We start from the raw sequence: 44,793 nt of genomic DNA on the forward strand, positions 1-44,793 counted from the left end.
GCCAGCGTCCTGTGGGCACTCCTGCGTGATAACCGGGCATTCACCTCCGCCCCGCCGGTCACGCAAGCGGCTTGACTTGGTCATTGAGACTCCTGTGCTGCGGCCGTCCGCGCAGCGGAGCCTGCTGCCCGACGCGGACGGGCGAATAAGGGACGCCTTGTCGGCGCCGACGTCCACGGCGCCGACAAGGGGTGTCATCGGGTGTCATCGTTGACTTGTGTCATCGATGACATCAAGTGGGCCCGATAATGGGGGCATTCCGGCCGGTGCGTCAACAGTCCTGACGCGACGTAATCCCAGGCGGCTCACCTGACCGTCATCCGCGGCCGGCCGTGGCGAACGGCGCCAACTGGCTGCCACGGGGGTTGGGACCGGCGACCGAGCAGGTCAGGGCCGCGACCCGGGCGGCGAACGGACAGGCTTCCGCGACGTCGTCGAGACGGAGTTCCGTCAGCCGGCCGCCGAGGAGGCCCTGGGCGCCGAGGCGGTGCGGCAGCCCGGCTGTGAAGGAGTCTTCCGCCCCTACCGCGTCGGAGACGCTCGGCGGCACAGCGGACACCCGCAGCCGTTCGCCATCGAGCGAGGCCAGGACGCCGTCGGCGCCACGCGTGATCACGACGAGCCGCGCCCCGGCCGCGAGCCACCGGGAACCCGGCGCGGCGGTGAAGACCGCCGGCCTTAGGCCGAACCGGGCGCGTCAAGGCGCGGCTGCCGGACGGCTACGGGTGGGCGACGGCCGCGTACGTTGCCGATTTGTGACGAGTGCGAGGCATTGACGTTCCCGGGAGGCGGAGTCCATCATCCTCGCCATGCAGTGTCAACGATGACATAAGTCATCGATGACACCTCCGGGCGGCATGCTCTGAACCCGGCCCCGTGCCGCTCGCTATCCCACAGGAGTCGATCATGTCTCGCACCACTCGCCTGCCTTCTTCTCTCCTCAGAGCCGCCGCTGTCACGGGCATCGCGGCCCTCACCCTGACGGCCTGCGGATCCGGCTCCGGTTCCGGATCGGGTTCGTCCAGCGCCGGTTCGGGCGACGTCAAGGTAGGTCTGATCACCAAGACCGACACCAATCCGTTCTTCGTGAAGATGAAGGAGGGCGCGGAGAAGGCAGCGAAGGCCGAGGGCGTCAAGCTCATGACCGCGGCAGGCAAGTTCGACGGCGACAACGCCGGTCAGGTCACGGCCATCGAGAACATGGTCGCCTCCGGCGTGAAGGGCATCCTGATCACCCCGAGCGACTCCAAGGCCATCGTGCCCGCGATCGAGAAGGCTCGCGCCAAGGGCGTCCTGGTCATCGCCCTGGACACCCCGACCGAGCCGGAGAGCGCGGTCGACGCCCTCTTCGCCACCGACAACCTCAAGGCCGGTGAGCTGATCGGCGAGTACGCCAAGGCCGCCATGAAGGGCAAGGCGGCCAAGATAGCCACCCTCGACCTCGCGCCGGGCGTGTCCGTCGGCGTCCAGCGGCACAACGGCTTCCTCAAGGGCTTCGGCATCAAGGAGGGCGACTCCTCCGTCGTCTGTTCCCAGGACACCGGGGGCGACCAGGCCAAGGGCCAGACCGCCATGGAGAACTGCCTCCAGAAGGAACCCGGCATCAACGTCGTCTACACCATCAACGAGCCCGCCGCCCTCGGCGCGTACACCGCGCTCAAGGCCAAGGGCCGGGAGAAGGACGTTCTGATCGTCTCGGTCGACGGTGGCTGCACCGGCACCCAGGCCGTCAAGGACGGCAAGATCGCCGCCACCTCGCAGCAGTACCCGCTGAAGATGGCCTCCGAGGGCGTCAAGGCCGTCGCGACGTACGCCAAGGACGGCAAGAAGGCGTCCGGTTACACGGACACGGGCGTCACTCTGATCACCGACAAGGCGCAGGACGGAGTCGCGTCCAAGGACACCGCCTTCGGCCTGGAGAACTGCTGGGGCTGAGCCCTCCAAGGGCCGTACGCCCTCGCCACTCCCGTCAGCGGGGCGGCCGTCCCCTCCTCCCCGACCGGGGGCGGCCGCCCCCTCGTCCTCTTGTCCTCTTGTCCTCCTGTCCTCCTGTCCTGCGACAAGGAGCGCGAGGGCTTCTGTCTTCCGACAAGGACTTCGCATGACTGCCACGTCCACGCCCCCGTCCACGTCCACGCCGTACGCCGAGCTCAAAGCGCCGACCACGGTCCGCAGACTGCTCACGGCACCGACCACGGGCCCGCTGGTCGCCCTCCTCCTGGCCTGTGTCTTCTTCTCCTTCTCGACCGACCAGTTCCTCACGGGCGGGAACTTCTCGCTGATCGTGCAGCAGGTCATGGTCGTCGGCACGCTGGCCATCGGCCAGACGCTGATCATTCTCACCGCGGGCATCGACCTGTCCTGCGGAGCCGTGATGGCGTTCGGCAGCATCATGATCGCCAAGATGGCGGCCGAAGGCACTCTGCCCCCGCTCCTCGCCATCGCGCTGGGACTGGCCGTCTGCGGTGGATTCGGCCTGCTCAACGGGCTGTTGGTGCAGAAGATCCCGCTGCCGCCGTTCATCGTCACCCTCGGCATGCTCAACGTGGCGTTCGCGCTGACCCACATCTACTCCGAGGAGCAGACGGTCACCAACCTGCCCGGCCCGCTGACGGCCCTCGGGCAGACCTTCCCGCTCGGCCGCACCGACATCACGTACGGCTCGCTGGTCACCATCGCCCTGTTCCTCCTCCTCGCCTACGCGCTGAGCAGCACCGCTTGGGGCCGGCACGTCTACGCCCTGGGCAACAGCCAGGAAGCGGCACGGCTCAACGGCATCCGCACCTCCCGCCTGACCATCGGCGTCTACACCGTGGCCGGTCTCCTCTACGGCATCGCCGCCCTGCTGCTCATCTCCCGTACCGGAGTCGGCGACCCCCAGGCCGGCCAGACCGACAACCTCGACAGCATCACCGCCGTCGTCCTGGGCGGCACGAGCCTCTTCGGCGGACGCGGATCGGTGCTGGGCACCTTCATCGGCGTCCTCATCGTCGGTGTCTTCCGCAACGGCCTGCAGCTGATGGGCGTCGCCTCCATCTACCAGACCCTGATCACCGGCGTCCTGGTGATCCTCGCGGTGACCGTCGACCAGCTCTCCCGGAAGAAGGCCCGATGACCGCCACCACCTCCCCCACGCCCGTGTTGCAGGCCCGTGGTCTGGTCAAGCGCTACGGCCACGTCACCGCCATCGACGGTGCCGACTTCGACCTGATGCCCGGCGAGGTCCTCGCCGTCATCGGCGACAACGGAGCCGGCAAGACCAGCCTGATCAAGGCCCTCACCGGCGCGCTGGTGCCCGACGCGGGCGAGATACGCCTCAACGGCGAACCGATCCAGTTCTCCGGGCCGCAGAGCGCACGCGCCCACGGCATCGAGACGGTCTATCAGGACCTCGCCGTGGCCGCCTCCATGGACATCGCCTCGAACATGTTCCTCGGGCGCGAACTCCGCCGCCCCGGCGTCCTCGGCACTGTCTTCCGCATGCTGGACAAGAAGCGCATGCGCCAGGAGGCCGCCGAGCACATGGCCGACCTGAAGATCGGCCTGCGCTCGCTCACGCAGTCGGTCGAGACGCTCTCCGGTGGACAGCGGCAGGCCGTCGCGGTCGCCCGTTCCGTCGCCTGGGCCCGCAGCGTCGTCGTCATGGACGAGCCCACCGCCGCCCTCGGTGTGAAGGAGTCCGGCCAGGTCCTGGACCTCATCCGCCGTGTCCGGGACAAGGGCATGCCGGTCGTCCTGATCAGCCACAACATGCCGCACGTCTTCGAGATCGCGGACCGGATCCACGTCCACCGGCTGGGCCGGCGCGCCGCGGTGATCAAGCCGTCCGACTACTCCATGGCGGAGGTCGTCGCCATCATGACCGGCGCGCTCACCGTCGATGAGGCCGGAGGTACTGTCGTAGCGGATTCCGAGGCGGCGAAGGCCGCGGGAGTCCAGGCCACCTGACGACACGACAGAAGCACTCACGCGTTCCGGCCGGGGCCGCGGCCGGAACCGACGAGCACAGGAGTCTGTTTCCTCCATGGCAGCGAACCGCCGCCCGACCCTGGCAGATGTCGCCCGAGAAGTGGGCGTCAGCGCCAAGACCGTCTCCCGCGTCCTCAACGAGGACGGACCCGTCTCAGCCGAAACCAGGGGACAGGTGCTCGCCGCCGTGGCCAAGCTGGGCTTCCAGCCGAACCTCATGGCCCGCAACATCCGCGTCGGTGGCCCCGACACCACCATCGGGCTGGTCATCCCCGACCTCGCCAACCCCTTCTTCGGAGCCGTGGCCCGCGCCATCGAGGACACCGTCCGCGACCGCGGACTGACTCTGCTCATGGGCTCCTCCGCGGACGACGCCGACCGGGAACGCGCCCTGACGGACAAGTTCCTCGCCCGCCGCGTCAGCATCCTGATCGTCGTGCCGTCCGTCGGCGCCGACCACTCCCACCTCAAGCCGCATCGCACGGCGGGGCTGCCCGTGGTCTTCCTCGACCGGCCTGGAGTCGGCCTGTCCACGGACAGCATCGTCAGCTCCAACCGCGCAGGCGCCCACGACGGCGTCGCCCACCTCATCGCCCACGGGCACCGGCGCATCGGCTTCGTCGGCGACCTGCCCACCAGGCTCTACACCCGCCGCGAACGCCTCGCCGGATACCGCGAGGCCCTGCAGGAAGCCGGCATCCCCTACGACCGCGCGCTCGTCGCCAGCGCGCACGACCAGCAGGGCGCCGAGGCCGCGACCTCGAAGCTGCTCGAACTGGCCGATCCCCCCACTGCCCTGTTCGCCGGCAACAACATCATGGCGCTGGGCATAGTCGCCGAACTCGCTCGCAGCAAGCGCAAGGACGTGGCCGTCGTCGCCTTCGACGACGTATCGCTCGCCGAGGCACTGGAACCGGCCCTGACCGTCGTCGCCCAGGACCCCGAGGAAATCGGCAGAACAGCAGCGACCACCGCCCTGACCCGACTCGATGGCGACCGCTCCCGTGCGCGCACCATCACCGTGCCCACCCGATTGATAGTCCGCGGATCGGGCGAACAACCCGCGCCCGGAATGCGGGAGACATGACGGGCACGTCCTAGTCCATGGTCGAGCCGACGGTCGTCGACCCCGTCGCCAGGAACGTCGTCGGGGGCAGGGAGCCGTCCGCCGTCCGGGGCCCGTACGCCGTGGTCGCGTCCGTCGACGTGAAGGCGGGGGTGCCGACGCCCCGGTCCCAGTCGTTGCCGGCGGACACCGTCGAAGCGCCCAGCTCGGCCGGGCCGCCCTGGTTGGCCACGGCCAGGTTCCCGCCGAGTCGTGACGTGCCCGTGGGGAAGTGGAAGCCGGCGGCGGTGTTGGCGTACGCGGTGTTGCGGTTCAGCTGCGTCGCGCCGGTGTTGGCGTTCTCGGTGAAGCCGTGCAGGGCGTTGTGCCAGGCCGCGCTGCCGGTGACGACGTGCGCGGCCGAGGCGCCTCCGCCGCCCAGTTCGAAGCCGTTGCCGTCGCCCTCGAAGGCGGAGTCCTTCCAGCGGTTCCGACCGTTGTCGTAGGCCCAGGAATGCTCGACGGTGACCGGCGAGGAGAACTGCCACAGGTCGAGGCCGTCGTCGGAGTTGTGGTAGAGCCGGGCGCCCGTGATTCTGTTCCCTGTCCCGGAGCCGAACTTCACGGCGATGCCGTCCGCGTTCCGACCGTGGGCGGCCGGGTCGTAGTTGCCGTGACTGTCCAGGTTCTGCACGAGGTTGTCCGTGGTGCCGTCGCCGCGCAGGGTGAAGCCGGAGTCGCCGTTGTGCGCGGTGACGAGGTTCCGGAAGATGCCGCCGACGGAGGAGGTGGCGACGAAACCCTGGGCCGGGGAGTTCTGGAAGGTGAGGTTCTCCACCGTCCAGTGGTCGCCGTGGATTTCGGCCAGCCAGGAGCCGTCGGGCAGCCTGGACCCGTCGATCCGCACCTTCTCGCCGTTGTGTGCCTTCAGAATGATCCGCGCCGAACTCGTGCCGCTCGCCGAGGACTTGAGGGTGGCGGTCGGGTAGTACGTGCCGCCGCGGACCTGGATGACGGTCCCTGCGGAGGCGTTCCTCACCGCCGCCTCGAGCTGGTCGGTGGTGGAGACGGTGACCGTCGTGGCGGCGGCCCGGGCGGCGCCGTTCGACAGGCCGAGGTAGACGCCGCCCGCCCCCGCGGCGCAGGCCACCGCGGCGGCGATGGAGAGGGTGCGCGTGCTGCGGTGGCGTCCGGTGCTGTGCAGCACGGAGCGTTCCTTTCCTAGGGATGGGGACGGAAAACGGGGCCGGAGGGGCCCGCCCGGCCCGTTTCTGATCGCTGGTCGCCGCCATGACCGGAAGGGGTTGCCGCAGGTCGGCGGGAATCTCGAAAATTTCGGTCCCTCCCGCCCCGTGCACACCCGTTGACGCCCCCTCCCCCGATGGCGACACTCCGAGGGCACCCCGTTACCCAACAGAAACCCCCATATCCACACAGGAAGTGTCATGAGCCGCCACACCGCCCGCACGCTCCTGGTCCCGTTCCTCGCCCTCCTCCTCTCCGTGCTCGCCGTCCCGCCCAGTACCGCCCAACCCGGAGCAGAACCCGTGAAGCACCCCGAGTACGCCGGCTACCTCTTCGCCTACTTCACCGGCGAGGGCACCGCCGACGGCGAACAGATCCGCTACGCCCTCAGCCGCGGCAACGACCCGCTGCATTGGCGCGAGCTGAACGCCGGGAAGCCGGTGCTGAGCTCCACCATCGGCGAGAAGGGCCTGCGCGACCCGTTCGTGATCCGCTCCCCCGAGGGCGACAAGTTCTACATGATCGCCACGGACCTGCGCATGTACCGCAACAGCAGCGGCAGCTGGGACCACGTCCAGCGGCACGGCAGCAAGTCGATCATGGTCTGGGAGTCCACCGACCTGGTCCACTGGACCGACCAGCGTCTGGTGAAGGTCTCCCCGGACAACGCGGGCAACACCTGGGCGCCGGAGGCCTACTGGGACGACGCGCTCGACGCGTACGTCGTCTTCTGGGCGTCGAAGCTCTACGGCCCCGACGACCCCGACCACAAGGGCAGCACGTACAACAAGATGCTGTACGCGACCACGAAGGACTTCCGCACCTTCAGCGAGCCGAAGGTCTGGAACGACCCCGGCTACTCGGTCATCGACTCCACGGTCGTCAAGCACCAGGACACGTACTACCGCTACACCAAGGACGAGCGGGACCCGACCTCCAGCTCGCCGTGCGCCAAGTTCATCACCGGCGAGAAGTCGACGTCCCTGACGTCGACGAAGTACGACTTCGTCACGGACTGCATCGGCAACGGTGCCATGGACCGCGGTGAGGGCCCGACCGTCTTCAAGTCCAACACCGAGAAGAAGTGGTACCTGTTCATCGACGAGTACGGCGGTCGCGGCTACATCCCGTTCGAGACGACCGACCTCGACTCGGGCAAGTGGACCCCCTCCACGAACTACCAACTCCCGGCGAGCCCCCGGCACGGCACCGTGCTCCCCGTGACGCAGGAGGAGTACGACCGCCTGCTGGCCGCGTATCCGAGCGCCCCCACCTCCGTCGTGGACGCGACGGCGAAGGACCAGAAGGGGTACGCGGTCGTCACCGAGTCCTCGAGCAAGGTCGTGCTGCCCATGCAGCCCGACGCGGATCTGAGGAACCTGGCCCCGAAGCTGTGGGTCGCCGAGGGGGCCACGATCAGCCCGCGCTCCGGCACCCGCCGCGACTTCCGCAAGCCGCAGACGTACACGGTGACGGCGGCGGACGGCACGAAACGCACCTGGACGGTGGAGGCGGTCCGCACCCGCAGCCCGATCCTGCCCGGCCTCAACGCCGACCCGGACGTCCACTACCTGAACGGCGAGTACTGGATCTATCCGACGACGGACGGCTTCCGGGGCTGGAGCGGCACGCAGTTCAAGGCGTACTCGTCGAAGGACTTGGTCCACTGGAAGGACCACGGCGTCATCCTCGACCTGGGGCCGGACGTCTCCTGGGCGGACAAGTACGCCTGGGCCCCCGCGATCGCGGAACGGAACGGCACGTACTACTTCTACTTCTGCGCCGAGCAGCAGATCGGCGTGGCGGTGGCCGACTCCCCGGCCGGCCCCTTCAAGGACGCGCTGGGCAAGCCCCTGGTCGCCAAGGGCGGGTCCTGGAGCGGCCAGATGATCGACCCGGCTGTCTTCACGGACGACGACGGCCAGGCGTACCTGTACTGGGGCAACGGGCGCGGCTACGTCGTGCCGCTGAACGACGACATGGTGTCGTTCGACGCGTCGAAGGTGAAGGACATCACCCCGGCGAACTTCCGCGAGGGCTCCTTCGTCATCAAGCGGAACGGCACGTACTACTTCATGTGGTCCGAGGACGACACCCGCAGCGAGAACTACCACGTGGCCTACGCGACGGGCCCGTCCCCGCTCGGCCCGTGGACCAAGCGGGGCACGATCCTGCAGAAGCGACCGGAGTACGGCATCCTCGGCACCGGCCACCACTCCGTGGTGAACGCCCCCGGCACGGACGACTGGTACATCGTCTACCACCGGTTCGCCCTGAACGGCCCGGGCAGGCCGGGCGGGGACGGCACGCACCGCGAGACGACGATCGACCGCCTGCGTTTCGCGGCCGACGGCACGATCGAGCCGGTGGTGCCGACCCTGGAGGGGATCAAGCCCGTACGCCGGTGAGCCTCACAGGACGTCGTCGAGCCAGCTGAAGACCTCGTCCTGCATGCGGTCGGTGAAGACGTGGCCCAGGTCGGGCCACGTCTTCACGCGCAACCGCTCCTCCGCGCGACGCGACCGCCAGACGGCACGCAGCTTGTCGTACGCGACGCGTACCCCGTCGGCGGGGAACAGCGGATCGCGCCCGCCGTTGAAGAACAGCATCGGCCTGGGCGCGGCGATGCTCGCCACGTCGGGGATGTCGAGGTGCCGGGCGAGCCCGGGGTGCAGCATGTAGTACGCCGACTGCCCGCGCAGGGTGTTGTTGCCGGGCACCATCATCTCCTTCAGGCCGGTCATCCAGCAGACGGCGGCCGCGGCGGCGATGTCGTCGCTCAGCGCGGCCGCCTGCCAGGCGCGGTACGCGCCCATGGAGAAGCCGACGGCCGCGATGCGGCGGGCGTCCACGCGGGCGAGGCCCGCCAGGAAACCGGCGGCACGGGCGTCCTCACGGGCCATGAGCCCGGCCAGCGACGACCCCAGGTTGTAGAAGTTGCCTGCCAGGGCCTGCTGCTGGTCGTAGACGAGCGGCCCTCGGTCGCCCCAGCCGAGCGCGTCCAGGCACAGGACGACGTAACCGCGCCGGGCGAGTTCGTCGCCGACGAACCGGCCGCTGAAGTACTGGTCCGCCCAGGCCCGCGCGGAGGCGAGGCGCGTCTCGTCGTACCAGGGCCGGACCAGTTTCTCCTTCCCGATGTCGAACCTGGCTCCGTGGTCGTGCAGGAGCAGGACGGCGGGGAAGGGCCCGGGGCCGTGCGGGGTGAGCAGGGCGCCGGGGACGCGTTCGTGGCGGGTGAGGGAGACGGTCACCAACTCCCGTGTGTAGCCGTCGGCTTGGGACGGCGCACGGTACTCGGGTGCGTACGGCGTGCTGTCCTGCCGCTCGACGAGGAGGTGCTCCTCGACCTTGGCGCGGGCGGCGCGTCGCCATGCCCGGAAGTCGCGGACGGGTGACGTCCCCCAGGCCAGTGGGAAGGTCAGCTCGTCCTTGAGGGTCTGGTGGAAGCCGGGGAGGTTGCCGCCGACCAGGTCCATCGCCTCACTGGTGGTCATACGGCCTCCCGGCGCCCGCGTGGCGCAGGACGTACCGCTCTACCGCCGAGGGGGACCTCAGGACCCGGTAGTCGTAGACGTCGGCGGGGTCCCAGCCGACCTCGTCCGTGAGGCCGAGGCCGCCGGCCACCGCGTCCAGGCGGGCGGGCCGGCCGTTGAACCACGAGCCGGTGTCGCGGAAGTGCTCCCCTCCGTAGGCCGCGACCGCGAGGGACGGCCCAGCGCGCGGGTGGCGGAGCACGCTCACGACGTCACGCGGGTCACCGGTGGCGCCCCGCAGCGTCACCTCCGCCTTCTCGGCCGGGATTTCGATGACCTCTCGATACGTCCCCGGGTGCACGACGATCGTCCGGCCCGGCCCGTCGACCGCGTCCACGGCCGCCTGGACCGAGCCGCCGGGGCGGACGTGCAGGACGTGGCGGCGGGCCGAGGCGAAGGCGGGCTGGGTGCCGGCGGCGACCAGGCCGCCGGCGATGCCGGTGAGGAGGGTGCGCCGGTGCATCTCAGCAGGCCTCCTTCGCCGGCCGCCAGTCGCCCAGCCAGGCCGCCCGGGTCGTCGACTCGGCCTGCTCGGCGGTGAGTTGGGGCCGGTTCTCGGGGACGGTGATGACGGCGCCCGGGCCGGTGTTGCGGTACTCGGCGAAGCGCTGGTTCTGCCAGGGGAAGGCGTCCGACATGTTGGTGTAGGGCGCGACCGCGTCGATGCCGGGCCCCAGCCATGTCTCCCGGACGGTGAGCATCGGGCGGGCGGTGCGGTCGGAGCTGGGCACCCAGGGACGGGCCAGCTTGTAGTGGCCGTCGGGGGCCTCGCTGCTGACGCGGCTCTTCAGCACCAGGTAGCCGCGCGGGTTGGCGCCCGCCGTGGAGGGCGCGAAGACGAAGCCGTACGGGGCGCCGCCCAGGTCGGTGCGGTTCAGGGTGCGGAAGTGGCAGTGCTCGAAGACCGCCGTGGCCCGGCCGAAGACGAAGTCGACGTCGCCCTCGACGTAGCAGTGGGCGTAGTACTGGCGGGCGAAGGCGGTCAGGGCGATCGAGTCGGCGTACAGGGTGTCCTGGTGGCCGAGGAAGCGGCACTGGTGGAAGGCGGAGCGGTCGCCCTGCACTTTGATGGCGACGGCCTGGGTGCCGGTGATCTCGGGGTGGTCGGCGCGCAGCCAGTCGTTGGCGAAGGTGATCCAGCGGGCGGTGAAGCCGTCCGCCTGGACGGTGGTGGTGGCGGAACCGGTGGTGCCGTACGTGCCGCCGCCGGGCTTGGGGGTGCCGGCCGCGTTGTCGTACACGATGACGACGTCCCGGGGGTTCTCCGAGGCACCGATCCAGGACATCCCGGTGCGGCCGGCGTCGACGGCGACCGTCTCCCGGTAGATGCCCGGGGCGATGACCAGGGTGTATCCCGTGCCGTTCGCGGCGGTCACGGCTGCGGCGACGGTGGTGAAGTCGCCGGCACCGCCCGGGTGGACGTACAGGGTCTTCGGGGTCGGGCGGGCGGCCGGGGAGCCGTACCGGCCGAACGGGCGGGGCCGGGCGGCGGCCCGGGCGGGGACCGACGCCAGGCCGAGCGCGGCGCCCGCTCCGGCGCCGGCCCTGAAGAACCCCCTTCTGGACAGGGCGAGTTGGAGGTGGAGCGAGGCCATGCGGGTGCTCCTTCGATGTGCGGCTCGTGCGGGGTGGAAGGGCCGGGGCGGGAGCACCCCTGCTGGGGGTGCGGTGCGGGCCGCCCCGGCCGGTTCAGGGGGACGTCAGCACAGGCGGCCGGCGCCCGCGCGGGCACCGACGATGCCCGGGACCGCCTTCGGCGAGTCGGCCTTCGTGCGCAGGGCCGGGGACCAGCCGGCACCCGACTGGAGGGTCTCGCCGGGGATCTCCGCGTTGTGCACGGCGATCAGGTCGGTGAGCCTGCCGTTGACGTAGTTGTCCGCGGCGGTGAGCGGCGCCTCGTTCCACTTCTTCAGGATCTTCGCGGGGCTGATCCCGCCCGCCAGCGTGAAGGCGTTGTGCTCGGCGACGAGCCGGGAGTCCTTGCCGATGCCGTAGACGTAGCCGAACTTCTGGCCCTTGGTGACCACGAAGTGGTTGTTGTACGAGTCGACCTGCCCGAACCGCACGCGCGGCGCACGCTCGACGATGCCCTCGAAGCGGTTGTGGTGCAGCGTGACCCTCAGCTTGCCGGCGTCGGTCGCGGCGGCGCTGTCGCTGTTGCCGATCAGCATGGTCTTGTCGTGGTCCTTGAAGGAGTTCCAGGACACCGTCACGAGGTCGGAGCCGCGTACGACGTCGACCAGGCCGTCGTGCTGCTGGTAGGTCTTGCCGAAGTAGGACGGCAGGCCGCTGTCGGGGTAGCGGCCGTCGCTGAGCGTGTTGTGGTCGATCCACACATGGGTGGAGCCGTAAACGACGACGCCGTCGTACTCGGAGTTCCAGGCGCCGGTCTTGTTGTCGTCGGTCGGGTCCCACTGCGGGAAGCAGTCGACCGGGGCCTCGATGGTGAGGTTGCGCAGGATGACGTTGTCCACGCCCTTGATCTGCAGGCTGCCGCCGAGAATCCCGGAACGCTTCCCCACACCGACGATGGTGGTGTTCGCGGGAACGCTCGCCTTGATGACCTTGTCCTGGTTGGCGGCGGACGCGGCCCGCAGGTCCTCCTGCTCACCGCTTACCGGCTTGTCGTGTCCCCAGACGGCCGGGTCGTAGGCGGCGAGGTACTTCTGGAAGTCGTACCCCTCGGCCTCGAACGCCTCACAGCCCTGCGAGACGGCGTCGATCATCCCCTTGACCTTGATGATCTTCGGTGCCGATCCGCCGTCCTTGAGGGCGGCCTTGAACTCCTCCCAGGTGGTGACCGTGTAGACGTGCTCGGCGTCCGCGGCGGAACCACCTGTCGTGCCCGTGCCCTCGGAGGCCCAGCCGTCCTTGGCGGCGAGGACCTCGCGGCCGAGGTCGCGGCCCCCCGCCTGGGCGGCGGTACCGGTCAAGGACAGGACGAGGGCGGTGCAGCCCACCAGAGCGGCCACCCTCAACCTGCCATGATCATGACACTTGCGTACGTCCATGGTGCGGCTCTCTTCCTTCTCGGTCGGGGGGTGTTACGCGGCGGCCTCCGGCCAGGTGATCCAGGACTCGGGGATCTGCTCGTCCAGCCGGCGCACATCCCGCGGCGCCAGCACCCGTGTGCGCAGCAGCTCCCGCGCCACGAGCCGCGCCACCGCGATCGCACCGGGCGGATTGAAGTGCGTGTTGTCCTGCTCGGTGGCGGTCCAGTTGAAGTACTTCTTCGTCTCCTCGGCCCCGAGCTCCTGCCACAGCGCGAACGACAGCGCCTGGATGTCGAGCAGCGCGACCCGTTCCTCCTCGGCGAGCGCCCGCATCGCCGCCGGATAGTCGCCGTGCGACGGCACCGCGTCGCCGTCGGCGTCGAACCTCCTGCGCTCGACGGACGTGGCCAGCACGGGCCGCGCCCCACGCGCCCGCGCACCGTCGACGTACTGCCGCAGATACGCCTGGTACGTCGACCAGGGCTCGGTGTACCGGGCGGGGTCGCTCACCTTCTGGTCGTTGTGCCCGAACTGGATGAGGAGGAAGTCGCCCGGCTGGATCTGACCGAGGATGACATCGAGCCGGCCTTCGTCGACGAAGCTTTTCGAACTGCGCGCGTTGACGGCATGGTTGGCGACCGGCCGGTCCTTGTGAAGGAAGAACGGAAGCGCCATTCCCCACCCGGTCTCGGGAGCGGCGTCGGCGTATTTCTGTGCGGCGGTGGAATCACCGGCGATGTAGAGGGTGCGAGTACGCCGACCGGTGGCCTGTGCGGTACCGGTCATGGCGAAGGCGAGCGGAACAGCGGCGACGGCCGCCCCGGTGAGCTGTCTGCGACTGAGTGACACGATGAACGTCCCTTTCGCTGACGGACCTTGAGGGAGGCGCGGGGCTGTATCCATGTGCGGCACCGCCGCGTGGACGCGCCCAGCCACGGGACGGCCCGCAGTCCGCGAACCACGAACCGCCCCACGACGAAACCCGGCACAGAACTAACCGTTCTGCTGATTCCACTCGGCCTGAGCCTCGTTCAGCTGCTCAGCCAGCGTGTCCAGGAAATCCTTCGCACTCATCTTCCCGAGCAGCACCTTCTGGAAGTTCGGCTCATTGTCGGCCTTGGAAATGGTGTTCCAGTCCGGCAGGTAGTACGGCAGCTGCACGATCGTCGTCGAGCCGTCGCTCAGCGCGTCAGCGGCCAGCTTCGTGGGCTCGGCCTTCGAAATCCACGCATCCTTCGCCGCGTCCATGTTCGCCGGCACCTGCCCCGCCGACGCGTTGAACTTCGAGTTCTCCTCGTGCGAGAGGGCGAATTCGATGAACTTCCAGGCGGCCTCCTTGTTCTTCGAGCTCTTGAACAGCCCGAGCCCGTCCACCGGGTTGGACACCTGGACCCGCTTGCCGCCGGGCCCGGTCGGCTGCGGAATCCCCCGGAACTTGTCGACCCCGAGCGCCTTCACGTGGTCCTGGTACGAGCCCAGGTTGTGGTTGAGCATGCCGATCGTGCCGGAGTCCCACTGCGCGACCATCTTGGTGAAGTCGTTGTTGAGGTCGGCGGCGGGCGTGACCCTCTTGTACAGCCCGGCGTACTTCTCCAGCGCCTCGACGTTCTTCGGGTCGTTGACCGTGGTCTTCTCACCGCTCGCGTCCCAGAACGAGGTGATCCCGGACTGCCCGTACATGGCGTCGAGCGCCTGGGCGATGGAGCCGGCGCCACCACGGATGGTGTAGCCGAACTCGTTCTTGCCCCTGTCGGTGAGCTTCTCCGCGGCCTCGTAGAACCTGTCCCAGGTCGTCGGCTCCTCCAGCCCCGCCTTCTTGAACAGGTCGGTGCGGTAGTACAGGACGCCGTTGTTCGCGGAGGTCGGGATCGAGTACAGCTTGTCGTCGCCGCCGCCGGCGGCCTTCAGCGACTCGACCATGTCCTTGTTGAGCTTGCCGTTCAGCGACGACTTGGCGAGCCGGTCGTCCAGCGGCTCGAGCGCGTTCTGCGCGGCGAACCCGGCGAGCATCGCCGCGCCGACACCGCCGACGTCCGGCAGACCGCCGCCCTGGATGGCGGTGTCGACCTTGGACTGGTACTCGGTGGAGGCGATCCCGACGTACTGGACGTCGATGTCCGAGTTCGCCTTCTCGAAGTCGGCGATGATCTCCTTCCAGATCTCGGTGCGGACACCGCCGTTGTTGTCCCAGAAGACGATCTTGCCCTTGCCGCTGCCCTCGGCGCCCTCGTCGCCGCCCGCGCCGCTGCCGTCGTCACCGCAGGCGGTGGCGGTCAGCGCGAGCACGGCGCCCAGGGCGACGGCGACCGACGTACGGCGCCTGCCTGTGATGCTCCTGAGAATGCTGATCTTCATTGGTCGGCTCTCTTCTTCTGGATCCAACGGAATGTGAAGTTGTGGGGGGTCTGAGAGGCGCACGGACCTCAGTGGCGGGCGTGCGGGGCCCAGCCGTCCGATCCGCCGAGGTAGTCGGCGACGGTGTGCGACGCGGCGTCGGCGTCGGTCATCTGCGGCCGGTCCGCCGTGACACTCGCCCCGGGCCCGTGGTTCCGGTACTCGGCGAACCGCGCGTCCTTCCACGAGAAGCCACTCATGTCGGTCCACGGCGACGCCTTGATCGCGGCGGGCAGCTCGGTGTCCCGGATGAGCACCTGCGCGATCGCGTCGGGTTCACCGCCGGGATGCCAGGGCCGGCCCAGGTGGAAGGTCCCGGCAGGGGCGTCGCTGACGACCTTCGACCGGGTGATCAGGAACCCGTACGGGTTGCCCTTCCAGGTCGAGGCGGCCGTGATGTAGCCGTTGTTGGTCGCCGAACCCCGGCTCAGCGCCCGGATCACCGACCGCTCGATCACGGTCGTGGCCCGCCCGTAGATGAAGTCGACATCGCCCTCGATGTAGGAGTTCCGGATGTAGACCCGGCTGACGGTGGTCAGCTTGGGGCTGTCGGTCATCAGCGTGTCCTGGTTGCCCAGGAAGGCGGTGTCCTCGAAGACGATCCGGTCGCCGGTCGTCTTCATCGCCAGCGCCTGCTCGCCGCTGAGCTCGTGCGCGGCCTCGTCGAAGTCGTTGCTGAAGGTGAGGTTCCGCGCGGTGACGTCGTTCGCGGCGATCCGTACGGTCGCGCTCCCCGTGGAACCGCCGTACGCGGCGGGTGTGTTGTGGACGATGACCGTGTCGGAGCGGCGCTGTCCGGTCCCCCGCAGCGTGATCTGCGGCTTGCTCGCGGGGATGACGACCTTCTCGCGGTACGTGCCCGGCGCGATCGCGATCGTCACCGGCAGGTCGTTGCCGTCGGGCACGGCGTCCACGGCGGACTGCACGGTCGGGTAGTCGGCCGGGACGCGCAGCGTCACCGGGTCGCCGATCTGCTTCTGCGGGCCGGAGAAGCGCTTCACCAGGGCCGGGACGGCGGCCGCCGGGTCCAGCCGGTACCGGTAGAAGTCACGGGGGTCGAAGGCCGCCCCCCACTCGTCGTGCCGCCCCGTCGTGTTCTTCAGGATCGACCCGCGCTGCACCAACTCGGCGGTGGCATCGGCCTGGTAGGGGTGCTGGACGCCGTCGTAGTAGCTGTTCTCGATGACCATCCTGGTCTTCCCGCGCGACCAGTTCCCGTACGTCCACACGGGGTCGCCGTCCGGCAGCTGCTCCGACAGGTAGTTGTTGTACAGGTGCGCGTAGGCGCAGTTGTCGGCGGACGGGTTGCGCTGCTTGGTGCCCCGGAACCAGTTGTGGTCGACGGTGATCTGCGTCCTGACGTTCGGGGTCCAGCCGATGCCGAAGGTCTTGTTGTTGTTCGTGAACTGGTTGTAGGAGACGGTGACGTACTCGCTGTCCTTGCGGATGTCGAGCTGGCCGTCGCAGGTGCGCGAGAAGCGGTTGTGGTCGATCCACACGTGGTGCGCGGACTCCAGGCGGATGCCGTCGAAGTCGGTGTCCTTGCAGTCCCAGTTGCCCTCGATCGCCGTGTCGCGGATCGTGAGGTTGCGGATGATGACGTTGTGCGTGCCGGGGTCGAGGTTCAGCCCGCCGTGGACGATCTCGGCGCTGTCGCCGACACCGATGACGGTCTTGTTCGAGCCGACGGCGATCTCGCTGCCGAAGGGGTCCATCTCGATGGCCCCCTTGACGCGGATGACGTACGGCTCCTCGGCCGCCGCGTACTTCGCCAGCGAGGCCTGGTCGGTGACGGTGACGACCTTGCCGCCCGCCCCGCCGGTGGTGCCGCCGGCGAGGGAGGCGAAGCCGTGCGGCCGGTCGGTCCACCGGTCCGCGACCGGTGCCGGCTGAGCGGCGGGCAAGGCCTGGGCGTCCCCTATCGCCCCGAGGCCCAACGCGGCGACGAGACCCATCACGGCGGCCACGACTTTGCCGTGCCCGGGTCTCGGCAAGCGCTTGCTATGGAGGTGCGTCATTGCGGCTCCCAACAGGCGAGGTGAGTCAGAGGGCGCTGATCCGGAACTGTGTGAAGGTCGCCGCGCCGGCGTGTCCCTGACCGGCGGGCGCGAGGGCGACCAGGCCGAGCAGGGCGCCGACCCAGCGCCAGGGGGTGGCGGCGAAGACGGGGCCCGACGGCCGGAGTCCGTCCCCGACGTCGTAGCAGAAGCGGCAGCGCGCGCCGGTGCCGATCTCGATCCGCAGCCGGGCCCGTCCCTCGGGCGCGAGCCGCGGATGGCCGGCGTCGCGTTCCCGTTCCGCGACCGCCTCGGCGAACCGGTGCACGAGGTGCACGGTCCCGTCCGCGCCCCGCTGGAGCCCGATCCAGCTGAACGCGTCCCCGAGCACCGCGAGTCCGGCCCGCGCGCCCGGCTCCTCGCTGTCGAGGCGCAGCTCCACCTCGGCCGCGCAGGGTGTGCCGGGCAACCGCTGAGTGAGCACGTTCGGCAGTCTGCGCAGGTCGTGCGCGTCGGCCGAGCGCACGCAGGTCAGCCGGAGCCCGTCGCCGGAGTGCTGGGTGGCCCAGCCGTCCTGGGGGTTGGCGGTCCACTGCCACTGGCGGCCGTAGCGTCCGCCGGGGAAGTCGTCGTCGGTGGCGGGCGCGGCGGGCGGTTGCGGCGGCAGGCCGGGCCGCCGGTGTTCGGCGACGGGGGCACCGTCGTCACCGAGGACGGGCCAGCCGTCCGGGCCCCAGCGCATCGGCTGGAGGTGCACGACCCGGCCGTAGGCGCCGCGCTGCTGGAAGTGCAGGAACCAGTCCTCGCCGGACGGGGTGCGCACCCAGCCGCCCTGGTGGGGCCCGTTGACGTCGGTGTCCTTCTGCTCCAGGACGATTCGTTCCTCGTACGGCCCGAAGAAGCCGCGCGAGCGGAAGGCGCCCTGCCAGCCGGTTTCCACTCCCCCGGCGGGCGCGAGGATCCAGAACCAGCCGTCGTGCTGGTAGAGCTTGGGTCCTTCGAGGGTGAACCAGCCGGGGATGCGGTCGCCGTCGACGATCACCTTGCCCTCGTCCAGGAGTGCGGTGCCGTCGGGGTGCATGCGGTGGCCGGTGAGGCGGTTCTTGATGCCGGAGCGGGACTTGGCCCAGGCGTGCACCAGGTAGGCCTCGCCGGTCTCGTCGTCCCACAGCGGGCAGGGGTCGATCAGGCCCTTGCCCTCCTTCAGGAGGTGGGGGCGGGTCCAGGGGCCGCGTATCCCGGGTGCGTTGATCTGGAAGATGCCCTGGTCGGGGTCGCCCCAGAAGATCCAGAAGCGGTCGTCGTGATGCCTGAGCGACGGCGCCCAGACGCCGCAGTCGTGGCGGGGTGTCGCGAACTCGGCCGCCGGTTCGAGGCGTTCGAGGGCGTGGCCGACCAGGGTCCAGTTGACCAGGTCGCGCGAGTGCAGCAGCGGCAGGCCGGGGGCGCGGCCGAAGCTGGAGGCGGTCAGGTAGAAGTCGTCGCCGACGCGGATCACGTCCGGGTCGGACCAGTCGGCGTCGAGGATCGGGTTGCGGTAGGTCTCGGCGGTCATGGGCTCACCGCCTTGCGGACGAGGGCGGAGGCCGTGTCCCGGTCGAGGCGGCCGTCGGCGACGACGGTGACGACGCGGCGGACGACGGTCTCGCCGGGCGGGATCGGCAGCCGCTCGTCGTACGCCAGCGACGACCCCACCCCCGGGTACTCGGCGGTGCGCACGAACCACGGGTCCCGGCGGGTGGCGTCCGTGGCCCCGGCGAAGACCAGCGTCCAGGTGGAGCCGGCGAGCGCGAGCCAGTCGGCGCGCGTGCCGTGGACCTGGGCCTCGCCCTCGGCGTCCGCGGTGAAGACGTCTGGGGCGTCGGCCTCCTTGCGGGCGCGCCAGAAGAAGCCGCCGTAGGCCGCGCCGGGCCGTCCGTTCGTCGCCGGACTGCCGATGGACAGCGGGTCCGGGGTGACGTTGGTGAGGGAGAACGTCAGGTCCAGCGCCCAGGCGGCGTCGGTGAGTTCGGTGGCCGCGACCGTACGGCGCTCGCGCAGCAGCTCGGCGCCCTCGGCCACCCAGCGCAGCTCCTCCACGAAGCCGTCGGGGTCGCGCAGCTGGAAGGTGGTGTGCCGCTGGGAGCCGTGGTTGTCCAGCTCGGTGGGGCCCTGGTCGCGGACGAAGGTGCGTCCGCCCCAGAAGTTGTGCCCCTCGACGTCGGGAACGGCGACACCGACGCCGAGGTGGTGTGTGTGGTCGGCGGGGCTGAGCTCGGTGACCGCCGTACCGGCCAGGGTGGTGACGGGGTGCAGGTACGGGCGCGGGGACAGGCGCGCCGGAAGCTCGGGCCGGGTGACGTACCGGCCGACCGGTCGGCCCGCGACCCGCAGCACCGCGGTGTCGTTGCCGCTCATCGGGCGCTCACCTCTTTCGACAGGTGCTCCGCGGCCATGGCCCAGGGGGCGCCCAGCTCGGAGTAGAGGGAGAGGGTGTCGGCGGCGGCCGCGACGAGTCCGTCGATGCCGGGCACGACGCGACGGTTCTCACCGGGGATCCGGTGCCAGGCGCTCTCCGGCAGCGGGGCCGGGTCGGGGGCCTGCCGGATCGCCTCCACGACCTTCATGAAGGCGCCGGTCTCGTCGGGAGTCACCAGCAGGTCGGCCCCGGTGGTGAGGTGCGCGACGAGGTTCTCCAGCAGGTCGGTGCGGCCGTACTCGAACTCCTCCGGGCCGTGGTCCGCGCGCTGGAGCAGCACCCGGTCCTGCTTGTACCAGAAGGTGATCCGGCCGCTGCTGCCGTGCACGAGGACGTACGGCTCGTCGTTGCGCTCGGCGCACAGGGTCGCGGCGACGGTGACCGGGTGGCCCTGCGCGGTGGTGACGCGGACGCAGGAGGTGTCGTCGGACTCGATGGCGTTGGCGCGCAGCAGCTCGGTCTCGATGCCGGTGACGTCCTCGGCGCGGGTGCTGCCGCCGAGCGCGAGGGCGGTGGCGACGGCGTGCGCGAGGGGGTTGGTCAGCGCCCCGTCGACCACGTCTGCGCCGTTCAGCCGCCGTTTGCCCGCCCAGGGCGCCCGGCGGAAGTAGGCCTCGTCACGCACCCAGGCACCGGCCCCGCCGAGCCCGACCAGCTGGCCGATCGCGCCCTGGGCGACGAGCTCGCGGATCGCGGGCAGGGCGTGCGAGCCCAGCGACTGGAACCCGATCTGGCAGGCGACACCGGCCTCGGCGACCCCGTCGGCCATGCGCCGGAACTCGGCGTACGACGGCGCCGGGGGCTTCTCGAGCAGGATGTGCACACCCCGCTCGGCGGCCGTGAGCGCGAGGTCGGTGTGGGTCGGGATCGGCGTGCAGATCACGGCGATCCGGGCGCCGGTCGAGTCGAGGAGGGCGCCGAAGTCGGCGGACTGCTCGGGCGTGCCCAGGCCGTCGAGTTCCTCCGCGCCGAGCGGGGTGAGCTCGCAGACGCCGGCCAGCCGGACGAGGCCCTTCGTCTGCAGGCGGCGGATGTTCTCGACGTGCCAGCGGCCGTGGCCTCGGGCGCCGGCGAGGACGACGGGTACGGGCGTGCTCAGCGGTTCGCTCCAGGCTTCCCTCTGGGACTCGTTCTGGGGTTCGCTCATGGAGTCGATCCTGGGACCGGTCATGGGATCCTCCCCGCTCCCGCGCCGCGGGCCACGGCTCGGTCGGCCGCCGCGGCGCTGTCGATCGTCGTGTGCAGGGTCGGTGTCCAGCCGACGTCGGCCGTCAGGTCGCGCTCGCTGCCCGAGTTGTAGGCGTTGTGGATGGCGAGCAGGTCGACCTCGTAGCCGTTGAAGAGGGTGCCGGACTGGTGCAGGGCGCTGCCGTTCCAGCTCTTGACCAGGTCGGCGGCCTCGACGTGGCCGGGCGTGGTGAAGGCGTTGTTCTCGGCGTAGAGGGCGGATTCGGTCGAGACGCCGAGGGAGTAGCGGTAGTCGTGGGCGTCCTCGGGGACGACGTACCGGTTGTTGTAGAGGTGCACCTGGCCGAAGCGGACGCGCGGGGCGCGCTGGACGACGGACTCGAACTCGTTGTGGTGCAGGGTGACCCGGAGCCGGCCGCGGTCACTGGTCAGTGAGTCGCTGTTGCCGATGAGCATCGCCTTGTCGTGGTCGGCGAACCGGCTCCAGGACACGGTCACCAGGTCGGAGCCGTTGGTGATGTCCAGCAGGCCGTCGTGGCGCAGGAAGTTGCGGCCGAAGTAGGTGGGTTCCTTCTCGTCGGGGTGGCCCTTGTCGGAGAGCGTGACGTGGTCGACCCAGACGTGGGTGGCGCCGCGCAGCCAGATCGTGTCGTACGCGGACTTCCAGTCGCCGAGGCCGCCGGAGTTGGGCTGCCAGACGGGGAAGCAGTCGTAGGCGTCGCGCAGTTCGAGGTTGCGGATGATGACGTTGTGCGCGCCGTTGAGCCGGAGGGCGGCGCCCTTGAGGACGGCCTTGCCGCCGAGCCCGACGATGGTGGTGTGGGAGCCGACGGTGAGCTCGACGCGCTCGGCCTGCCGGGCCGCCGACGCCTGGCGGGCCTCCTCCTGGGGGCCGCTGGGCTTGGCGGAGCCCCAGGTGCGGGGGTCGTAGGCGGCGAGGTACTTCTTCAGGCTGTAGCCGCCGGTGGCGTAGTCGGCGCAGTCCAGGTGGTCTCCGTCGTCGTCGGTGTTGGCGTCGATGGTCCCGGCGACCTTGATGATCTTCGGGGTGTCGCTGCCGCCGTCGAGGGCCCGGACGAGCTCGGCCCGGTCGGTCACCGTGTACACGTGGGCGTCGTCGGCCGCGGCGCCGCCGGTGGTGCCGGTGCCGTGCGCGGCCCAGCCGTCGTTGGCGGGCAGGGTGTCGCGGCTGATGTCCCGGGCCTGCGCCTGCGCGGGGACGCACAGCACCCCCAACAAGGCGGTGGTCAGGGTGAGGTGACGGAGTCTCAACCCTTCACCGCCCCCGCGCTGAACCCGGTGATCAGCCACTTCTGAATGAAGGCGAACACGATCACGACGGGTACGGCCGCGATGATGCCGCCCGCGGCCAGGGCGCCCAGGTCGACGCTGTCCGCGCTCATCAGGGTGTTCAGGCCGACCGGGATGGTCTGCTTCTCCTGGTTGTTGAGGAACATCAGGGCGAACAGGAAGTGGTTCCAGGAGTGCACGAAGGCGAAGGAGCCGACGGCGATCAGGCCGGGCCGCAGCAGCGGCAGGACCACGACCCGGAAGGCCTTCATCCGGTTGCAGCCGTCGACCCAGGCGGCCTCCTCCAGGGAGTACGGCACGTTCTTGATGAAGTTGCTGATCAGGATCATCGACAGCGGCAGCTGGAAGACCGTCTCGGCGATGATCACGCTGCCCAGCGAGTTGATCATCTGCAGCTCGGCGAAGATCTCGAACAGCGGGACCAGCAGCAGCGCGCCCGGCACGAACTGGGAGCACAGCAGGCCCAGCATGAACGCCCGCTTGATCTTGAAGTCGAACCGGGCGAGGGCGTAGCCGCCGGCCAGCGCGACGACGGTCGTCATGAACAGGGTGGCGACGCCGACGAGCACGCTGTTCTGGAAGTAGGTGCCGAAGCTGCGCTCCGTCCACACCTTCTCGAAGTGGTCGAAGGTGATCGGCCAGGGCACGAGCGAGGTGGAGCCGGCCGGGCGCAGCGCGAACAGCAGGATCCAGTAGAAGGGGATCAGGGTGAAGACCAGGTAGATCCCGAGGGGCAGGTAGATCTGCCAGCGGGGAGCCTCGTCCCAGGCGCGGTGGTGCCTGCGCGCCGGGCGCGGCGGTTCGGGGGCGGCCCGCTCGGGAGCGGGCGCGGCCTTGGTGGCCTCCTTGGTGATCACTTGTTCTCGCCTCCGAACTTGCTCAGCCGCAGGTAGACGATCGAGCAGAAGAGCAGGATCACGAACGCGACCGTGGTCAGGGCCGACGCGTAACCGAAGTTGTGGGACTCGACCGAGGTGTTGGCGATGTACAGCGGCAGGGTCGTGGTCTCGCCCGCCGGTCCGCCGCCGGTCAGCGTGTAGAGCAGGTCGACGTTGTTGAACTCCCACACCGCGCGCAGCAGTGTGGACAGGATGATGGCGTCCTTCAGGTGCGGCAGCGTGATGTGCCAGAACTGCTTGATCCGGCTCGCCCCGTCGACCTCGGCGGCCTCGTACAGGTCCTTCGAGACGGACTGCAGGTCGGCGAGGATGAGGATCGCGAAGAAGGGCACACCGCGCCACAGGTCGGCGACGATCGCCGCCGGGAAGACGGTCGAGGTGTCCGACAGCCAGCTGGTGCCGTAGGAGCCGATGCCGATGTCCGCGAGGTAACGGGTGATGCCCGTCTGGGAGTTGTAGAGCAGCACCCAGATCGCGGAGGTCAGCACGCCGGAGACGGCCCACGGCGAGAACACCAGGGCGCGCCCCAGCCCCCGGCCCACGAAGGTCTGGTTGACGATGAGGGCCAGCGCGAGCCCGAACAGCAGCTGGAGGCCGACCTCGACGAAGACCCACTTGGCGCTGAAGACGAGGGTGTCCCAGAAGATGGGGTCGTCGGTGAAGGCGTGGACGAAGTTGTCGAAGCCCGCGTAGCCGTTCCGCCACGGCTTGGTGGGGTTGTAGTTCTGCAGGCTGTAGTAGAAGACGCTGATGACCGGGTAGGCGATGAAGCCCAGCATGAGCAGGGCGGCCGGGGCGATCAGCAGGTACGGCAGCCTGCGCGGCGTGGCGGAGGCACGGCGCCGCCTCGGTGGCGCGGGCGGTTTCGCCACGGCTGCGGCTTGGGCCATGACTGTTCTCCGTTCTCGTGCGTGCGTCGTGCGGTCTGGTGCTTCGTGCGGTGTCGTGCGTTGTGCTTTCGGTCTGGGTGAAGCGCTTTCTCATCGCGCAGAGTTCGGTCGGCCCGTGAGGTGGGGTGGGGAGGGTGGGCTCAGCCCGCGTACGGGTCGTGCACCGTGCCCGGCCGGGCCAGGAACTCGAAGTCGCAGCCGGTGTCGGCCTGGGTGATCTGTTCGTTGTAGAGCGCGCCGTAGCCGCGCTCGTACCGGGTGGGCGGCGGGGTCCACTCGGCCCTGCGGCGCTCCAGCTCCTCGTCGTCCACGTCGAGCCGGAGCATCCGGTTCTCGACGTCGAGCGTGATCGAGTCCCCGGTCCTGACCAGGGCCAGCGGTCCGCCGACGTACGACTCGGGCGCCACGTGCAGCACGCACGCGCCGTAACTCGTGCCGCTCATCCGGGCGTCGGAGATGCGGACCATGTCCCGCACGCCCTGCTTGAGCAGGTGGTCGGGGATGGGCAGCATCCCGTACTCGGGCATGCCCGGGCCGCCCTTGGGTCCGGCGTTGCGCAGCACCAGCACGCTGTCGGCGGTGATGTTCAGGGACGGGTCGTTGATGGTCCGCTGCATCGTCCTGTAGTCGTCGAAGACGACTGCGGGGCCGGTGTGCCTGAGCAGGTGCGGCTCGGCGGCGATGTGCTTGATGACGGCGCCGTCGGGGCACAGGTTGCCGCGCAGGACGGCGACTCCGCCCTCGTTCGCGACCGGGTTGTCGCGGGGCCGGATGACGTCGTCGTTGTGCACCTGCGCCCCGGCGAGCTGCTCGCGCATCGTGTCGTGACCGACGGTGGGCCGCTCCAGGTGCAGCAGGTCCGGGATCCGGGAGAGGAACCCGGGCAGGCCGCCCGCGAAGTGGAAGTCCTCCATCAGGTACGTCTGTCCGCCGGGCCGTACGTTGGCCAGCACCGGGACCGTGCGGGCGATGCGGTCGAAGTCGTCGAGGGTGAGCTTGACGCCCGCGCGGCCGGCCATGGCGATCAGGTGGATCACGGCGTTGGTGGAGCCGCCGAGACCGAGGACGGTGGTGACCGCGTCCTCGAAGGCCTCCGCGGTGAGGATGTCGCTCAGCTTCCGGTCCTTGTGGACCAGTTCGACGATGGTCATGCCCGCCCTGGCGGCCATCCGGTCGTGCCCGGAGTCGACGGCCGGGATGCTGGAGGCGCCCGGGACGGTGACGCCGAGCGCCTCGGCGGCGGCGGTGAGCGTGGACGCCGTGCCCATGGTCATGCAGTGGCCGGGCGAGCGGGCCAGGCCGCTCTCCAGCTCCTGCATCTCGCAGTCACCGATGAGGCCGGCGCGGCGGTCGTCCCAGTACTTCCACATGTCGGTGCCGGAACCGAGCACCTCGTTGCGCCAGTGCCCCGGCAGCATGGGCCCGGCCGGCACGAACACGGCCGGCAGGTCGACGGACGCGGCCCCCATGAGCAGCGCGGGCGTGGACTTGTCGCAGCCGCCCATCAGCACGGCCCCGTCGATCGGATACGACCGCAGCAGCTCCTCGGTCTCCATCGCCAGGAGGTTGCGGTAGAGCATCGGGGTCGGCTTCTGGAAGGTCTCACTGAGCGTGGAGACCGGGAACTCGAGCGGGAAGCCCCCGGCCTGCCACACCCCGCGCTTCACGGCCTGCGCGCGGTCGCGCAGGTGGACGTGGCAGGGGTTGATGTCGGACCAGGTGTTGAGGATCGCGATGACGGGCTTGCCCAGGTGCTCCTCGGGCAGGTAGCCGAGCTGGCGGGTACGGGCGCGGTGGCTGAAGGAGCGCAGCCCTTCGGTGCCGTACCACTGATGGCTTCTGAGCTCCTCGGGACGCTTCCTGGCGGTCGTGTCGGTCATATGGACCACCCGGCGGCGATGGCGGCGACCTCGGCACGATCGGGTTCGGGCAACGGCTTGCTCGGCGGGCGCACCTCGCGGCGGCACAGCCCGAGGGAGGCGAGGGCCTCCTTGACGACGGTGACGTTGTTGGCGGAGCCGTTGGCGGCACGCAGTTCCTCGAAGCGGCGGATCTGCTCCCAGACCTTCATGGCGGCCGGGTAGTCACCGGAGCGCAGCGCTTCGATCATGTTCAGCGAGACGGCGGGGGCGACGTTGACGAGGCCTGAGGTGAAGCCGGTGGCGCCCGCGGAGAAGTAGGAGGGGGCGTACGGCTCGGCGAGTCCGGCGACCCACACGAACCGGTCCAGCCCGGCGTCGCGCGCGAAGGCCGCGAACCTGGCGGCGTCGGGAACGGCGTACTTGACCCCGATGACATTCGGGCAGGCGTCGGCGAGCTCGGCGAGGCGGGCGCCGGCGAGCTGTGCGTTGCGGATGTACGGGACGACGCCCAGCTCGGGCACGGCCTCGGCGATGGCGCGGTGGTAGTCGACCCAGCCGGCCTGGGAGACGTACGGGTGGACGGGCTGGTGGACCATCAGCATCTGGGCGCCGAGGTCCCGGGCGTGCCGGGCGGAGGCGATGGCGGTGGGCACGTCGTGGCCGACCCCGACCAGGACGACGGCCCGGTCCCCGGCCTCGTCGACGGTCAACTCCGAGACCAGACGGCGCTCTTCGGGGGTGAGGGCGTAGAACTCGCCGGTGTTGCCGTTCGGGGTGAGGGTCGTGATGCCACCGTCGAGCAGACGACGCAGCAGGGCCCGGTAGGTGTCCTGCTCGACGGAGCCGTCCTCGGCGAACGGGGTCACCGGGATCGCCACCACGTCGGCCAGGGCCGCCCGCTGGGTCTCGAACGTCGCTGTCATGCCTGACCGTCCTCTCCCTGGGCCCCGACCTGCGCGTCGGGGAAGGCCCGTTGCACGAACGACGCGATGTGGGCGTGGAGGGCGCGCCCCGCACCGTCCGCGTCCCCTTCGAGCGCGAGCCGCAGGATCTCCCGGTGCTCGCTCGCCTCCCGCTCCCAGGAGGGGTTGGCGGCCCAGGCGACGGCGGAGACGAGAGCGGCCTGGTCACGGAGCTCGTCGAGCATCCGGCCGAGCAGCGGGTTGCCGCACGGCAGGTACAGGGCGCGGTGGAACTCCCGGTTGGCGAGGGACCGTTCGGCGGTGTCGGTGGCCGCGTCCGCCCGGGTCAGCGCGGAGCGGGCGGCATCCAGGGAGGCCCCGCGCCACACCGCGCGCTTGAGCGCCTCGGGCTCCAGCAGCAGCCGCACGTCGTAGACCTCGCGCGCCATGTCCGCGTCCACCATGCGCACCGTGACGCCCTTGTACTGGCTCATCACGACCAGTCCGGTGCCGGCCAGGGTCTTGAGCGCCTCGCGCACCGGGGTCTTGGACACCCCGAACTGTGCGGCGAGCTCGGTCTCGACCAGGGCCTGGCCCGGCGTCAACTGCCCGGTCAGGATGCGGCGTTTGATCTCCTCCAGCACGAACTGCGTGCGGGAGGGGATCGGCGTGGGCACAGAGGTCATGCGCGCCTCTCGGATCTCGTCGATCACATCAGCAGGTCGATCGCGTATCTGATCTCGCGTATCGCGTCTCATATATGACGTACGAAGTACGACGCGATGACCGTAGGAGCGGCCCTGTGTTTCGTCAATGCTTCTGACAAAGGAAGTTGTGGTTGCCTGCGGATGCGAGATCCATACGGCGGTGAGCCGCGCCCGGCCGGTGTGCCGCTGCAACTCCGCGAACGTCCCAGGCCCGGCCCTACGGGCGCCGGCTCACCCACGCCCCCACTGACCTACGCGGGCCGCGTCCAGGCCGGGTCCCGCCCGCTCAGCCCCACCGCCCGATCGAGGAGCGGGGCGTCGGCCTCGACGGGGACGACGGGGCCGAAGATGCCGCCGCCCCGGTCGGGGTCGTCGGCGGCCGCGGCGAGGAAGGCGTGGCACGCCTGGAGTGCGGCGGGATCGGGGGCGTAGTCCTGGCCGGTCGCGCGGGCCAGGTCCCAGCCGTGGATCACCAGCTCGTCGGTCGCCACGAGGCCCGCGACCTCGCCGGGCAGGTCCACACCCCCGGCGCGGGTCATGCCGGTCCAGGCGGCCGGGTCCCGCCAGGCCTCGGCGAGCTCGTCCAGCACCTTCGGCAGCTCCTCGCGCCAGCCGGTCCCGATGTCGGGCACGGCGACCTCCGGGCTGGTGTCGGTCGTGACCCCCAGGTCCTTGCGCCCGGCGTCACGGAAGGCGGCGGCCAGCCCGGCCAGGTGGCCCAGCAGGTTGCGCACCGCGTACTGCGGACAGGGCGTCGGGTCCGCCAGCTGCTCGTCGGTGACGCCGTCGGCGAGGCGGGCCAGGACCGCGGTCTGCGGTCCGAGGTCGAGGGTCGGGGTCGTGTCCGTCATGCGGGGCTCCTCAGGGTTTGCGGTCCTGAGGGGTGGACCGCCGGCGGCCGCGGAACTCATCGCCGGACCGAACCCGTCGCCGCCATGAGCGCCATCCGCTGGGTACGGTGCTCGGCTCGCCGGTGACCACGGCGGGTCAGTCCACACGGCGAGCAGCTCGGCGACGGCGGCCCGGATGGTCTCGTCCTGCGTGAAGCCTCGCCGGCCGCCGCTGCTGCGGAGCCGCCGGTCGAGGGCCGGTACGCCGCGCAGGAGGTGGGCGGCGGGCCGGGCGGCGCGGCCGATCCGGGTCAGGTGGCGCACCGCGGGGAGCGCGACCGGCAGGCAGGTGCCCTGGGCCAGGCCCCGCACGGCAGTCGTCAGGGCCGGGACGGTGCTCTCGGTGTCGCCGGTCGCGGCCCACAGGGCGTGCGCCGCCTCGACGCGGGTCCAGGGCTCGGCGTCGGCGGTCATCGTGCGGAGCAGGACCGCGTGGGCGGCGGCGTACGGGCCGAGGTCGGCGGGCCTGCGCAGGGCGGGGTGCGGCATGCGTCCCACGGTGGCGGCGCGGTCGCGCCGCCGTGAAGGCGCCTTTTTATAGGGCACCTGCCCGATCCCCACCCCCGCTCCTTAGCCCCACGATGACCAGGCATGACAAGGACGAACACGAAGACGCCCTGGGCCGTGGTGCGTGTCCTGCGGGACCGCGACGCGGGGCTCTACCTCTGCGGCGTGGTGGTCTCCGGCTTCGGCACCTCGGCGCTGTGGCTGGCGTCGGGGGTGTGGGTCAAGGACCTCACCGGCTCGGACGGGCTGGCCGCGCTGTGCATGCTGGCGATGTGGGCGCCGACCCTGGCGGGCCCGCTGCTGGGCACGATCGCGGACCGCACCCGTCGCAAGCCGCTGCTGATCGCCACGAACCTGCTCCTGGCCCTGCTCCTGCTCACCCTCTTCACCGTCGACTCCCCAGACGGCGTGTGGCTGCTGTTCGCCGTGCTGTTCGTGTACGGCGCGGCGGGCGTCGTCCACGACGCGGCCGAGTCGGCGCTGGTCGCCGCCGCCGTGGACCGGTCCCTGCTCGGCGACTTCAACGGGCTGCGGATGACGGCCGCCGAGGGTATGAAACTGTTGGCCCCGCTGGCGGGCGCGGGCGTCTACGCGGCGTACGGCGGGGCCGGTGTGGCCCTGCTGGACGCGGTCACGTTCGTCCTCGCCACCGCGCTGTACGCGGCCCTGCGCGTACGGGAGGACAAGCCCGGGCCGCCCGCCGACGGCCGCTGGGCCCAGACGGCCGAGGGAGCCCGGTACCTGTGGGAACACCCCACGCTCCGCGCCCTGGCCCTGGCCGGCGGCGCCACGATGCTGTGCGCCGGCGTGAGCGGGGCACTGAGCTACGCCGTCGTCGAGGCCCTGGGGCACGCCCCCACCTACGCCGGTGTGCTGTACGCCGTCCAGGGCGCCGGTTCCGTGGCGCTCGGCCTGCTGTCCGGTCCCGCCCTGCGCCGCCTGGGCGAGCGGCGTTTCGCGGCGTACGGCGTCGCCCTGCTGGCCGTGGCGATCGCGCTGCGGGCGGTGCCGTCCGACCCGGTGGCCCTGGCCTCCAGCGCGGCGATCGGTGCCGGGCTGCCCTGCGTGCTGATCGCCACGCTGACCGCCGTGCAGCGCCGGACGCCGGGGCATCTGCTGGGCCGGGTCACCGCCACCGCCGACACCCTGGTCCTCACGCCCAACGTGATCGGGCTGGCCGTGGGCGCGGCCCTGGTCGAACTCGTCGACCTCCGGCTGCTGTTGGCCGCCTCGGGAGGGGCGCTGCTGGTGACGGCGGTGGCACTGGCTCAGAGCCCGGCGAGCGCCGAGCGCACCGCCGCCAGGTCCCCGTCCGACGCCAACCCGGCGTGATACAGCCGGACCTCCGTCGCCCCGAGCCCACGCGCGCGTGCCGCGTCCGCCGCCAGGGTGTCCGGGCTGCCGCCCATTCCGGAGACGATCGTGAAATTGGCGGCGACGACGGCGCCCTCGCGCCCCTGCTCCACGAACGGCGTCAGCAGCCCCGTACCGCCCGCACAGGGCACGACCACGCCGTCCGCGACGGACAGGATGTGCGCCGGGTCCACGCCGGGGTTCGCGCCGCAGTGGTACGACACCGGGTCCGCGTGCAGCAGCACCTGGAAGCCTTTTGGTGCGGCCGCGCGGACCGCGGCGACCGCCGCCTCCTGGAGGGAGCGGGCGGTCTCGTCGCGCCACGCGCGCGTGGCGGCGGCCGTGGCTGTGCCCAGGAGCTTCTCGACGCCTGCCCAGCCCCCGTCCGAGGGCGCCCCCTGCCACACCGGCTCCAGCGCGGTCCGCACGTCGGCGGCCAGCTCGTCGGGGTCCAGGCCGTGTCGCCCGTACCCCTCCCGGCAGGCCGGGCAGAAGCACAGCGCCATCAGGTACTGCCCGGCGTCCCCGAGGCCGACCCCGCCGGTCTTGTCGTGGGCGTGCAGGTGCTGGAGGCCGTACCAGCCGAGGGACTCCAGCTCGGTGCCGCTCGCGCCGGGGCGTACCGCCGCCTCCGCCGCCAGATCGATCAGGTACGCGCGCGTGGCGGGCTGCGCGATGCACGGCGCCCACGGGTAGCGGTCGCCGTAGGCGTTGACGACCGAGGTGTGCGGATGCTCCGCGCCCAGGCGGGAGTTGTGCGCGAGCACGACCCAGGTGTGCACCTCCAGCCCGGCGTCCGAGAGCGCGCCGGCCGCCGCGCCGAAGGCGTCCCCGGGCGCCCAGTCACCGGCAGCGTAGGGGCGGAGCTCACGCCCGTCCCAGCGCTCGTCCGCCGGATACAGCACGGCGGTGTGCTCGGCGGTGACGACGCGGTGGCGCGGGTGGCGGGGCGTGAGCGCGCGCGTGGAGTGGTAGGCGGCGGCGAGCGTCACCTGTTCCACACCGAGCCCGGCGATCCGCGCGGGTGCCTCCGGGTCCCCGTTGACGTCCCAGGGGTAGACGAATGCCGACGCCTTCACATGGCCTCCTCGAGCAGCGCGTATCCACGCTCGATCACCTGAGCGAGCTGCTTGACATGATCCTCGGTCGGCTCGTGCAGCGGGGGCCGCACCTCCCCCACGTCCAGCCCGCGCAGCCGTACGCCCGCCTTGACGAGGGAGACGGCGTAGCCGCGGCCCTGGGCGCGCAGTTCGACGAAGGGCCGGTAGAAGCCGTCCAGGAGGCGCCGCACAGTGGCCTCGTCGTCGGCGCCCAGTGCCTCGTAGAAGGCGACGGCGATCTCGGGCGCGAAGCAGAACACGGCGGACGAGTAGAGCGTGATGCCGATGGCCCGGTAGGCGAGCTGGGTCTGCTCGGCGGTCGGCAGCCCGTTGAAGTAGAGGAAGTCGCCGGGGACCTCGGTGCGGACGGCGCTGACGACGCGCTGCATGAGGTCGAGGTCGCCGAGCCCGTCCTTGAGGCCGATGATCCTCTCGGTGCGGGCCAGTTCGACGGCGGTCTCCGGGGTGAACACGGCGTTGTCGCGCTGGTAGACGATGACCGGCAGGGAGGTCGCGGCGGCCACCTCGCGGTAGTGCCGCAGGAGCCCCTCCTGAGCGGCGACGACGAGGTACGGCGGCATCGCGAGCAGCCCGTCCGCCCCGGCGGCCTCGGCGAGCCGGGCGTAGCGCACGGCGAGCGCGGTGCCGTACCCGGCGCCCGCGACGACCGGGACGCGCCCCTCGGTCGCCTCGACGGCAGCCCGGACGCACGCCTCGAACTCCTCGGGCGCGAGCGCGTGGAACTCACCGGTGCCGCAGCAGGCGAACACGGCGGCGGCCCCGGCCTCGACCCCGCGGCGCACGTGCGTGCGGTACGTCTCGAGGTCGACGGAGCCGTCGGGGCCGTAGGCGGTGACCGGGAAGAACAGCGGCCCGCTGGGGATACGGAGTCGAGCGGCGAGAGGGGCTGACGTCACGGGCGCTCCCGGTTCCATATTCATGATCTGCGTCTACATTTCTGAACAGACTCACGCTAAAGCGCTCCCCTGAGGCCGGTCAAGCGCTCCAACCTGCGACACACCAGCGGATTCACCGCTTCCGCGACACACTTGACGGGTTACACCACCGCTCCTTAGCGTGTCCACGCATATGAATGCCGTGCGCACATGTGCACGGTCGCCGACCAAGGAGACCCGAGGATGCCCGCTCCCCGCACCGTTCTGCTCACCGGCGCCGCCGGCGGGCTCGGCACCCTGATGCGGGACCTGCTCCCGGACTACGGCTACGACCTGCGCCTGCTCGACCTGCGTCCCGTCGAGGGCGAGCCGGACGCCATCGTCGCCGACCTCGCCGACAAGGAGGCCGTGCGCGAGGCCGTACGGGGCGTCGACGCGATCATCCACCTCGCGGGCATCTCCCTGGAAGCCCCCTTCGAGAAGATCCTCAAGGCGAACATCGAGGGCACGTACCACCTGTACGAGGCCGCCCGCCAGGAGGGCGTGCCGCGCATCGTCTTCGCCTCCTCCAACCACGCGGTCGGCTACACCCCGCGCCCCCAGGGCGACGCGCCCCACGATGCGAGCGCGCTGATCCCCATCGACACCCCGCGCCGCCCGGACACCTTCTACGGCCTGTCCAAGTGCTTCGGCGAGGACCTCGCCCAGTTCTACTGGGACAAGTACGGCCTGGAGACCGTCTCGGTGCGCATCGGCTCCTGCTTCCCGGAGCCGACCAGCGTGCGCATGCTCTCGGTGTGGATGAGCCCCGCCGACGGTGCCCGCCTCTTCCACGCGGCCCTGACCGCCGAGCACGTCGGCCACACCGTCGTCTACGGCTCCTCGGCCAACACCCGCCTGTGGTGGGACCTCACCACCGCGCGGGCGCTCGGCTACGAGCCGCAGGACGACTCCGAGCCGTACGCGGAGAAGCTCATCGCCGAGCAGGGCGAGCTGGACCCGGAGAACGAGGCGCACGCGTACCTCGGCGGCCACTTCGTGACGGATCCGCCGATCTGGCCGTACTGACCGAATCCGATCCGGCCGTACTGACCGAATCACAGCGCAGCGACAGGCGGGCGGGCACCGAACGGGCCCGCCCGCCCCCGTGTTCGGGCACCACAGCTGCCCGCTCTCACGCCCGGCCGCGCGGCGGCGCAGGTCCGCGCCGGGCACACCCTGCGTCGAACGGGCCCAAACGGGCAGTATCGAGCCCGCAACAGACCTGGTCAGTGGCGCACCCCCGCTGTAGAACTTTCCCCGGCGGGCCCACCGGGCCCGAACGGGCAACCAGCAGTGAGGGAGGTGCGGCCATGGCGGCCAGAACGGCGGAAGAGCGCCAGCGGGAGATCGTGCGCGTCGCCCGCGCCACCGGCTCGGTCGACGTCACCGCGCTCGCCGCCGAGCTGGGCGTGGCCAAGGAGACCGTACGACGGGATCTGCGCGCCCTGGAGGACCACGGCCTGGTGCGCCGCACCCACGGCGGCGCCTACCCGGTCGAGAGCGCCGGCTTCGAGACGACCCTCGCCTTCCGCGCCACCAGCCACGTGCCCGAGAAGCGTCGGATCGCGGCCGCCGCGGCCGAACTGCTCGGGGACGCCGAGACGGTCTTCGTCGACGAGGGCTTCACCCCCCAGCTCATCGCCGAGGCCCTCCCCCGGGACCGGCCGCTGACCGTGGTCACCGCGTCCCTGCCGGTCGCGGGCGCGCTCGCCGAGGCCGAGCACACCACCGTCCTGCTGCTCGGCGGCCGGGTCCGCTCCGGCACCCTCGCCACCGTCGACCACTGGACGACGAAGATGCTGGCCGGCTTCGTCATCGACCTGGCGTTCATCGGCGCCAACGGCATCTCCCGCGAGCACGGCCTGACCACCCCCGACCCGGCGGTCAGCGAGGTCAAGGCCCAGGCGATCCGCGCCGCGCGCCGTACGGTGTTCGCGGGCGTCCACACCAAGTTCGGGGCGGTCAGCTTCTGCCGGTTCGCCGAGGTCGGCACGCTGGAGACGATCGTCACGAGCACCCTGCTCCCGGCGTCCGAGGCCCACCGCTACTCACTGCTCGGCCCGCAGGTCATCCGCGTCTGAAAATCCGCGTCTGACAGTCCGCGCTGAAAGTCCGCGTCTGACAGTCCAACCCACGTCCCCCACAGGGCACTTCCACAGGGCACGTCCACACCCGAAGCTGCCCCTTACCTCCCCAAATGTTCAGGAGCGATCCATGCGAACCCAGAGCCGACGACGACCGCCGCGAGCCACGCTCGCCGCGGCCGCCGCAGGGACGCTGCTCGCCCCGCTGCTCTCCGGCTGCTGGGTCGGGGCGGGCGGGGCGGGATCCGGCGGCGACTCCATCAACGTCCTGATGGTGAACAACCCGCAGATGGTCGAGCTGCAGAAGCTGACCCGAGCCCACTTCACCCAAGAGACCGGCATCAAGGTCAACTTCACCGTCCTGCCCGAGAACGACGTCCGCGACAAGATCAGCCAGGACTTCGCCAACCAGGCCGGCCAGTACGACGTGGCCACGCTGTCCAACTACGAGATCCCGATCTACGCCCGCAACGGCTGGCTGCGCGAGATGAACAGCTACGTCGCGAACGACCCGGCGTACGACGAGCGGGACATCCTGAGGCCGATGCGCCAGTCGCTCACCGCCGAGGACGGCAGGCTCTACGGCCAGCCCTTCTACGGCGAGTCGTCGTTCCTGATGTACCGCAAGGACATCTTCGCCGAGCAGGGCCTGACGATGCCCGCCCGCCCCACCTGGACCCAGGTGGCCGACCTGGCCGCCAAGGTCGACGGGGCCGAGCCGGGCATGAAGGGCATCTGCCTGCGCGGCCTGCCCGGCTGGGGCGAGGTGATGGCACCCCTGACGACCGTCGTCAACACCTTCGGCGGCACCTGGTTCGACCAGGACTGGAAGGCCCGACTCGACTCCCCCGCCTTCGAAAAGGCGACGAAGTTCTATGTCGACCTGGTCCGCGAACACGGCGAGTCCGGCGCCGCCCAGTCCGGCTTCGCCGAGTGCCTGAACAACATGACCCAGGGCAAGGTCGCCATGTGGTACGACGCCACCTCCGCGGCCGGTTCCCTGGAGGCGTCGGGCTCCCCGGTCAAGGGCAAGGTGGGCTACGCCCCCGCGCCCGTCGAGAAGACGAAGTCCTCCGGCTGGCTCTACACCTGGGCCTGGGGCATCCAGAAGGCGTCCCGCAACCCCGACAAGGCGTGGAAGTTCGTCTCCTGGGCCTCCAGCAAGGAGTACGAGCAACTCGTCGGCGACGAGATCGGCTGGTCCAACGTCCCGGCCGGCAAGCGCGCCTCGACGTACGCCAACCCCGCCTACCGCAAGGAGGCCGCCGCCTTCCAGGAGATGACCAAGGAGGCCATCGAACAGGCCCGGCCCAACGACCCGGGGGTGCAGCCGCGCCCCGCGCCCGGCATCCAGTTCGTCGGCATCCCCGAGTTCACCGACCTCGGCACCAAGGTCTCCCAGGAGATCAGCGCGGCCATCGCCGGACGCCAGTCCGTCGAGTCGGCCCTGAAGAAGTCCCAGCAGCTCGCCGAGAAGATCTCCGAGGAGTACGAGGGACGATGACCGCGACGACAACGGCCCCCGTGGCCACGGCTCCCCTGCACACGACCCGCAGGCCCTCGGCCCGCCTGCGCGCCTGGGCCACCAGGGCCCCGCTCCTCCCCGCCCTGATCTTCATGATCGCCGTGACCCAGCTGCCGTTCGTGGCCACGCTGGTGATCTCCTTCTTCGACTGGAACTCCCTCTACCCCGACGCCCGCCACTTCGCCGGCCTCGACAACTACCGCGAGGTCCTCACCGACGCGGACCTGCGCGACTCGGTGTGGACGACCGTGCTGCTGACCGTGGCGGTGGTCCTGGCCAGCCTGGTCCTCGGCCTGCTCCTGGCCCTGCTGCTGGACCGGAGGTTCCGCGGCCGGGGCGTGGTCCGCACGCTCCTGATCGCCCCCTTCCTGATCGTCCCCGTGGCGGCGGCCCTGCTGTGGAAGCACGTCCTCTACAACCCCGAGTACGGCCTGTTCAACGGCCTGCTGCACTACGTCCGCGGCCCGCAGCCCGACTGGATCTCCAACACCCCGCTGCTCGCGGTCGAGGCGGCCCTCGTCTGGCAGTGGACACCGTTCATGATGCTCATCCTGCTCGCGGGCCTGCAGAGCCGCGACCACGAGCAGATCGAGGCGGCCCGCGTCGACGGCGCGAGCGACTGGCAGATCTTCCGCCACCTCACGCTCCCGCACCTGCGCCGCTACCTGGAACTCGGCGCCCTGCTGGGCTCGATCTACATCGTCCAGAACTTCGACGCGGTCTTCACGATCACGTCCGGCGGCCTGGGCACCGCCAACCTCCCCTACACCGTCTACCAGAGCTTCTACCAGGCCCACGAGAACGGCCTCGCCTCGGCCGCGGGCGTCCTGGTGGTCATCGGCTCGATCGTCATCGCGACCTTCGCCCTGCGCGTGGTGTCGTCCCTGTTCCGCGAGGAGGTGTCCCGGGCATGAGTTCGGTCGCTGTGCGGGTCCGTCGTAAAGGTGTCGGTCTGGGTCTGCTGGCCTGGCTGGCCGGGATCGCGTTCTTCCTGCCCATCGCGTGGATGGCGCTGACGTCCTTCCACTCGGAACAGGACGCGGCGACCAACCCGCCGTCCTTCGCCGCGGCCCTGACCCTGGACGGCTACCGCGAGTTCTTCGGCACCGGCGGCGGCGCGAGCCCCTGGCCGGCGCTGATCAACTCCACGGTGGCATCGGTGGCGTCGACGCTGTGCGTCCTGCTCCTCGCCTTCCCGGCCGCGTACGCGCTGTCCATCCGCCCGGTGAAGAAGTGGACGGACGTCCTGTTCTTCTTCCTCTCCACGAAGATGCTCCCGGCGGTCGCGGGCCTGCTCCCGATCTACCTCTTCGCGAAGAACACGGGCCTGCTGGACAACATCTGGCTGCTGGTCATCCTCTACACCTCCATGAACCTGCCGATCGCGGTGTGGATGATGCAGTCGTTCCTCGCCGAGATCCCGGTCGCGGTGATCGAGGCGGCCCGGGTGGACGGCGCGCGCCTGCCGACGATCCTGGCGAGGGTGGTCGCCCCGATCGCGCTCCCGGGAATCGCCGCGACAGCCCTCATCTGCTTCATCTTCAGCTGGAACGAACTCCTCTTCGCCCGGGTCCTCACGGGCGTGGTCGCCGAGACCGCCCCCGTCTTCCTGACCGGCTTCATCACCAGCCAGGGCCTGTTCCTGGCGAAGGTGTGCGCCGCGTCGCTCGTCATCTCCCTGCCGGTGCTCGCCGCGGGGTTCGCCGCCCAGGACAAACTCGTCCAGGGCCTGTCGTTGGGAGCCGTCAAATGAAGGCCGCCGTCATAGAGTCCGTGGGCAAGGCCGTCGTCTCGGAGGTTCCGGACCCGACGCCGGGCCCCCGCGAGGTCGTCGTCGAAGTCGCGGCCTGCGGCCTGTGCGGCACGGACCTGCACATCCTCCAGGGCGAGTTCGCACCGAAGCTGCCGATCGTGCCGGGGCACGAGTTCGCGGGCGAAGTGGTCGGAGTGGGCACCCAGGTCACGGAACTGTCGGTCGGCGACCGGGTCGCGGTGGACCCCTCCCTCTACTGCTACGAGTGCCGCTACTGCCGCAACGGCCACAACAACCTCTGCGAACGCTGGGCCGCGATCGGCGTGACCACGGCGGGCGGAGCGGCCCGCTACGCGGTGGCACCCGTGGCGAACTGCGTGAAACTGCCGGACCACGTCCGCACGGAGGACGCGGCACTGGTGGAACCCCTGTCCTGCGCCGTACGCGGCTACGACGTCCTGCGCTCCCGCCTCGGCGCCCACGTCCTGATCTACGGCTCCGGGACGATGGGCCTGATGATGCTGGAGCTGGCCAAGCGGACGGGCGCGGCGAGCGTGGACGTGGTGGATGTGAACCCGGCCCGCCTGGAGACGGCCCGCCGGCTCGGGGTCTCGGCCTCGGCGGCGAACGCGGACGAACTGGACCGCCCGCAGGGCTGGGACGTGGTGGTCGACGCGACGGGCAACGCCGCGGCGATCCAGGACGGCCTGGACCGGGTGGCCAAGGCGGGCACGTTCCTGCAGTTCGGGGTGGCCGACTACGCGACCCGGGTCACGATCGACCCGTACCGCATCTACAACCAGGAGATCACCATCACCGGCTCCATGGCCGTCCTGCACAGCTTCGAGCGGGCGGCGGAGCTGTTCGCGAACGGGGTGCTGGATCCCGAGGTGTTCATCAGCGACCGGGTGCCGCTGGAGCGGTATCCGCAGGCACTGGAGCAGTTCGCGGCAGGGGTGGGCAGGAAGATCGTGGTGGTGCCGTAGACGCACGGGCCCCGTATTTTCGGCCCGGCTTCCCGGCCACCTGCTTTCGACCTCGGCTTCCCGGCCGACCGTCTTCGGCCCCGGCTTCCCGGCTGGCCGTCTTCGGCCCCGGCTTCCAGGCCAACCGCCTTCGACCTCGGCTTCCCGGCCGACCGTCTTCGGCCCCGGCTCCCCAACCAGCCGCCTCCAACCCCGGCCTCCCGACCAACCGCCTTCGACCTCGGCTTCCAGGCCAACCGTTTCGGGTGGTGGGCGGGCGAGGTCGGGGGTCCAGGGGGCGGAGCCCCCTGGCGGGGTCGAAGGGGCGGAGCCCCTGGGGGTGGGACGGGTAGGGGCGGCGGGGGCGAAAACCCCTGGGCCCCAGCCCACCCGCCCCCCACGATCCCGACATGCCGCACCCCCAAGGCTTCACCTACCAGGAACACGCCACCACCCCCGCGACAAACGCTGAGCCAACCGGGCGCGGGTAAGGGAACGGCAAAACGGCCTCGCTCGTTCACCGGGCATGACAGCTATGACCCCCGGCTCGAACATCCCTCTCTCCGCCACCCGCGTGACGGTGGACGTCGCCGCCCCGGTGCGGCTCGACGTATCGGGCCTGCTGCTCACCGCCGACGGCAAGGTGCGCTCCGACGACGACTTCATCTTCTACAACCAGCCGACCGGCCCCGGCGTGACCTACCGCTCGGGCGGCGGCACCGCCCCCGACGCGATCACCGTCGACACCACGGCCCTCCCGCCCGGCATCGAGAAGATCGTCGTGACCGCGAGCCCGGACGCCCCGGGCCAGACCTTCCAGGGCATCGAACCGACCGCCACCATCCGCAACGCGGACGACAACAGCGTCCTGGCCACGTTCACTCCCCCGCAGCTCGGCTCCGAGACGGCCCTGGTGATCGTCGAGATCTACCTGCGCAACGGCCAGTGGAAGGCCCGCGCGGTCGGCCAGGGGTACGCCAACGGCCTGGCGGGCATCGCCACCGACTTCGGTGTGACGGTCGAGGAGCCGGCCGCCCCGGCCCAGCCCGCAGCCCCGGCCCAGCCCGCCGCGCCGCAGCAGCCGGTCACCCCGCCCCCGGCCGCCATGCAGCCGCCGGTGGCCCCGCCGGCCCCGCCGATGTCCACCCCGCACACTCCCCCGGCGCCCGCCGTACCCCCGGCCCCGCCCGCGCCCGCTGCTCCCGGCACCGGCAAAATCAACCTGGACAAGGGCCGCGTAAGCCTCCAGAAGAACCAGACGGTCTCCCTCGTCAAGGGCGGCCGCCCCCTGCTCACCTCGGTCAAGATGGGCCTCGGCTGGGAGCCGGCGTACCGCGGCAAGGACATCGACCTGGACGCCTCGGTCATCGCCTACGGCCCGCAGCGCAACCACATCGACAGCTGCTACTTCGGCAAGCTCCAGATCGTGGGCGGCGCGATCCGGCACTCCGGCGACAACCTCACCGGCGAGGGCGGCGGTGACGACGAGGTCATCACGGTCGACCTCGGCCGCCTCCCGCAGGAGGTCACCGGCCTGGTCTTCACGGTCAACTCCTTCTCCGGCCAGAAGTTCACCGAGGTCGCCAAGGCCTACTGCCGCCTCCTGGACGGCACGACCGGCGAGGAACTGGTCCGCTTCGACCTCACCAGCGCCGAGCCGCAGACGGGCGTGATGATGGCGAAGCTGATCAAGCAGTTCTCCGGCGAGTGGGAGATGACCGCGATGGGCGACTTCGTGAAGTCGCGGACGGTGCGCGGGATGGTGAAGCCGGCGGCGCAGGCACTGTAGCCCCCGTACGACGCCGGGTGCCCTTTGCCCGAGGGCGCCCGGCGTCGGGTCGGCCTCAGCCACGATCAGTCTGTTCGGGGCCCTGCCACAGCCCCTCCATCAGCAGCGCCAGATACCGGCGGATGTGCTTCCCCTCCCCGTCCGCCAGCTCCGACGCCGTCACCACACCATGCGCCAGACGCAGTACGTCCACCGGCTCGACGTCCCGCCGCAGTGTCCCCTCCTCCTGCGCCGCCCGGACCAGCCGCCCCGCCGCGCCCCTCACACAGTCGCCGCAGGCGGTCTCCACGGCCGGGTCGCCGTCCGTGACGGCCGTGCCCAGCAGGGCCTTGAGCCCGCGGATCTGAATCATCCCGGTGCCGAGTTCGTTCAGCCACTCCGCCAGGGCCTCGCCGGGCGGCAACCGCACCGCGAGCTCGTCCGCGCGTGCCGCGATCGCCTCGATCCGGTCGAGGTAGGCCGCCTCCAGCAACGCCCGACGCGTCGGGAAGTGCCGGTACAGCGTGCCGGAGCCGACGCCCGCCCGCTTGGCGATGTCGTCGAGGGACGCGCCCTCCCCATGCGCGGCGAAGGCCTCCACCGCCGCCTTCAGCAACCGCTCGTAGTTACGACGGGCGTCCGCGCGCATGGCCCTGACCTGCGTCATCCAGCTCCTCCTCGCGGACGGGGGACCCTCTTCGTACCTTACCGAGCCAGGAACACAGGACACTCCTGCCGGAGACGGCCACCCGGGAGGGGGCGCTAGAACAGCGCGCTGTACGCGTTCAGCGCCGGCTGCCCGCCCAGATGGGCGTAGAGCACGGTCGAGTCGCGGCCGATCTCGCCCCGGGAGACCAGGTCGATCATCCCGGCCATGGACTTCCCCTCGTACACGGGGTCGGTGACCATCCCCTCCGTCCGGGCCGCGAGCCGCATCGCCTCCAGAGTGGTCTTGTCGGGGATCCCGTACGTGCCCGCGTGGTACCGCTCGTCCAGCTCGACGTCCGCCTGGGTCGACTCCGCCCGTACGCCGATGAGCCGGCCGGTGCGGTGCGCGATCCGGGCGATCTGCTCACGGGTGGCGGCGGGTTTCGCCGACGCGTCGATGCCGATCACACGCCGCGGCCGACCGCCCGCCTCCTCCAGGGCGCGGAACCCGGCGACCATGCCCGCCTGCGTCGACCCGGTCACCGAGCACACCACCACGGTGTCGAAGAAGACTCCCAACTCCCGCTCCTGTTCGGCCACTTCGTAGGCCCATCCGGCGAATCCGAGGCCGCCGAGCGAATGGTCGGAGGCACCGGCCGGGATGGCGTACGGCTTTCCGCCCCGCTCCTCGACGTCCCTCAGCGCCTGCTCCCAGCTCTCCTTGAAACCGATGCCGAACCCGGCCCGCACCAGCCGTACGTCGGCCCCGGCGAGCCGGCTGACCAGGATGTTGCCGACCTTGTCGTACACGGCGTCCGGCCAGTCGACCCAACTCTCCTGGACCAGCACGCACTTGAGTCCCGCGCGGGCGGCGACGGCCGCGACCTGGCGGGTGTGGTTGGACTGCACGCCGCCGATCGACACGAGCGTGTCGCAGCCCTGCGCGAGCGCGTCGGCGACCAGGTACTCCAGCTTGCGGGTCTTGTTGCCGCCGTAGGCGATACCGGAGTTGCAGTCCTCGCGCTTGGCCCACAGGGCGGCGCCGCCGAGGTGGTCGGTCAGGCGCTGCAGCGGGTGCACGGGCGAGGGCCCGAAGAGCAGCGGGTAACGCTCGTACGAGGACAGGGACGACGAAGGGGACGATGAAGGGGACGAAGAGGGGGATGAAGAAGGGGATGAAGAAGCGGACGAAGCAAGGGACATGAGGGGTCCTCCCCGGTCAGGGAACGTCGGCGAGCTCTTCCAGGCCTCGCCAGATCTGTGCCGTGACACGGACCGCTTCGTCCACGTCACCGGCCGCGCAGGCCTCGATCAGCCGCTCGTGCAGCCCGGCAGAACGGCAGCTGCCGCCCTCGCCGAAGCGGCGGCGCTCCAGGCGGCGGATCAGCGGGGTGTAGCGGGCGATGGTGGCGGCGGCCGCGCGGTTGCCGCCCACGCGTACGAGCACGTCGTGGAGTTCGTCGTCGGCGCGCAGGGCGGCGTCCACGTCCCCGGCGCGCACGGCCGCGGCGAACCGCTCATTGGCCGAGCGCATCGCCTCCACGTCCGCGGCGGACAGCCGGGGCACGGCGATCCGCGTGACGAGCTCGTGCAGGGCGCCGACCACGGCGGCGGCATCCCGTACGTCGGAGGCCACGAGCGGAGTCACCCGCGTGTAGCTCTGCGGCTTGCTCTCCAGCAGCCCGTCGTCCACGAGCCGCGCGAACGCCTCACGCACCGGCGCCCGGGACAGCCCGAGCCGCTCCGCGAGCTCGACGTCCCGCACCACCGCGCCGGGCTCGATCTCCCCCGTCACGATGGCGTCCCGGATCGCTTCGTAGGCGCGGTCCCTGAGCAGGGCGCGGCGTACGGGGCGGATGGCCTCCATGAACTGAAATGTTAGATGTCAATGCCCTCACGTACAAGAGTGCGGCACCCCGCGAAGACGGCGGCTCCCCCGCAGGCGAGGGCCGGCACCGGTGTGAGGAGGGCGCGCTGTGCGGCGACCCGTCCGATGGTGCGCAGGCTTGCGGCCAGTCCGCCCGTGAGGCGGAAAGGAGGCGGGTGGGACTCAGGAATCCAGCGCCATGGGCGCTGGAGCGCACACGGTGGACAGGGCGCTCACCGGTTGAGTGAGCAGGCATGGCGCCAGGGCCGCCCCCTCGCCCTGCGCGGACGCCCGCGCGGGGCGACTGCGCCCTTCGACGACCACCTCGGCCCCCGCCACCTGCTCCGGTCCTCGCTGCGCGACCGGCGAATCCGCCCCTGTTCCTCCAACTCGTCGAGCACCCGGGTCAGTGACTGGGCCCGCAGCCCTTCGATGGCGGCCGGCTCTCGGAGGGAGTCATCGCCGCTGCCGCTTCCAGGGCCCGGTGATGGCCAGCAGAATCCCCGGGTCCTGGATGTTCGCGAACAGGGTCTTCCCGTCGGGCGAGAACGTGACCCCGGCGAACTCGCTGTACTCCGGCTCCTCCTCGCTGCCGACGTTCAGCTCGTTGCGCGCGATGGGATACGTACGGCCGCTGTCCGTCGCGCCGAAGAGGTGCGAGACGCCCTCGCCGTCCTCGGCGAGGATCAGGCCGCCGTACGGGGAGACGGTGATGTTGTCGGGGCCGTCGAAGGCGCCGTCGGCGGAGGGGTCGGGGTTGACACCGAGCAGGACCTTCAGGGTGAGGGTGCGGCGCTTGGGGTCGTAGAACCAGACCTGGCCGTCGTGCGCGGTGCCGGGGCTCTCCTCACGGGCGTAGGAGGAGACGAGGTAGGCACCGCCGTCCCCCCACCACATGCCCTCCAACTTGCGGGCCCGGGTGACCTCGCCGGCGCCGAACTGCTTGCGCACGGCGACGGTCCGGGCGTCCCGGTCGGGTACGTCGACCCAGTCGACGCCGTACACCGTGCCGATCCTCGTGGCCCGGGAGAGGTCGTCGACGAACCTGCCGCCGGAGTCGAAGCACTTGGGGGCCTGGAGGACGCCGGCGTCGTCGGCGAGGGTGCGGAACGTGCCACGGCCGTACACGAAGCCCTTCGGCGGGGTCCAGCGGAAGAAGAGGCCGTTGGGGTTGGCGGCGTCCTCGGTGAGGTAGGCGTGGCCCCGCTTGGGGTCGATGACGACGGCCTCGTGGTCGTAGCGGCCGAAGAACTTCAGCGGCTTGGGGTCGCGGTTGGCGCGCCGGTCGACGGGGTCGACCTCGAAGACGTAGCCGTGGTCCTTGGTCATGCCGTTGACGCCGGCCTTGTCGGAGTTCTCCTCGCAGGTGAGCCAGGTGCCCCAGGGGGTGGTGCCGCCCGCGCAGTTGGTGGAGGTGCCGGCGATGCCCACCCATTCGGCGACCTGTCCGCCGGGGCGCACCTCGACCACCGTGCAGCCGCCGGAGGCGGCCGGGTCGTAGACGAGGCCCTCGGCGAGCGGCACGGGGTACTTCCAGTTGGCGCGCGGGCCCTTCAGCTCGTGGTTGTTGACGAGGAGGGTGGTGCCGCGCGGGCCGGCGAAGGCGGCGGTGCCGTCGTGGTGGGACGGGGTGAACTCACCGGACTCCAGCTTGGTCTTCCCGCTGTGGGTGAGGATGCGGTACGTGAACCCGGCGGGCAGGGCGAGGATGCCCTTCGGGTCGGGGATCAGCGGCCCGTAGCCGATCCCGCCGTAGGCGTCCGCCGACTCCTCCCCCTCGGTCTCGGTGTCCTTGGACGCGAGGGCGTGCGGAGCGGTGGCGAGGGCGCCGACACTGCCCGCCAGCGCGACACCGGCACCGGTGATCGCGGATTTTCTGGCGAAGTCCCTGCGGGTGAGCGACATGGTGTCTCCGTAAGTTGTTGGGTGGCCCGGGAGGGCCGGATGTGGCTGATGGGGTCTTGCCTTCAGTGGCTCCGCAGGAGTGGCCGTCCGGCTC

Annotated in this window: 36 protein-coding genes and 2 pseudogenes; 13 read left to right on the forward strand and 25 right to left on the reverse strand. The window is 70.8% G+C overall.

Annotated elements, in window-relative coordinates:
- Nucleotides 1-316: 316 nt before the first annotated feature.
- A pseudogene (locus ACYVMZ_RS36000) lies at nucleotides 317-643 on the reverse strand (PfkB family carbohydrate kinase); the annotation flags it as partial.
- A 263-nt stretch (nucleotides 644-906) separates the two neighbouring features.
- Between ACYVMZ_RS36000 and ACYVMZ_RS36005 the strand changes: the two are divergent.
- The 4 genes from ACYVMZ_RS36005 (at nucleotide 907) to ACYVMZ_RS36020 (ending at nucleotide 5,056) form a co-directional block, all read left to right on the forward strand.
- Nucleotides 907-1,935 (forward strand): substrate-binding domain-containing protein, encoded by a 1,029-nt coding sequence (locus ACYVMZ_RS36005; RefSeq protein ID WP_461087097.1) that lies wholly within the window; start codon nucleotides 907-909, stop codon nucleotides 1,933-1,935.
- 166 nt (nucleotides 1,936-2,101) lie between these two features.
- Complete coding sequence (locus tag ACYVMZ_RS36010) at nucleotides 2,102-3,115, forward strand: ABC transporter permease (RefSeq protein ID WP_461087098.1); 1,014 nt, start codon at nucleotides 2,102-2,104, stop codon at nucleotides 3,113-3,115.
- The gene (locus ACYVMZ_RS36015) at nucleotides 3,112-3,948 is read left to right on the forward strand and encodes an ATP-binding cassette domain-containing protein (protein WP_461087099.1); all 837 of its coding nucleotides are present in this window, start codon (nucleotides 3,112-3,114) and stop codon (nucleotides 3,946-3,948) included. Before ACYVMZ_RS36010 ends, ACYVMZ_RS36015 begins: the two co-directional genes overlap by 4 nt.
- A 76-nt stretch (nucleotides 3,949-4,024) precedes the next feature.
- Nucleotides 4,025-5,056, forward strand: coding sequence for a LacI family DNA-binding transcriptional regulator (locus tag ACYVMZ_RS36020; RefSeq protein ID WP_461087100.1), 1,032 nt, complete (start codon nucleotides 4,025-4,027; stop codon nucleotides 5,054-5,056).
- Between the two features lie 10 nt (nucleotides 5,057-5,066).
- Here ACYVMZ_RS36020 and ACYVMZ_RS36025 read toward each other — a convergent pair whose 3' ends face one another.
- Nucleotides 5,067-6,221, reverse strand: coding sequence for a right-handed parallel beta-helix repeat-containing protein (locus ACYVMZ_RS36025; RefSeq protein ID WP_461087101.1), 1,155 nt, complete (start codon nucleotides 6,219-6,221; stop codon nucleotides 5,067-5,069).
- A gap of 238 nt (nucleotides 6,222-6,459) precedes the next feature.
- Between ACYVMZ_RS36025 and ACYVMZ_RS36030 the strand changes: the two genes are divergently transcribed.
- Nucleotides 6,460-8,667, forward strand: a complete 2,208-nt coding sequence (locus ACYVMZ_RS36030; protein WP_461087102.1) for a family 43 glycosylhydrolase — start codon at nucleotides 6,460-6,462, stop codon at nucleotides 8,665-8,667.
- A gap of 3 nt (nucleotides 8,668-8,670) precedes the next feature.
- On the opposite strand, the gene ACYVMZ_RS36035 is transcribed toward ACYVMZ_RS36030, so the two are convergent.
- The 17 genes and pseudogenes from ACYVMZ_RS36035 to ACYVMZ_RS36115 form a co-directional block, all read right to left on the reverse strand.
- Complete coding sequence (locus tag ACYVMZ_RS36035) at nucleotides 8,671-9,756, reverse strand: dienelactone hydrolase family protein (protein WP_461087103.1); 1,086 nt, start codon at nucleotides 9,754-9,756, stop codon at nucleotides 8,671-8,673.
- A gap of 237 nt (nucleotides 9,757-9,993) precedes the next feature.
- Nucleotides 9,994-10,258 (reverse strand): annotated as a pseudogene (locus tag ACYVMZ_RS36040) (pectinesterase family protein); the annotation flags it as partial.
- Nucleotide 10,259: 1 nt separating this feature from the next.
- Nucleotides 10,260-11,390 carry a pectinesterase family protein gene (locus ACYVMZ_RS36045; RefSeq protein WP_461087104.1) on the reverse strand — a complete coding sequence of 377 codons (1,131 nt, stop codon included), beginning with the start codon at nucleotides 11,388-11,390 and terminating at the stop codon, nucleotides 10,260-10,262.
- A gap of 105 nt (nucleotides 11,391-11,495) precedes the next feature.
- Nucleotides 11,496-12,806 carry a pectate lyase family protein gene (locus tag ACYVMZ_RS36050; RefSeq protein ID WP_461087105.1) on the reverse strand — a complete coding sequence of 437 codons (1,311 nt, stop codon included), beginning with the start codon at nucleotides 12,804-12,806 and terminating at the stop codon, nucleotides 11,496-11,498.
- A 33-nt stretch (nucleotides 12,807-12,839) separates the two neighbouring features.
- Entirely contained in the window at nucleotides 12,840-13,637 is a 798-nt protein-coding gene (locus ACYVMZ_RS36055) for a rhamnogalacturonan acetylesterase (RefSeq protein WP_461087106.1), read from the reverse strand.
- Between the two features lie 144 nt (nucleotides 13,638-13,781).
- Nucleotides 13,782-15,143, reverse strand: coding sequence for an ABC transporter substrate-binding protein (locus ACYVMZ_RS36060; RefSeq protein WP_461087107.1), 1,362 nt, complete (start codon nucleotides 15,141-15,143; stop codon nucleotides 13,782-13,784).
- 68 nt (nucleotides 15,144-15,211) lie between these two features.
- A complete protein-coding gene (locus ACYVMZ_RS36065) occupies nucleotides 15,212-17,200 on the reverse strand; it encodes a pectinesterase family protein (protein WP_461087108.1) in 1,989 nt (662 codons plus the stop codon).
- A 25-nt stretch (nucleotides 17,201-17,225) separates the two neighbouring features.
- A complete protein-coding gene (locus ACYVMZ_RS36070) occupies nucleotides 17,226-18,734 on the reverse strand; it encodes a glycoside hydrolase family 43 protein (protein WP_461087109.1) in 1,509 nt (502 codons plus the stop codon).
- Complete coding sequence (locus tag ACYVMZ_RS36075; RefSeq protein ID WP_461087110.1) at nucleotides 18,731-19,576, reverse strand: DUF6807 domain-containing protein; 846 nt, start codon at nucleotides 19,574-19,576, stop codon at nucleotides 18,731-18,733. Before ACYVMZ_RS36075 ends, ACYVMZ_RS36070 begins: the two co-directional genes overlap by 4 nt.
- On the reverse strand, nucleotides 19,573-20,784 hold the full coding sequence (locus ACYVMZ_RS36080; RefSeq protein WP_461087130.1) for a Gfo/Idh/MocA family protein: 1,212 nt from the start codon (nucleotides 20,782-20,784) through the stop codon (nucleotides 19,573-19,575). Before ACYVMZ_RS36080 ends, ACYVMZ_RS36075 begins: the two co-directional genes overlap by 4 nt.
- Nucleotides 20,785-20,804: 20 nt before the next feature.
- The gene (locus ACYVMZ_RS36085) at nucleotides 20,805-22,097 is read right to left on the reverse strand and encodes a pectate lyase family protein (RefSeq protein WP_461087111.1); all 1,293 of its coding nucleotides are present in this window, start codon (nucleotides 22,095-22,097) and stop codon (nucleotides 20,805-20,807) included.
- Nucleotides 22,094-22,993 (reverse strand): carbohydrate ABC transporter permease, encoded by a 900-nt coding sequence (locus ACYVMZ_RS36090; protein ID WP_461087112.1) that lies wholly within the window; start codon nucleotides 22,991-22,993, stop codon nucleotides 22,094-22,096. Before ACYVMZ_RS36090 ends, ACYVMZ_RS36085 begins: the two co-directional genes overlap by 4 nt.
- A complete protein-coding gene (locus ACYVMZ_RS36095) occupies nucleotides 22,990-23,925 on the reverse strand; it encodes a carbohydrate ABC transporter permease (protein ID WP_461087113.1) in 936 nt (311 codons plus the stop codon). Before ACYVMZ_RS36095 ends, ACYVMZ_RS36090 begins: the two co-directional genes overlap by 4 nt.
- 140 nt (nucleotides 23,926-24,065) lie before the next feature.
- Nucleotides 24,066-25,805, reverse strand: a complete 1,740-nt coding sequence (gene araD / locus ACYVMZ_RS36100; protein WP_461087114.1) for an L-arabinonate dehydratase — start codon at nucleotides 25,803-25,805, stop codon at nucleotides 24,066-24,068.
- Nucleotides 25,802-26,710, reverse strand: coding sequence for a dihydrodipicolinate synthase family protein (locus ACYVMZ_RS36105; protein WP_461087115.1), 909 nt, complete (start codon nucleotides 26,708-26,710; stop codon nucleotides 25,802-25,804). The genes araD and ACYVMZ_RS36105 overlap by 4 nt, the downstream gene beginning before the upstream one ends.
- Nucleotides 26,707-27,375 carry a GntR family transcriptional regulator gene (locus ACYVMZ_RS36110; protein ID WP_461087116.1) on the reverse strand — a complete coding sequence of 223 codons (669 nt, stop codon included), beginning with the start codon at nucleotides 27,373-27,375 and terminating at the stop codon, nucleotides 26,707-26,709. Before ACYVMZ_RS36110 ends, ACYVMZ_RS36105 begins: the two co-directional genes overlap by 4 nt.
- A 272-nt stretch (nucleotides 27,376-27,647) precedes the next feature.
- Entirely contained in the window at nucleotides 27,648-28,247 is a 600-nt protein-coding gene (locus tag ACYVMZ_RS36115) for a TIGR03086 family metal-binding protein (protein WP_461087131.1), read from the reverse strand.
- Between the two features lie 630 nt (nucleotides 28,248-28,877).
- Between ACYVMZ_RS36115 and ACYVMZ_RS36120 the strand changes: the two genes are divergently transcribed.
- Entirely contained in the window at nucleotides 28,878-30,125 is a 1,248-nt protein-coding gene (locus tag ACYVMZ_RS36120) for an MFS transporter (RefSeq protein ID WP_461087117.1), read from the forward strand.
- On the opposite strand, the gene ACYVMZ_RS36125 is transcribed toward ACYVMZ_RS36120, so the two are convergent.
- On the reverse strand, nucleotides 30,062-31,225 hold the full coding sequence (locus ACYVMZ_RS36125) for a hypothetical protein (RefSeq protein ID WP_461087118.1): 1,164 nt from the start codon (nucleotides 31,223-31,225) through the stop codon (nucleotides 30,062-30,064). The genes ACYVMZ_RS36120 and ACYVMZ_RS36125 overlap by 64 nt on opposite strands.
- Nucleotides 31,222-32,163 carry a 5-dehydro-4-deoxyglucarate dehydratase gene (locus ACYVMZ_RS36130; RefSeq protein WP_461087119.1) on the reverse strand — a complete coding sequence of 314 codons (942 nt, stop codon included), beginning with the start codon at nucleotides 32,161-32,163 and terminating at the stop codon, nucleotides 31,222-31,224. Before ACYVMZ_RS36130 ends, ACYVMZ_RS36125 begins: the two co-directional genes overlap by 4 nt.
- 222 nt (nucleotides 32,164-32,385) lie before the next feature.
- Here ACYVMZ_RS36130 and ACYVMZ_RS36135 point away from each other — a divergent pair, with 222 nt between their 5' ends.
- The 7 genes from ACYVMZ_RS36135 (at nucleotide 32,386) to ACYVMZ_RS36165 (ending at nucleotide 40,300) form a co-directional block, all read left to right on the forward strand.
- Complete coding sequence (locus ACYVMZ_RS36135) at nucleotides 32,386-33,210, forward strand: NAD-dependent epimerase/dehydratase family protein (protein ID WP_461087120.1); 825 nt, start codon at nucleotides 32,386-32,388, stop codon at nucleotides 33,208-33,210.
- Nucleotides 33,211-33,494: 284 nt separating this feature from the next.
- Nucleotides 33,495-34,265 carry a DeoR/GlpR family DNA-binding transcription regulator gene (locus ACYVMZ_RS36140; protein WP_461087121.1) on the forward strand — a complete coding sequence of 257 codons (771 nt, stop codon included), beginning with the start codon at nucleotides 33,495-33,497 and terminating at the stop codon, nucleotides 34,263-34,265.
- Nucleotides 34,266-34,398: 133 nt separating this feature from the next.
- The gene (locus ACYVMZ_RS36145) at nucleotides 34,399-35,772 is read left to right on the forward strand and encodes an ABC transporter substrate-binding protein (RefSeq protein WP_461087122.1); all 1,374 of its coding nucleotides are present in this window, start codon (nucleotides 34,399-34,401) and stop codon (nucleotides 35,770-35,772) included.
- Nucleotides 35,769-36,707, forward strand: a complete 939-nt coding sequence (locus ACYVMZ_RS36150; RefSeq protein ID WP_461087123.1) for a carbohydrate ABC transporter permease — start codon at nucleotides 35,769-35,771, stop codon at nucleotides 36,705-36,707. The genes ACYVMZ_RS36145 and ACYVMZ_RS36150 overlap by 4 nt, the downstream gene beginning before the upstream one ends.
- A complete protein-coding gene (locus ACYVMZ_RS36155; protein WP_461087124.1) occupies nucleotides 36,704-37,546 on the forward strand; it encodes a carbohydrate ABC transporter permease in 843 nt (280 codons plus the stop codon). The genes ACYVMZ_RS36150 and ACYVMZ_RS36155 overlap by 4 nt, the downstream gene beginning before the upstream one ends.
- Nucleotides 37,543-38,532, forward strand: a complete 990-nt coding sequence (locus tag ACYVMZ_RS36160) for a zinc-dependent alcohol dehydrogenase family protein (protein WP_461087125.1) — start codon at nucleotides 37,543-37,545, stop codon at nucleotides 38,530-38,532. The genes ACYVMZ_RS36155 and ACYVMZ_RS36160 overlap by 4 nt, the downstream gene beginning before the upstream one ends.
- A 514-nt stretch (nucleotides 38,533-39,046) precedes the next feature.
- Nucleotides 39,047-40,300 (forward strand): TerD family protein, encoded by a 1,254-nt coding sequence (locus ACYVMZ_RS36165; protein WP_461087132.1) that lies wholly within the window; start codon nucleotides 39,047-39,049, stop codon nucleotides 40,298-40,300.
- 55 nt (nucleotides 40,301-40,355) lie between these two features.
- On the opposite strand, the gene ACYVMZ_RS36170 is transcribed toward ACYVMZ_RS36165, so the two are convergent.
- The 4 genes from ACYVMZ_RS36170 to ACYVMZ_RS36185 form a co-directional block, all read right to left on the reverse strand.
- On the reverse strand, nucleotides 40,356-40,946 hold the full coding sequence (locus ACYVMZ_RS36170; protein WP_461087126.1) for a TetR/AcrR family transcriptional regulator: 591 nt from the start codon (nucleotides 40,944-40,946) through the stop codon (nucleotides 40,356-40,358).
- Between the two features lie 95 nt (nucleotides 40,947-41,041).
- On the reverse strand, nucleotides 41,042-42,007 hold the full coding sequence (locus tag ACYVMZ_RS36175) for a 1-aminocyclopropane-1-carboxylate deaminase (protein ID WP_461087127.1): 966 nt from the start codon (nucleotides 42,005-42,007) through the stop codon (nucleotides 41,042-41,044).
- A 139-nt stretch (nucleotides 42,008-42,146) separates the two neighbouring features.
- Entirely contained in the window at nucleotides 42,147-42,794 is a 648-nt protein-coding gene (locus ACYVMZ_RS36180) for a GntR family transcriptional regulator (RefSeq protein WP_461087128.1), read from the reverse strand.
- Nucleotides 42,795-43,250: 456 nt separating this feature from the next.
- Complete coding sequence (locus ACYVMZ_RS36185; RefSeq protein WP_461087129.1) at nucleotides 43,251-44,699, reverse strand: alkaline phosphatase PhoX; 1,449 nt, start codon at nucleotides 44,697-44,699, stop codon at nucleotides 43,251-43,253.
- Nucleotides 44,700-44,793 lie beyond the last annotated feature (94 nt).

The sequence above is a fragment of the Streptomyces deserti genome, assembly GCF_054782695.1.

Excerpts from the sequence above, each read along its gene's own strand:
- ACYVMZ_RS36015 (WP_461087099.1), top strand. The coding sequence starts at position 3,112 with ATGACCGCCACCACCTCCCCCACGCCCGTGTTGCAGGCCCGTGGTCTG.
- ACYVMZ_RS36160 (WP_461087125.1), top strand. The coding sequence starts at position 37,543 with ATGAAGGCCGCCGTCATAGAGTCCGTGGGCAAGGCCGTCGTCTCGGAG.
- ACYVMZ_RS36020 (WP_461087100.1), top strand. The coding sequence starts at position 4,025 with ATGGCAGCGAACCGCCGCCCGACCCTGGCAGATGTCGCCCGAGAAGTG.
- ACYVMZ_RS36105 (WP_461087115.1), bottom strand. The coding sequence starts at position 26,710 with ATGACAGCGACGTTCGAGACCCAGCGGGCGGCCCTGGCCGACGTGGTG.
- araD (WP_461087114.1), bottom strand. The coding sequence starts at position 25,805 with ATGACCGACACGACCGCCAGGAAGCGTCCCGAGGAGCTCAGAAGCCAT.
- ACYVMZ_RS36035 (WP_461087103.1), bottom strand. The coding sequence starts at position 9,756 with ATGACCACCAGTGAGGCGATGGACCTGGTCGGCGGCAACCTCCCCGGC.
- ACYVMZ_RS36165 (WP_461087132.1), top strand. The coding sequence starts at position 39,047 with ATGACCCCCGGCTCGAACATCCCTCTCTCCGCCACCCGCGTGACGGTG.
- ACYVMZ_RS36170 (WP_461087126.1), bottom strand. The coding sequence starts at position 40,946 with ATGACGCAGGTCAGGGCCATGCGCGCGGACGCCCGTCGTAACTACGAG.
- ACYVMZ_RS36060 (WP_461087107.1), bottom strand. The coding sequence starts at position 15,143 with ATGAAGATCAGCATTCTCAGGAGCATCACAGGCAGGCGCCGTACGTCG.
- ACYVMZ_RS36110 (WP_461087116.1), bottom strand. The coding sequence starts at position 27,375 with ATGACCTCTGTGCCCACGCCGATCCCCTCCCGCACGCAGTTCGTGCTG.
- ACYVMZ_RS36135 (WP_461087120.1), top strand. The coding sequence starts at position 32,386 with ATGCCCGCTCCCCGCACCGTTCTGCTCACCGGCGCCGCCGGCGGGCTC.
- ACYVMZ_RS36045 (WP_461087104.1), bottom strand. The coding sequence starts at position 11,390 with ATGGCCTCGCTCCACCTCCAACTCGCCCTGTCCAGAAGGGGGTTCTTC.
- ACYVMZ_RS36050 (WP_461087105.1), bottom strand. The coding sequence starts at position 12,806 with ATGGACGTACGCAAGTGTCATGATCATGGCAGGTTGAGGGTGGCCGCT.
- ACYVMZ_RS36010 (WP_461087098.1), top strand. The coding sequence starts at position 2,102 with ATGACTGCCACGTCCACGCCCCCGTCCACGTCCACGCCGTACGCCGAG.
- ACYVMZ_RS36155 (WP_461087124.1), top strand. The coding sequence starts at position 36,704 with ATGAGTTCGGTCGCTGTGCGGGTCCGTCGTAAAGGTGTCGGTCTGGGT.
- ACYVMZ_RS36180 (WP_461087128.1), bottom strand. The coding sequence starts at position 42,794 with ATGGAGGCCATCCGCCCCGTACGCCGCGCCCTGCTCAGGGACCGCGCC.
- ACYVMZ_RS36115 (WP_461087131.1), bottom strand. The coding sequence starts at position 28,247 with ATGACGGACACGACCCCGACCCTCGACCTCGGACCGCAGACCGCGGTC.
- ACYVMZ_RS36140 (WP_461087121.1), top strand. The coding sequence starts at position 33,495 with ATGGCGGCCAGAACGGCGGAAGAGCGCCAGCGGGAGATCGTGCGCGTC.
- ACYVMZ_RS36095 (WP_461087113.1), bottom strand. The coding sequence starts at position 23,925 with ATGGCCCAAGCCGCAGCCGTGGCGAAACCGCCCGCGCCACCGAGGCGG.
- ACYVMZ_RS36080 (WP_461087130.1), bottom strand. The coding sequence starts at position 20,784 with ATGAGCGAACCCCAGAACGAGTCCCAGAGGGAAGCCTGGAGCGAACCG.
- ACYVMZ_RS36145 (WP_461087122.1), top strand. The coding sequence starts at position 34,399 with ATGCGAACCCAGAGCCGACGACGACCGCCGCGAGCCACGCTCGCCGCG.
- ACYVMZ_RS36075 (WP_461087110.1), bottom strand. The coding sequence starts at position 19,576 with ATGAGCGGCAACGACACCGCGGTGCTGCGGGTCGCGGGCCGACCGGTC.
- ACYVMZ_RS36065 (WP_461087108.1), bottom strand. The coding sequence starts at position 17,200 with ATGACGCACCTCCATAGCAAGCGCTTGCCGAGACCCGGGCACGGCAAA.
- ACYVMZ_RS36005 (WP_461087097.1), top strand. The coding sequence starts at position 907 with ATGTCTCGCACCACTCGCCTGCCTTCTTCTCTCCTCAGAGCCGCCGCT.
- ACYVMZ_RS36030 (WP_461087102.1), top strand. The coding sequence starts at position 6,460 with ATGAGCCGCCACACCGCCCGCACGCTCCTGGTCCCGTTCCTCGCCCTC.
- ACYVMZ_RS36185 (WP_461087129.1), bottom strand. The coding sequence starts at position 44,699 with ATGTCGCTCACCCGCAGGGACTTCGCCAGAAAATCCGCGATCACCGGT.
- ACYVMZ_RS36070 (WP_461087109.1), bottom strand. The coding sequence starts at position 18,734 with ATGACCGCCGAGACCTACCGCAACCCGATCCTCGACGCCGACTGGTCC.
- ACYVMZ_RS36120 (WP_461087117.1), top strand. The coding sequence starts at position 28,878 with ATGACAAGGACGAACACGAAGACGCCCTGGGCCGTGGTGCGTGTCCTG.
- ACYVMZ_RS36150 (WP_461087123.1), top strand. The coding sequence starts at position 35,769 with ATGACCGCGACGACAACGGCCCCCGTGGCCACGGCTCCCCTGCACACG.